Annotated in this window: 51 protein-coding genes and 1 pseudogene (1 of these 52 cut by a window edge); 37 read left to right on the forward strand and 15 right to left on the reverse strand. The window is 69.8% G+C overall.

Translation table 11 applies throughout. The annotated features are described in order from the left end of the window. Positions 1-126: 126 nt before the first annotated feature. Both C8P69_RS04480 and C8P69_RS04485 read right to left on the reverse strand, forming a co-directional pair. Positions 127-900: a DsbA family protein gene (locus tag C8P69_RS04480; protein ID WP_425440739.1), complete on the reverse strand. Its 774-nt coding sequence runs from the start codon at positions 898-900 to the stop codon at positions 127-129. A gap of 10 nt (positions 901-910) precedes the next feature. Continuing rightward, the gene (locus tag C8P69_RS04485; protein WP_108174677.1) at positions 911-2,299 is read right to left on the reverse strand and encodes a M48 family metalloprotease; all 1,389 of its coding nucleotides are present in this window, start codon (positions 2,297-2,299) and stop codon (positions 911-913) included. A 168-nt stretch (positions 2,300-2,467) separates the two neighbouring features. On the opposite strand from C8P69_RS04485, the gene C8P69_RS04490 reads away from it, so the two are divergent. After that, positions 2,468-3,646: a pyridoxal phosphate-dependent aminotransferase gene (locus C8P69_RS04490; RefSeq protein ID WP_108174678.1), complete on the forward strand. Its 1,179-nt coding sequence runs from the start codon at positions 2,468-2,470 to the stop codon at positions 3,644-3,646. Between the two features lie 229 nt (positions 3,647-3,875). Continuing rightward, positions 3,876-4,544, forward strand: a complete 669-nt coding sequence (locus C8P69_RS04495; protein WP_108174679.1) for a pyroglutamyl-peptidase I — start codon at positions 3,876-3,878, stop codon at positions 4,542-4,544. On the opposite strand, the gene C8P69_RS04500 is transcribed toward C8P69_RS04495, so the two are convergent. Further along, positions 4,493-5,245 (reverse strand): metallophosphoesterase family protein, encoded by a 753-nt coding sequence (locus C8P69_RS04500; protein WP_108174680.1) that lies wholly within the window; start codon positions 5,243-5,245, stop codon positions 4,493-4,495. The two genes, C8P69_RS04495 and C8P69_RS04500, sit on opposite strands and share 52 nt — an antisense overlap. Positions 5,246-5,379: 134 nt before the next feature. Here C8P69_RS04500 and C8P69_RS04505 point away from each other — a divergent pair, with 134 nt between their 5' ends. The 4 genes from C8P69_RS04505 (at position 5,380) to C8P69_RS04515 (ending at position 8,086) form a co-directional block, all read left to right on the forward strand. Next, positions 5,380-6,711: a TIGR03808 family TAT-translocated repetitive protein gene (locus C8P69_RS04505; protein WP_108174681.1), complete on the forward strand. Its 1,332-nt coding sequence runs from the start codon at positions 5,380-5,382 to the stop codon at positions 6,709-6,711. A gap of 90 nt (positions 6,712-6,801) precedes the next feature. Beyond that, positions 6,802-7,290 carry a hypothetical protein gene (locus tag C8P69_RS04510; RefSeq protein ID WP_108174682.1) on the forward strand — a complete coding sequence of 163 codons (489 nt, stop codon included), beginning with the start codon at positions 6,802-6,804 and terminating at the stop codon, positions 7,288-7,290. Then, positions 7,287-7,433, forward strand: a complete 147-nt coding sequence (locus C8P69_RS23760) for a hypothetical protein (RefSeq protein WP_170118118.1) — start codon at positions 7,287-7,289, stop codon at positions 7,431-7,433. The genes C8P69_RS04510 and C8P69_RS23760 overlap by 4 nt, the downstream gene beginning before the upstream one ends. Positions 7,434-7,504: 71 nt before the next feature. After that, positions 7,505-8,086: a gamma carbonic anhydrase family protein gene (locus C8P69_RS04515; RefSeq protein ID WP_108174683.1), complete on the forward strand. Its 582-nt coding sequence runs from the start codon at positions 7,505-7,507 to the stop codon at positions 8,084-8,086. Positions 8,087-8,088: 2 nt separating this feature from the next. On the opposite strand, the gene C8P69_RS04520 is transcribed toward C8P69_RS04515, so the two are convergent. Then, positions 8,089-8,814, reverse strand: coding sequence for a hypothetical protein (locus C8P69_RS04520; RefSeq protein WP_108174684.1), 726 nt, complete (start codon positions 8,812-8,814; stop codon positions 8,089-8,091). An 80-nt stretch (positions 8,815-8,894) separates the two neighbouring features. After that, positions 8,895-9,668, reverse strand: a complete 774-nt coding sequence (locus tag C8P69_RS04525) for a ferredoxin--NADP reductase (protein ID WP_108174685.1) — start codon at positions 9,666-9,668, stop codon at positions 8,895-8,897. A 283-nt stretch (positions 9,669-9,951) separates the two neighbouring features. On the opposite strand from C8P69_RS04525, the gene C8P69_RS04530 reads away from it, so the two are divergent. After that, positions 9,952-10,866 carry a sugar kinase gene (locus tag C8P69_RS04530; RefSeq protein WP_108174686.1) on the forward strand — a complete coding sequence of 305 codons (915 nt, stop codon included), beginning with the start codon at positions 9,952-9,954 and terminating at the stop codon, positions 10,864-10,866. Positions 10,867-11,133: 267 nt separating this feature from the next. Here C8P69_RS04530 and C8P69_RS04535 read toward each other — a convergent pair whose 3' ends face one another. After that, positions 11,134-12,126 carry a Bug family tripartite tricarboxylate transporter substrate binding protein gene (locus C8P69_RS04535; RefSeq protein ID WP_146167286.1) on the reverse strand — a complete coding sequence of 331 codons (993 nt, stop codon included), beginning with the start codon at positions 12,124-12,126 and terminating at the stop codon, positions 11,134-11,136. Between the two features lie 209 nt (positions 12,127-12,335). Between C8P69_RS04535 and C8P69_RS04540 the strand changes: the two genes are divergently transcribed. Together C8P69_RS04540 and C8P69_RS04545 are read left to right on the forward strand one after the other, a co-directional pair. Beyond that, positions 12,336-13,145: an aspartate dehydrogenase gene (locus tag C8P69_RS04540; RefSeq protein ID WP_108174688.1), complete on the forward strand. Its 810-nt coding sequence runs from the start codon at positions 12,336-12,338 to the stop codon at positions 13,143-13,145. Positions 13,146-13,286: 141 nt separating this feature from the next. Next, entirely contained in the window at positions 13,287-14,261 is a 975-nt protein-coding gene (locus tag C8P69_RS04545) for a Bug family tripartite tricarboxylate transporter substrate binding protein (protein ID WP_108174689.1), read from the forward strand. A 494-nt stretch (positions 14,262-14,755) separates the two neighbouring features. Here the strand turns inward: C8P69_RS04545 and C8P69_RS04550 are convergent, their stop codons facing one another. Next, the gene (locus tag C8P69_RS04550; RefSeq protein ID WP_425440740.1) at positions 14,756-17,698 is read right to left on the reverse strand and encodes an FAD-binding and (Fe-S)-binding domain-containing protein; all 2,943 of its coding nucleotides are present in this window, start codon (positions 17,696-17,698) and stop codon (positions 14,756-14,758) included. 307 nt (positions 17,699-18,005) lie between these two features. On the opposite strand from C8P69_RS04550, the gene C8P69_RS04555 reads away from it, so the two are divergent. From C8P69_RS04555 to C8P69_RS04575, 5 genes are all read left to right on the forward strand, one after another. Beyond that, on the forward strand, positions 18,006-19,211 hold the full coding sequence (locus C8P69_RS04555) for a pyridoxal-phosphate-dependent aminotransferase family protein (protein ID WP_108174690.1): 1,206 nt from the start codon (positions 18,006-18,008) through the stop codon (positions 19,209-19,211). A 181-nt stretch (positions 19,212-19,392) separates the two neighbouring features. Continuing rightward, positions 19,393-20,073 (forward strand): GntR family transcriptional regulator, encoded by a 681-nt coding sequence (locus C8P69_RS04560; protein WP_108174691.1) that lies wholly within the window; start codon positions 19,393-19,395, stop codon positions 20,071-20,073. A gap of 82 nt (positions 20,074-20,155) precedes the next feature. After that, entirely contained in the window at positions 20,156-21,163 is a 1,008-nt protein-coding gene (locus C8P69_RS04565; protein ID WP_108174692.1) for an LLM class flavin-dependent oxidoreductase, read from the forward strand. Between the two features lie 238 nt (positions 21,164-21,401). Further along, entirely contained in the window at positions 21,402-22,820 is a 1,419-nt protein-coding gene (locus C8P69_RS04570; RefSeq protein ID WP_108174693.1) for a protein adenylyltransferase SelO, read from the forward strand. Positions 22,821-22,852: 32 nt separating this feature from the next. Continuing rightward, on the forward strand, positions 22,853-23,770 hold the full coding sequence (locus C8P69_RS04575; protein WP_170118119.1) for an FkbM family methyltransferase: 918 nt from the start codon (positions 22,853-22,855) through the stop codon (positions 23,768-23,770). Here C8P69_RS04575 and C8P69_RS04580 read toward each other — a convergent pair. Next, positions 23,767-24,354, reverse strand: a complete 588-nt coding sequence (locus C8P69_RS04580; protein ID WP_108174695.1) for a biotin transporter BioY — start codon at positions 24,352-24,354, stop codon at positions 23,767-23,769. The two genes, C8P69_RS04575 and C8P69_RS04580, sit on opposite strands and share 4 nt — an antisense overlap. Before the next feature lie 137 nt (positions 24,355-24,491). On the opposite strand from C8P69_RS04580, the gene C8P69_RS04585 reads away from it, so the two are divergent. Continuing rightward, positions 24,492-25,403 (forward strand): MBL fold metallo-hydrolase, encoded by a 912-nt coding sequence (locus C8P69_RS04585; protein ID WP_108174696.1) that lies wholly within the window; start codon positions 24,492-24,494, stop codon positions 25,401-25,403. A gap of 346 nt (positions 25,404-25,749) precedes the next feature. On the opposite strand, the gene C8P69_RS04590 is transcribed toward C8P69_RS04585, so the two are convergent. Beyond that, positions 25,750-26,223, reverse strand: coding sequence for an Lrp/AsnC family transcriptional regulator (locus tag C8P69_RS04590; RefSeq protein ID WP_108174697.1), 474 nt, complete (start codon positions 26,221-26,223; stop codon positions 25,750-25,752). 130 nt (positions 26,224-26,353) lie between these two features. On the opposite strand from C8P69_RS04590, the gene C8P69_RS04595 reads away from it, so the two are divergent. The 20 genes and pseudogenes from C8P69_RS04595 to C8P69_RS04690 all read left to right on the forward strand — a co-directional run bounded on the left by C8P69_RS04595 (position 26,354) and on the right by C8P69_RS04690 (position 47,900). Then, positions 26,354-26,611: a DUF6356 family protein gene (locus tag C8P69_RS04595; RefSeq protein ID WP_108174698.1), complete on the forward strand. Its 258-nt coding sequence runs from the start codon at positions 26,354-26,356 to the stop codon at positions 26,609-26,611. A 21-nt stretch (positions 26,612-26,632) separates the two neighbouring features. Beyond that, a complete protein-coding gene (locus tag C8P69_RS04600; protein ID WP_108174699.1) occupies positions 26,633-27,403 on the forward strand; it encodes a class II glutamine amidotransferase in 771 nt (256 codons plus the stop codon). Positions 27,404-27,485: 82 nt separating this feature from the next. Then, positions 27,486-28,493, forward strand: a complete 1,008-nt coding sequence (locus C8P69_RS04605) for an asparaginase (RefSeq protein ID WP_108174700.1) — start codon at positions 27,486-27,488, stop codon at positions 28,491-28,493. 211 nt (positions 28,494-28,704) lie between these two features. Continuing rightward, positions 28,705-29,931, forward strand: a complete 1,227-nt coding sequence (locus C8P69_RS04610) for an ABC transporter substrate-binding protein (protein ID WP_108174701.1) — start codon at positions 28,705-28,707, stop codon at positions 29,929-29,931. A gap of 117 nt (positions 29,932-30,048) precedes the next feature. After that, a complete protein-coding gene (locus tag C8P69_RS04615) occupies positions 30,049-31,956 on the forward strand; it encodes an ABC transporter permease (protein ID WP_108174702.1) in 1,908 nt (635 codons plus the stop codon). Further along, entirely contained in the window at positions 31,956-32,747 is a 792-nt protein-coding gene (locus tag C8P69_RS04620) for an ABC transporter ATP-binding protein (protein ID WP_108174703.1), read from the forward strand. The genes C8P69_RS04615 and C8P69_RS04620 overlap by 1 nt, the downstream gene beginning before the upstream one ends. Beyond that, positions 32,747-33,475: an ABC transporter ATP-binding protein gene (locus C8P69_RS04625; RefSeq protein WP_108174704.1), complete on the forward strand. Its 729-nt coding sequence runs from the start codon at positions 32,747-32,749 to the stop codon at positions 33,473-33,475. The genes C8P69_RS04620 and C8P69_RS04625 overlap by 1 nt, the downstream gene beginning before the upstream one ends. Positions 33,476-33,727: 252 nt before the next feature. After that, complete coding sequence (locus C8P69_RS04630) at positions 33,728-35,785, forward strand: hydantoinase/oxoprolinase family protein (RefSeq protein ID WP_108174705.1); 2,058 nt, start codon at positions 33,728-33,730, stop codon at positions 35,783-35,785. Between the two features lie 193 nt (positions 35,786-35,978). Beyond that, the gene (locus C8P69_RS04635) at positions 35,979-37,682 is read left to right on the forward strand and encodes a hydantoinase B/oxoprolinase family protein (RefSeq protein ID WP_108174706.1); all 1,704 of its coding nucleotides are present in this window, start codon (positions 35,979-35,981) and stop codon (positions 37,680-37,682) included. A gap of 343 nt (positions 37,683-38,025) precedes the next feature. Continuing rightward, on the forward strand, positions 38,026-38,892 hold the full coding sequence (locus C8P69_RS04640; protein ID WP_108174707.1) for an FAD binding domain-containing protein: 867 nt from the start codon (positions 38,026-38,028) through the stop codon (positions 38,890-38,892). Next, a complete protein-coding gene (locus C8P69_RS04645) occupies positions 38,892-41,648 on the forward strand; it encodes a molybdopterin-dependent oxidoreductase (protein ID WP_108174708.1) in 2,757 nt (918 codons plus the stop codon). The genes C8P69_RS04640 and C8P69_RS04645 overlap by 1 nt, the downstream gene beginning before the upstream one ends. 237 nt (positions 41,649-41,885) lie before the next feature. Beyond that, complete coding sequence (locus tag C8P69_RS04650) at positions 41,886-43,394, forward strand: 6-hydroxynicotinate reductase (protein ID WP_108174709.1); 1,509 nt, start codon at positions 41,886-41,888, stop codon at positions 43,392-43,394. Beyond that, positions 43,391-43,849 (forward strand): MarR family winged helix-turn-helix transcriptional regulator, encoded by a 459-nt coding sequence (locus C8P69_RS04655; protein WP_245901867.1) that lies wholly within the window; start codon positions 43,391-43,393, stop codon positions 43,847-43,849. The genes C8P69_RS04650 and C8P69_RS04655 overlap by 4 nt, the downstream gene beginning before the upstream one ends. A gap of 3 nt (positions 43,850-43,852) precedes the next feature. Next, positions 43,853-44,719, forward strand: coding sequence for a UPF0280 family protein (locus tag C8P69_RS04660; protein ID WP_108174710.1), 867 nt, complete (start codon positions 43,853-43,855; stop codon positions 44,717-44,719). After that, positions 44,716-45,297, forward strand: coding sequence for an amino acid synthesis family protein (locus tag C8P69_RS04665; protein ID WP_108174711.1), 582 nt, complete (start codon positions 44,716-44,718; stop codon positions 45,295-45,297). The genes C8P69_RS04660 and C8P69_RS04665 overlap by 4 nt, the downstream gene beginning before the upstream one ends. Positions 45,298-45,420: 123 nt before the next feature. Further along, a pseudogene (locus tag C8P69_RS24550) lies at positions 45,421-45,636 on the forward strand (BrnT family toxin); the annotation flags it as partial. Beyond that, positions 45,623-45,979, forward strand: a complete 357-nt coding sequence (locus C8P69_RS04675) for a helix-turn-helix domain-containing protein (RefSeq protein WP_108174713.1) — start codon at positions 45,623-45,625, stop codon at positions 45,977-45,979. The pseudogene C8P69_RS24550 and the gene C8P69_RS04675, both read left to right, overlap by 14 nt. A 93-nt stretch (positions 45,980-46,072) precedes the next feature. After that, positions 46,073-47,203: a CaiB/BaiF CoA transferase family protein gene (locus C8P69_RS04680; RefSeq protein WP_108174714.1), complete on the forward strand. Its 1,131-nt coding sequence runs from the start codon at positions 46,073-46,075 to the stop codon at positions 47,201-47,203. A 53-nt stretch (positions 47,204-47,256) separates the two neighbouring features. Next, positions 47,257-47,514, forward strand: coding sequence for a type II toxin-antitoxin system Phd/YefM family antitoxin (locus tag C8P69_RS04685; protein ID WP_108174715.1), 258 nt, complete (start codon positions 47,257-47,259; stop codon positions 47,512-47,514). Further along, complete coding sequence (locus C8P69_RS04690; RefSeq protein ID WP_108174716.1) at positions 47,511-47,900, forward strand: type II toxin-antitoxin system VapC family toxin; 390 nt, start codon at positions 47,511-47,513, stop codon at positions 47,898-47,900. Before C8P69_RS04685 ends, C8P69_RS04690 begins: the two co-directional genes overlap by 4 nt. 3 nt (positions 47,901-47,903) lie before the next feature. Here C8P69_RS04690 and C8P69_RS04695 read toward each other — a convergent pair whose 3' ends face one another. After that, on the reverse strand, positions 47,904-48,530 hold the full coding sequence (locus C8P69_RS04695; RefSeq protein WP_170118120.1) for a histidine phosphatase family protein: 627 nt from the start codon (positions 48,528-48,530) through the stop codon (positions 47,904-47,906). Between the two features lie 130 nt (positions 48,531-48,660). On the opposite strand from C8P69_RS04695, the gene C8P69_RS04700 reads away from it, so the two are divergent. Further along, positions 48,661-49,662: a WD40 repeat domain-containing protein gene (locus tag C8P69_RS04700; protein WP_108174718.1), complete on the forward strand. Its 1,002-nt coding sequence runs from the start codon at positions 48,661-48,663 to the stop codon at positions 49,660-49,662. Here the strand turns inward: C8P69_RS04700 and C8P69_RS04705 are convergent. The 4 genes from C8P69_RS04705 to C8P69_RS04720 form a co-directional block, all read right to left on the reverse strand. Beyond that, on the reverse strand, positions 49,659-52,463 hold the full coding sequence (locus C8P69_RS04705; protein WP_108174719.1) for a DUF2339 domain-containing protein: 2,805 nt from the start codon (positions 52,461-52,463) through the stop codon (positions 49,659-49,661). The two genes, C8P69_RS04700 and C8P69_RS04705, sit on opposite strands and share 4 nt — an antisense overlap. A 143-nt stretch (positions 52,464-52,606) precedes the next feature. Beyond that, positions 52,607-53,203 (reverse strand): TetR/AcrR family transcriptional regulator, encoded by a 597-nt coding sequence (locus C8P69_RS04710; RefSeq protein WP_170118121.1) that lies wholly within the window; start codon positions 53,201-53,203, stop codon positions 52,607-52,609. A 54-nt stretch (positions 53,204-53,257) separates the two neighbouring features. Then, the gene (locus tag C8P69_RS04715; protein WP_108174721.1) at positions 53,258-53,782 is read right to left on the reverse strand and encodes a tyrosine phosphatase family protein; all 525 of its coding nucleotides are present in this window, start codon (positions 53,780-53,782) and stop codon (positions 53,258-53,260) included. 94 nt (positions 53,783-53,876) lie between these two features. Next, positions 53,877-54,515, reverse strand: coding sequence for an HD domain-containing protein (locus C8P69_RS04720; RefSeq protein WP_108174722.1), 639 nt, complete (start codon positions 54,513-54,515; stop codon positions 53,877-53,879). Positions 54,516-54,654: 139 nt separating this feature from the next. Here C8P69_RS04720 and C8P69_RS04725 point away from each other — a divergent pair, with 139 nt between their 5' ends. Continuing rightward, positions 54,655-55,665, forward strand: a complete 1,011-nt coding sequence (locus C8P69_RS04725; protein ID WP_108174723.1) for an acetyltransferase domain-containing protein — start codon at positions 54,655-54,657, stop codon at positions 55,663-55,665. Positions 55,666-56,055: 390 nt separating this feature from the next. Here C8P69_RS04725 and C8P69_RS04735 read toward each other — a convergent pair whose 3' ends face one another. Then, positions 56,056-56,443: the 3' portion of a DNA-3-methyladenine glycosylase I gene (locus tag C8P69_RS04735; RefSeq protein WP_108174724.1), read on the reverse strand. The gene runs 209 nt beyond the window's last position; 388 of the gene's 597 nt are visible here — the last part of the coding sequence; its start codon lies beyond the right edge, outside the window; the stop codon is at positions 56,056-56,058.

Genomic DNA, 56,443 nt, shown 5'->3' on the forward strand with positions numbered 1-56,443 from the left:
GACTTCCCAAGGGAGAGGCCGCGCGGCTATAATGTTGCTACTTACGGCGCGCGAGAGCGTGTCCGCTTCCCGCAAGGGAACTACGAACCAAAGGGGACCTCGCGGTCCCCTTTGGCATCTCTGGTTTCAGCACATGTTCGGCTGGGCGGCGCAGGCGACGCGGGCGCGGACGAGGTTCTCGCGCAGCTTCTCAAGACCCACGGCGCCGACCACGACCTCCTCGCCCACCACATAGGTCGGCGTGCCGTTGATGCGCAGCAGCTCGGCGAGGCGCATGTTCTCGGCGAGCACCTGCTGCACCTGCGGCGACTGCATGTCGCGCTGCAGGCGCGCCATGTCGGCGCCGACCTCGCGGGCGACCTCGAGGGCGCGGGCGCCATTGGCCTGGCCGCGGCCGCCGAGCAGCTTCTGGTGAAATTCGAGGTACTTGGGCGCGGCGAGCTGCATCTTCAGCGCCACGGCGACATTGGCGGCCTCGATGGAGCCGGGACCGAGCACCGGGAAATCCTTGAGGACGACGCGCAGGCGCGAATCCGAACGCAGCAGCTCCATCATCTCGGGGAGCGCGCGCTTGCAGAAGCCGCAGTTGTAATCGAAGAACTCGACCAGGGTGATGTCACCCTGCGGGTTGCCGAGCACGATCTGGTTCGGCGAGCGGTAGAGCGCATCGCGGTTGGCGGCGAAGGCCGCGGCCCGGGCGCGGTCCTCAGCCTGGGCCTGGCGCTTCTCCAACTCGACCAGCGCCTCCTGCAGGATCTCGGGATTGCGCAGCAGGTACTCGCGCACGATGGCTTCGATCCGCTGCCGCTCGGCGGGGCTGGCCTCAGGCGCCTGCGCCATCACGGGCGCGGCAAGGGCGAAAAGGGCCGCGAGGGCCGGAGCGATCAGGCGCTTGAACATGAACATGTCCTTAGTTGCGCCGCTGGCGCTGATTGAAGATGTCCTCGGCGATCAGCCAGCCCGGCGATCCCGTGGGTAGGGACCCCTGGGCGCGGCGGGCGAGGCCGCGGGCCGTCTGGACGTCGCCGGAGTGATACGCGGCCTGTGCGGCGGCGAGATCTGCCTGGCCGCGGTCGTTCTTGCGGCCATAGGCGATGGCGAGCTGGCGATAGCCGTCGCCGGCCTCCGGCTCGGCCTGCAGCGCGAGGCGCAATTCGCGGATGGCCTCGTCCAGCACGGCATTGTTGCCGGAAGCAACGAGGGCATGGCCGAGCATGATGCGGATCAGGCCGGAATTCGGCGCCAGGGCCACGGCGCGCCGCAGGGCCGGGATGGCGGCGGCGGGCTGGCCGGTCTCCAAGAGAATCTGGCCCTTGATCTCGTGAAAATAGGGGTTGTTCGGCTGCGAGCGGATGAGGTCGTCGGCCATGGCGGCGGCGCGGTTGCGGTCGCCGAAGCGGAACATCTGGATGGTGCGGGCATAGCGCGCCGGCAGCGAGGTGTCGGAGGGCGGGTAGCGCCGGACGATGGCGTCGGAGCGGTCGAGGAAGCCGGCGAGCTTGGCCCGCGCCAGCTGGTGGCGGGCCTCGAGGGCCGGCGGATCGGTGCGGTTGTAATGGGGGCTCGCCTTGGCCAGCGGCTCGATGATGGCGATGCGGTCGGCCGGCATGGGATGGCTGACCGCATAGGGGTCGACATGCCGGGCGATGAACATGCTCTCGTTGTGCAGGCGCCGGAAGGTCTCGACCATGCCCTTGGCGGACTGGCCGGTGGCGTTGAGATAGGTGATGGCGGCGCGATCGGCGGCCGCCTCCTCGCCACGCTGGTAGGACAGGAGCGAGCGCATGCCGATCTGCGCGCCGGCGGTGATGGCGCCCGGCGCCGCCTCGCCGACGCCGCTGCTGCGGGCGCCGCCGCTCGCGGCACCAGCCGCAACTCCGGCCGCGCCCACCAGCATGCCGATGGCGGCGATGACCTGGGCGCGCTCGACGGCCTCGCGCAGGCGGGCGAGATGGCCGCCGGCGATATGGCCGGTCTCGTGGGCCATGACGCCGATGAGCTCATTGGGGCTGCGGCTGTCGAGGATGGCGCCGGCATTGATGAAGATGCGGCGGCCATTGGCGACGAAGGCGTTGAAGGCGCGGCTGTTGACAATGACGACGTTGGTCTGGCTGCCGCCGACATTGGCGACACGGAACAGCGGCCGGGCATAGTCGCGCAGCAGGTTCTCGATCTCGGTGTCGCGGATGATCGGCAGGCCGGCCGGCATCTGCGCGCGCGCCGGCACAACCGCCAGCAGGCCGGTCAGGGCCGCGATGGCCAGCCGGGCGGTCGATCGCAAGGGCATGCGCATGGTCATGGGGCCGAATCCTTAAGGAGCCGGTCGGCGAGGGTCAACGTTGCGCCTGGTCACGACCCGGCGAGGCCGTGACCGGTCGCGTCGGCTGTGATAGGCGCTGTCGCGCTCTCATGAGCGCCCAAGCGGGCGAAACCATGACGCCCGACGCCCTCGCAGGACGAAATCGCCATGTCGCGCATCGATACCGCCCTCTCGCTGCTGACGCCGACCCGGCGCGGCTCCGTGGCGCCTTTTCTCGTCATGGACGTGATGACGGCGGCCGCCAAGGCCGAAGCCGAGGGCAAAAGCGTCATCCACATGGAGGTCGGCCAGCCGGCCGCCCCGACCCCGCTCTCCATCCGCGAGGCGGCGGCCAAGGCGCTCATGCAGGGCCAGATCGGCTACACGCTGGCCCTTGGCATCCCGGACCTGCGCCAGCGCATCGCCCGCCACTATGCCGAGACCCATGGGGTCGAGGTGCCTATCGGCCGGATCGCCGTGACGATGGGCTCGTCCTCGGCCTTCATCCTATCCTTCCTCGCCCTGTTCGAGCATGGCGCGCGGGTGGCCATCGCCAGCCCCGGCTACCCCGCTTACAAGAACATCCTGGAGGCGCTGGGCTGCGAGGTCGTCTTCATCGAGACGACCGCGGCGACGCGCTGGGCGGTGACGCCGGACATGCTCGCCGCCGAGCACGCCCGCAAGAAGCTCGACGGCATCCTCATCGCCAGCCCCGCCAATCCGACCGGCACGATGATGACGCCCGAGGCGCTGAAGGCGCTGATCGAGGCCTCGCGGGACCTCGGCATCCGCTTCATCTCCGACGAGATCTATCACGGCCTCTCCTACGAGATGCCCTGCCACACGGCGCTGGAGACGAGCGACGACGTGGTCGTGATCAACTCCTTCTCCAAGTACTACTGCATGACCGGTTGGCGCATCGGCTGGATGGTGGTGCCGGAGAGCCTTGCCCGTTCGGTGGAGTGCCTGGCGCAGAACCTCTTCATCTCGGCGCCGCAGCTCTCTCAGGTGGCGGCGCTGGCCGCCTTCGACGCGACCGCCGAGCTCGAGGTCATCAAGGCGGGCTATGCCGCCAACCGGCGCGTGCTGCTGGACGGGCTGCCGAGGGCCGGGCTCGACCGGCTGCTGCCCGTGGACGGGGCCTTCTACGTCTATGCGGACGTCGCGAAGTACACGAACGACAGCCTGGACTTTGCCAGGCGGATGCTGGCCGAGACCGGCATTGCCGCGACGCCGGGCCCGGATTTCGACCCCTATGGCGGGATGCATGCCATCCGCTTCTCCTTCGCCGGCTCGACGGCGGACATGGAGGAGGCAGTGCGGCGGCTGGGTCAGTGGTTGAAGTAGAGCGACCGCCACGATCCGGCCGGGCTCGCGCTGGCCTCATCGTCATGCCCGGGCTTGTCCCGGGTGTCCACGACTTGACCACCGCCCTTCGACTCATTCGTGGATGCCCGGGACAAGCCCGGGCATGACGGAACCGTGGCGCCAAGTACCCAGACGGTCCAGTCGCCCAAGGCCCCTTGCCCAAGCTGGGGCGGATAGGGTCGAGTGAGGCTCCCTGCGAGACCTGACCATGACCACCCTTCTCGTCACCGGCTTCGGCCCCTTCCCCGGCTGGGAGCGCAATCCGACACCCGCGATGGTCAAGGCGGTGACGGCCCTGCGCCTGCCCGGCGTCCGCATCGTCGGGCACGTGTTCAACACGGTCTATGCCGAGGTCGAGCGCGACCTGCCCGCACTCATCGCCCGCCACAGGCCGGACGCGGTGCTGCTCTTCGGCCTCGCCGGCCGCACCGGCCATGTCCGCATCGAGAAGCACGCCCACAATGTCACGACGCGGCGGGTGCCGGACGCCTCCGGCGCCTTCCACGCGAGCGCAGACATCCGCGCCGACGCGGCCTGGCGGGTGCCGACCGGCTTTGCCTGCGGACCGCTGGTGGCGCGGCTGCGGCGCGCCGGACTCAACGCCCGCCCCTCGCCCTCGGCAGGGGACTATCTCTGCAATTTCTCCTACTGGCTGGCGCTGGAGGCGGTGGCGCGCCACGAGGTGAAGCGGGCGCTCTTCGTCCATGTGCCGCTGCCGCTTCCCATGGGGCGATCCGCCCGCGGCGCCTTCACGCGGCGGATGACGACGGCCGACCTCGCGGCGGTGGCACGCGAGGCGGCGGCGGCCATCACCGGACGCTCCGCCTATTTCACGAAGCCACTGCGCAGGCCCCTCGCCCACTCTGCCCGGCCATAGACCTCGGCCTGCCGGGCGGCGGCCTCCCACTCATAGGCGACAGCGATGCCGTCGACGGCAGCGACCGCGCCGTCGCGCAGGGTCACGATGGCGTAGCGGGCGTGAGGCGAGCCGGCCTCGGAGACATGGGCGTCGGGCGGCGTCGGATCCGAATAGGCGGGCTGGCCGACGCTTCCGGGATTGACCACCGTCAGGCCGTCGAGCGTCAGCAACCGCGGCAGGTGGCTGTGGCCGCAGAGCACGAGGCGCGTACCCCCAAGATCGCCGAGGCGGCTGCGGATCACCGGCGCGTCCGACTGGACGAGGCGACCGCCCTGCTTGTCCTCCATGAGATAGGTGTTGTCGTCGGCGGGCGTCGCATGGAACAGGCGAACGGCAACGCCGCCGACATTAAGGTCGAGGCTCATCGGCAGGCCGGCGAGCCAGGCGCGTTGGGCCTCGCCCAGCTGCTCGCGGGCGAGCTTGTCCGAGAAATAGAGCGCCTCGCCCTCGGCCTCGATGACCCATCGGTCGTGGTTGCCGCGCACCGTCGGCAGGCCGAGCGCCATGAGCCGCGCCGCCGTCTCGGCCGGCCAGAGCGGACCTGAGACGCAGTCGCCCAGATTGACGGTGAGGTCGACGCCGCGGGCGGCGATGTCGGCGAGAACGGCGTCGAGGGCGAGGAGATTGCCGTGGATGTCGGCGATGGCGGCGAGGCGCATGCGGAAGGTCCTGATGGGAGGGCCCACCATCGGGCCGGCCCGGCGGCCGGACAACCGCCATCGCTGCATCCCATTCCGGCACAACCGGCGGCGGCACGGGGCTTGCGGTGGATCGAGCAAACCCGGAGGCCTCCATGCTTGCCCGCCGTTCCCTGCTCCTCGCCGCCGCCGCCACCCTGGCGCTGCCCGTGTCCGCCCGCGCCTCCGTCCTCGACGGTTCCGCCTTCGGCCTGAAGCCGGGCGCCCCAGAGGACCAGACGCGCGCCCTGCAGCGTGCCGTCGAGACCGCCGCCGGCTCGCGGATGCCGCTGCGCCTCGCGCCCGGCGCCTACAAGGTCGGCGAGGTCCGGCTTCCCGCCAACACCCAGATCATGGGCGTGCGCGGCGCGACGCGGCTGGTGTTCCAGGGCGGGACGGGCTGCCTCGTCGCCCCGCGCGCCGACATGGTGACGCTCTCCGGCCTCGTCATCGAGGGCAATGGCCGGCCGCTGCCCGAGAAGCGCGGCCTGGTCGTGCTGGAGCATGGCCGCGGCGTGCGCCTCGAGGATTGCGAGATCGCCGGCTCCAGCCACCACGGCATCGTGCTGGAGGGCATCGAGGGCCTGGTGCGCGGCAACACCGTCTCGGGCGTCGCCAAGGCGGCCATCGTCGCGCTCGACAGCCGCGGCCTCACCCTCACCCAGAACACCATCCGCTCCGCCGCCAATAACGGCATCCTCGTCTGGCGCACCATCGCCGGCGACGACGGCACCATCGTCGAGGGCAACCGCATTGAGGAGATCGGCGCGCGCGACGGCGGCTCCGGCCAGAACGGCAATGCCATCAACGTCTTCCGCGCCGGCAACGTCACCATTACCGGCAACCGCATCCGCGGGGCCGCCTTCTCGGCGGTGCGGGCGAACGGCGCCGCCAACGTGGCGGTGACCGGCAACAGCTGCGCCTCCCTCGGCGAGGTCGCCGTCTATATCGAATTCGGCTTCGAGGGCGCTGTCGTCGCCAACAACATCATCGACGGCGCGGCGCTCGGCATCGTCGCCACCAATTTCAACCATGGCGGCCGGCTCGCCAACATCCACGGCAACATCATCCGCAACCTCGTCAACCGGCGGCCCGCCGGCACCGACCCGCATGATGTCGTCGGCGTCGGCATCTCGGCGGAGGCGGATGCCGCGATCTCGTCCAATGTCATCGAGGGCGCGCCGACGGCCGGCATCCAGCTCGGCTGGGGCCAGTACATGCGCGACCTCTCGGTGACCGCCAATGTCATCAAGGGCTCCCCGGTCGGCATCGCCGTGTCGGTGGTGCCGGGGGCGGGCCAGGCGCTCATCGCCGACAATCTCGTGCAGGGCGCGAGCGTCGGTGCCGTGGTCGGCATGGAGTGGAAGCGCCCGGTGACCGGCGACATGGCCCGCGAGGGCGTCGGCCGCTTCGCCCAGCTCAGCGTCTCCGGCAACCGGGTGCGGTGACGCCCGCGACTCGCGACGGCACGGGGCGTTAACACCCCGTTAACCGGATCAGGGCACGGTCTGGCAGGTTCCATCTGCCGGAGGCGCCCGATGCGTGCGCTCGCTAAGGTTCTCGTCGCTTCCGCCGTCATCGCCCTTGCGGGCCTGTCCGGTCGTGCCGAGGCCCAGCAGGCCTGCGCACCCGGCGACCTCACCCGCTTCACCGCCGAAGCGATGATCTCCGACGCGGATCTGCGCGCCGGCGCCGAAGCCGCGCTGGAGGCCTGCGCCGCCTTCGCGCTCGCCCAGTTCCGCAATGTCGGCGAGGTGGAGGAGCGCATCCTCGTGCAGGTCGCGGCGCTCGCCGGCCGCACGAGCTACGCCACCTATGCCGCCGACGAGATCCCGGCCGTGTCGCCGGCCCTGGTCCAGTTGCTCACAGCCGCCTTCCGGCCGCTCTATCCGCATCTGCGCGCGCTCTCCGAGGAGGAGAACACCGCGGTGATGCGCACCCTCGTCTTCCACCTCATCGCGCAGGCGAACCCGACCGTGACCGGATCGGTGCCGCGGTCTCCTGCCAGCCCCGGAGCCCGGCCATGAACGCCAACATGACCGCCGACGAGACCACCCTGCCCGTCATCGTCGCCCCGCCGCTGTCGCCCGATGCGAGCTTCGACGCCGATGTCGCCGATCTCCACGAGGTGGAGTGGCTGACGCCGGCCGCCCTCTCCCGCAAGGACTGATTGTCCGCCGCAGCCCCGCCGGTCATGGTGCCGTCGAGCCGCCCGCCAGAGGCGGCCACCGGGGAAGCACCATGCTCAGAGGCTCCGAGGCGCCGCGCAGCGGACCTCTCGTCACCATCGATCCCGACGCCTTCGTCCACCCGACCGCGCTCATCTACGGCAAGGTGAGCCTTGCGGCCGGCGTCTCGGTCTGGCCGAACGTCGTCATCCGCGCCGAGGCCTATGAGGTGGCGATCGGCGAGGGATCGAACATCCAGGACTTCGTGATGATCCATGTCGGCAACGGCATGGGGACCCATGTCGGCCGCAACTGCTCGATCACCCACCGCGTGACGCTGCACGGCTGCACCATCGGCGACGACGTGCTGGTGGGCATCGGCGCGACCATCATGGATGGCTGCGTCATCGGCGCGAATTCGATCATAGCCGGGGGCGCCTTCCTCAAGGAGGGGACCATTGTGCCGCCGAACTCCATCGTCGCCGGCATTCCCGCGGTGGTGAAGGCGACCCGGGATTCAGGCCCCGCCAACCGCTTCAATGCCCATCTCTACCGGATGAACGCGGAGGCCTTCGCCCGCGGCGAGCACCGGGTCTGGGCGAAAGCCGACCTTGCGGCCGAGGCGGCGCGGTTCGGGGTCGACCGCGCCTCCTGATCTCAGCGCCGCACGCGCCGCTCGATGCGGAAGCGCATCTCCATGGTCGCCGCCTCGCCGCCACGGCGGTCGGGCGTCAGCCAGTGGCTGAAATTGGCGGTGGCCGGCGGATCGCCCGGCAGGTCGAGGCTGAAACGGGCGAGATCGGCGCCCTCGTTGCGGACCAGAACGGCCCGCAGGCCCGCCGGCTCGGGTAGCGGCAGGACCACCTCGACGAGGGTCGAGCCATCCGCCAGCGCCTCGCGCCGGAGGTCATCGGAGGCCGCTTCCAGGCGGGGCCCGGCGGCGGCAACGGCAAGGCCGCTCCAGGCCTGGCCGCCGAGGCGGATGTGGGCGATGAGCAGGGTCTGGACCGGCGGCGGGGCGGTCGTCACCGCGAAGGCGAGATGCCCGACGGCGATGGCGAAGAGGGCGAGGACGGATGCTGCCGCCGCGACCGCCTTGGCGGGGGTCGGCGCCCGGTCCCGCAGGACGAGCGCGAGCCAGAACCCGGCCCCGGTGCCAGCCATGCCGCCGATGAGCGCCATGGCGCCCGCGAAGGCGAGCCGGTCCGCGGCGGAGCCCAGGTCGATCCAGCGGGCGAAGAGAAGCGCGCCGGTCTGGGCGGCGAAGGCGGCCGTGGCTGCGCCCGCCCCGACCATGGCGATGCCGGTGGCAAGGCGCAGGACGGTGCGAAGGGACGAGGCGGGTTGGCGCGAAGGCCCGGATGGGGACTGATGCTCGGACATGACCTGACGGTGCGCCGCACAGGCGGCTCGCCCGTCAGTCGGTGTGGGGACCCGAAAGGTTCAACGGGTCCCGGCGGCCGTCACTTCTCGACGAAGGCCTTCTCGATGACGAAATGGCCCGGCTTGGAGATCGCGCCCTCGTCGAAACCGCGGGCGACCAGCATGTCCACCATGTCCTTGAGGAAGGCCGGCGAGCCGCAGATCATCACCCGGTCGGCGTCCTTGTCGAGAGGCCCAAGGCCGAACTCGGCCTGGATGGCCCCATCGTCGAGGAGCTGGGTGATGCGGCCGGTGTGGACAAAGGGCTCGCGGGTGACGGTCGGGTAGTATTTCAGCTTGTCGCGCACCAGCTCGCCGATGAGCTCGTCGTTCGGCAGTTCGCGCGCAATGTAGTCGCCATAGGCCTGCTCGGCGACGAAGCGGGTGCCGTGGATCAGCACGACATTGTCGAAGCGGTCATAGACCTCCGGATCCTTCACCACGCTGATGAAGGGGGCGAGGCCCGTGCCGGTGCCGCAGAGATAGAGATTGCGGCCCGGCAGCAGCGCGTCCTGCACGAGGGTGCCGACGGGCTTGCGGCCGACCAGGATCTGGTCGCCGACCTTGATGTTCTGCAGCCGCGAGGTGAGCGGGCCGTCCGGCACCTTGATCGAGAAGAACTCGAGATTGTCCTCGTAGTTGGAGGAGACGATCGAATAGGCGCGCAGCAGCGGTTTGCCCTCGACCTCGAGGCCGATCATCACGAACTGGCCATTGACGAAGCGGAACGACGGGTCGCGGGTCGTCTTGAAGGAGAAGAGCCGGTCCGTGTAGTGCCGCACGTCCAGGACGCGCTCGGAGTTCAGGTTCGACATGGGCTGTTAAGTCCGGGGTGACTGGCGCCGCATACGGTTCATTCGTACACGAATGATACCGCATCGCACCAACTAGGCAAGACCATAAGGCGGCGCAACAGTCTTGTCGCCGGGCTGGATCAAATCCGCGCGCAGACGACGACAAGCGTTTGCGCGGCGGCCTTTTCGGAGAGGATTTTTCCCCCCGACCCCCGCCGGCGGCCCGCAAGCGGACGGCACGTGCACCCTTCACCGGCCTCCCGTCGCAACCTATGCTCGCCGCCCCTGATGCTTCGGACATGACATGGCCAGCGACATTCTCTGCTTCGGCGAAGCCCTCGGCGAATTCAACCAGACCCGCCCCGGCGAGCCGCATTACCTGTTCGGCTTCGGCGGGGACACGTCGAACTGCGCCATTGCGGCCGCCCGCTCGGGGGCGAGCGTCGGCGTCATCGGCGCCATCGGCGACGATGCCTTCGGCGAGGATTTCATCGCGCTCTGGGCGCGCGAAGGCGTCGACACGTCGGGGATGCGCCGGGTCACCGGGGGCGATACCGGCCTCTACTTCGTCACCCACGGACCGGACGGCCACGCTTTCAGCTACCGGCGCTCCGGCTCGGCGGCGGCGCGGATCACCGCGGCGGATGTGCCGCTCGACCGCGTGCGGTCGGCCAGGATCCTCCACGTCTCCGGCATCTCGCAGGCCATCTCCGACAGCGCCAGCGAGGCCGTGCTGGCGGCGATTGCCGCGGCGCGTGCGGCCGGCGTCACCGTCTCCTACGATACGAACCTGAGGCTCCGCCTCTGGCCGCTGGAGAAGGCCCGCGCCGTCACCAATGCCGCCATGCGCCTCGCCGACATCGCCCTTCCGGGCATGGACGATGCCCGCCAGCTCACGGGCCGCGAGACGCCGGACGCCATCTGCGATTTCTATCTCGAGGGGGGCTCGCGCATCGTCGCGCTGACGCTCGGCAAGGAGGGCGCGCTCATCGCGACGCCGCAGGAGCGGCGGGTGATCCCGTCGATCAGCGTGAACGCGGTGGATGCGACCGGGGCCGGCGACTGTTTCGACGGGGCGTTCCTTGCGGAATGGCTGCGGACGCAGGATCCCTTCGCCGCTGGGCGCTATGCCTGCGTGGCGGCGGCGCTGTCGACGCGTGGCTATGGGGCGGTGGCCCCGCTCCCCCGCCGCGAGGAGGTCCTGGCGGCGATGGGGTGAGGTGGCGGGCTTCCCGCCCGACCGAGCGCTGCATTCAGTGACGTCGTTTGAAGAGGCTCGGCCGGTTCCACGTCATGCCCGGGCTTGTCGCGGGCATCCACGACTTGACCACCGCCCTTGACCCAATTCGTGGATGCCCGGGACAAGCCCGGGCATGACGGATGGTGGTTCGGAATGAAGCCCGAGGGGCCTCAGTTCCCCCCTTGAAACGACAACACCCGGCGGTTGTCCCGCCGGGTGCCAAGATCTGCCGAAAGAGGGCGAGGCTTACTGGCTGACGCCGCTGGCGCGGATCGGCCCGGCCCACTTCTCGATCTCGCTCTTCACGAGACGGTCGAGATAGGCGCCGCCGCGGCGCTGGGGCGCGGCGATGATGGCGCCGAGGCCCTCGAGCCGCTCGCGCACGGCGGGCGTGTCCATGGCCTCGATGGTGGCGGCACGCAGGCGCTCGACGATGGCCGGGGGCGTGTCCTTGTGGAAGAAGAAGGCGTTCCAGGTATAGGCCTCGAAGCCCTGGAGGCCCTGCTCCTGCGCCGTCGGCAGGTTGGGCAGCACGGCCGTGCGGGCGGCGGTCAGCGTCGCCAGCGCCTTCACCGAATTGCCCTGGATGTGGGAGAGCGCGGTGGAGGAAATCTCGCACATGTAGTCGACGCGGCCGGAGATGAGGTCCTGGATGGCTGGGGCCGAGCCGCGATAGGGCACGTGGGTGACGCCGTTCGTGCCGATCACCGAGTTGAGGTAGAGGCAGCCGAGATGCACCGCCGAGCCGGGACCGGCGGAGGCGAACTGCATCTTCGCCTCGTTGGCCTTCACCTGGGCGATGAACTCCTGGAGGTTGTTCGCCGGGAAGTCCTTGCGGGTGATGAGGATCAGCGGCACCTCGGCGATCAGCGTCACCGGCGCGAAGTCGGTCGCGGCATTGTAGAGCGGCTGGGCATAGAGCGTCTGGTTCACTGCGTGGGTGCCGACGGTGCCGAGGACGAAGGTGTAGCCGTCCGGGCTGCCGCGCGAGACGCGGGCCGTGCCGGTCATGCCGCCAGCGCCGCCAACGTTCTCGACAATGACCTGCTGGCCGAGGATCTGCGACATCCGCTCCGCCATGATGCGGCCGAGCACGTCGGTCGGGCCGCCGGCGGCGAAGGGGATGATCATGGTGACGGGACGGGCCGGCCAGGTCTGGGCGGTGGCGGCCGGCGCGGCGGCGGCAAGGGAGGCCGCGGCGGCGAGGGCAAGAAGCGAGCGTCGGGCGATGGTCTTCATGTCGGAAAACTCCTCCGGAGGCGGCGGATCATGGCGAAATGGCCCGCCTTGTCCATCCCAAATGATGGGCAGCGTCCGACCGCCGCAGCCGGCTTCGCGCGCCGTATCGCCTCGCGGTTCGCGTCGCCGCGCCGCATGGAGGCCATGACGCGCGGGGCTTCCCTTTGTTCCCGAAGGCCGTATGGTCCGCCGCCTTCAGGAGTTGCCCCATGACCACGACCCGCATCGCCATTGCCGGCCTCGGCGCCATCGGCCGCACGCTCGCCGCGCGCATCGCCCGCGGCACCATTCCCGGCACGGTGCTGACGGCCGTGGCGGCGCGCGACGAGGCGAAGGCCAAGGCCTGGCTCGCGGCCGAGGGGATCGACGTGCCGATCGTGGCGCTCGCCGACTTCCCCGCCCATGCCGACCTCGCGGTGGAATGCGCGCCCGCCGCCATCATCGAGGAGATCTGCACGCCGATGCTGACGGCGGGCAAGAAGGTGATGGTGCTCTCCTGCGGCGCGCTGCTGCCGCGGCCTCACCTGATGGAGCTCGCCAAGACCCATGGCGGCCAGATCATCGTGCCGACCGGCGCGCTGCTCGGCCTCGACGCGGTGACGGCGGCGGCCGAGGGCACGATCCATTCGGTCCGCATGATCACCCGCAAGCCGCCGAAGGGCCTGGTCGGCGCGCCCTATCTCGTCGAGAAGGGCCTCGACATGGACGCGGTGAAGGAGCCGACGCTGATCTTCTCCGGCACGGCGCGCGAGGCGGCCAAGGGCTTCCCGGCCAATGTCAATGTCGCCGTGGCGCTGTCGCTCGCCGGCATCGGCCCGGACCGCACCACGATCGACATCTGGGCGGACCCGACGGTGACCCGCAACTGCCACGCCATCGAGGTCGATTCCGATTCGGCAAAGCTGTCGCTCGCCATCGAGAACATCCCGTCGGAGAACCCGAAGACCGGCCGCATCACGGCGCTGTCCGTCATCGCCGCCCTGCGCAAGCTCAACGCGCCGGTCCGGGTCGGAACCTGATACCGGAGCGACAGAGGGACGCGACAGCGCGGCCTTGAAACCCTCGGTCGAGACGCTAGTCTCGCTCCTGAACCGGCGAACAGACCGGATGAGCGGCCCGACCGAGGGCCGCCGCAGGAAACAACCCCCGAGGGAACCCGAATGCGCAAACTGATGCTGGCCGGCCTCGCCGCCCTGTCCACTCTGGTCGCCGGAACGGCGGCGAACGCCCAGACCTGGCCGCAGCGGCCGATCACCTTCATGGTTCCCTTCGCGGCCGGCGGCGGCACCGACGCCTTCGCCCGGCCGCTTGCGGCCGAGCTCGAGAAGCGCCTCGGCCAGGGCGTCATCATCGAGAACCGCGCCGGTGCCGGCGGCACGGCCGGCGCGCTCGTCGCCTCCCGCCAGACGCCGGACGGCTACTACTTCCTCGTCGGCGCCGCCCACCACACCATCGCGCCCTCGCTCTATCCGCGCCTCGACTACAATATCGAGACGGACTTCATCCCCGTGGCCATCATCGGCCAGCCGCCGCAGATCCTCGTGGTCAATCCGCGCCGCGTGCCGGCGAAGACGCTGCCCGAGCTGATCGCCCTGGCGAAGTCGAAGCCGGATGGCCTCGTCTACGGCTCGGCCGGCATCGGCACGACGCATCACCTCTCGGCCGAACTGTTCAAGCTCCTGACCCAGACGCAGATCCGCCACGTGCCCTATCGCGGCGCGGGCCCGGCCATGGCCGACCTCGTCGCCGGCCAGATCGACATGATCTTCGACGGCCTCGGCACCTCGGCGCCGCAGATCCAGGGCGGGCAGATCCACGGCATCGCCCTGGCGGCTGCCCAGCGCAATCCCGCCGTGCCGAACGTGCCGACGGCGACGGAGGCGGGCCTCGCCAATTTCGACGTCTCGACCTGGTACGCCATCTTCGCCGTGAAGGGCACGCCGCAGCCGATCGTCGACCGGATGCGCCGCGAGATCCGCGCCGTGCTGGAGCTGCCGAACATCAAGGAAGCCTGGGCCCGCAACGGCTCGGACATCCCGACGCTGGAGGGCGAGGCCTTCGGCCGCTTCGTCTCGTCCGAGGTGCAGCGCTGGCGCCGCGTCGTCACGGAAGCGAACATCAAGCTGGAGAACTGAGGGCGGCTCGTCATTGCCCTTCGCGAAAGGCCCGCCAACCCGGCGGGCCTTTTTCGTTGGGGGAGAGTGCGTTGTCCCACCTCTCCCCGGCATGCGCGACGACGGCGCCGCATCACCTCTCCCCGGCTTGCGCGACGACGACGACGCATCACTTCTCCCCGGCGGGGAGAGGTCGACGAGCGCAGCGAGGCGGGAGAGGGGGAGAGACGCCTCAGGACGAAGAGCAGGCCCCTCTCCCGGCCTTCGGCCGACCTCTCCCCACTGGGATGAGGTGGGGGTGGTGCGCCGGCTCGGGAGGCGACAGCAAGGGCGCAAGAGGCCAACACAAAAGAGCCGATGCCCTTCCCGTTCCCTCATCCGTCATGCCCGGCCTTGTGCCGGGCATCCACGAATTCCTGCAAGACGGTGGTGTTCAAGTCGTGGATGGCCGGGACAAGCCCGGCCATGACGGGCGGAGGTTCGCGAGCCTGAGCCGGAGCTAGATGTGGGGGTCCCTAAGCCCCATTCCGCTCCAGGCTCATCGCCAGCACGCGCGCCACATGCACCGCCTCGCGGCCGGCGCCATCGGCGATCTGGTGGCGGCAGGAGGTGCCGTCGGCGACGATGATCGCGTCGTCCGGCGCCTTGCGCACCGCCGGCAGCAGCGACAGCTCGGCCATGGCGAGCGAGGCGTCGATGGTCTCGACATGGTAGCCGAAGGCCCCGGCCATGCCGCAGCAGGAGCTCTCCACCGTCTGTACCTCGAGGCCGGGCACGAGGCGCAGCGCGCCCTCGACCGCGCCCATGGCGCCGAAGGCCTTCTGGTGGCAGTGGCCGTGCAGCACCGCCTTGGCCTTCATCTCGCCGAGCGGCAGGGCGAGCCGGCCCGCCTTGGCCTCGGCGGCGATGAACTCCTCGAACAGCACGGCGACACCGGCCACTGCCTTGGCATCGTCGGAGCGCAGCAGCGCCGGGATCTCGTCGCGCAGCGAGAAGAGGCAGGAGGGTTCGAGCCCGATCACCGGCACGCCGCGCGCCGCGAAGGGCGCGAGCGCCGCGACCAGCCGGTCGGCCTCCTCGCGGGCGCGGTCGACCATGCCGGTGGCGAGATAGGTGCGACCGCAGCACAGCGCACGGCCGCCGCCGGTGGGCTTCGCATGATGGACCCGGTAGCCCGCCGCGACGAGCACCGAGACCGCGGCGTCGAGGTTCTCGCGCTCGAAGGCGCGGTTGAACGTGTCGGCGAAGAGCACGACCTCGCGGCCGGCCTCGGGCCCCTCGGCCGCGGCCTTGGGCGCGAAGACATCCGAGCGCCAGCGCGGCAGGCTGCGCCGCGCCGAGAACTGCGCCAGCTTTTCCGACAGGGCCTTGAGGGCCGGCACGCGGTCGCGCAGGTTGAACAGCCAGGGCGCCTTGGCGGCGAGGCCGGCATAGCGCGGCAGGTGGGCGACCAGCCGCTCGTGCAGCTTCGCGCCATAGAGGGCGTAGCGCTGGGCCTTCACCTCGATCTTCATCCGCGCCATGTCGACGCCGGTCGGGCACTCGCGCTTGCAGGCCTTGCAGGAGACGCACAGCTTCAGCGTCTCTTCCATCTCCGGCGAGGTCAGCGCCGCAGGACCCAGCTGACCGGTCATGGCGAGGCGCAGTGTGTTGGCGCGGCCGCGCGTCACGTGCTGCTCGTCGCGGGTGACGCGGTAGCTCGGGCACATGGCGCCGCCGTCGAGCTTCCGGCAGGTGCCGTTGTTGTTGCACATCTCGATGGCGCCGAGGAAACCCTGGGACGCACCGGGATAGTCGGACCAGTCGAGGGCGGGGGTGATCTCGATCCCCTCATAGCCCGGCGGATAGCGGAAAAGCGTCCGGTCATCCATCCGCGGCGCGCGGGTGATCTTGCCCGGGTTGAACAGGCCGTCGGGGTCGAAGCGGTCCTTCACCTCCTCGAAGGCGCGGACGAGGCGCGTGCCGAACATCTGCTCATGGAATTCGGAACGGACGATGCCGTCGCCATGCTCGCCGGAATGCGAGCCCTTGTATCTTCGGACCAGCTCGAAGGCCTGCTCGGCCATGGACCGCATGCGCTTGGCATCCACGTCCAGCTTCATGTTGAGGACGGGGCGCACATGCAGGCAGCCAACAGAGGCATGGGCGTACCAGGTGCCCTCGGTGCCGTGAGCCCGGAAAATCTCGGTGAGGCCGGCCGTGTAGGCCGCAAGGTCGGGCAGCGGCACGGCGCAATCCTCGACGAAGGAGACGGGCTTACCGGCCTCCTTCATCGACATCATGATGTTGAGGCCGGAGGAGCGCATCTCGGTGACGGCGGCCTGCCAGGCCGGCTCGACCACCGGTACTACGCCGCCGAAGCGGGCCCCGGTGCCGGACCACGAGAAGCCGAGGTCGCCCATGAGGGCTTCGAGGTCCTTCAGCTTCTGGAGGTTTTCCGCCTCGGTCTCCTCGGCGAACTCCACCACCAGCAGCGCGTCGGGATCGCCGCGCACCACGCGCTCCACTGTCGGGCGGAACATGGCGATGTCGCGGGCAAGCCCGATCATGGTGCGGTCGACCAGTTCCACCGCGATGGGCTTGAGCGTCACGAGATGCTGGGCGGCGTCCATCGCCTCGTGGAACGAACCGAAATGGCAGATGCCGAAGACCTTGGGCCCGAGCAGCGGCCAGAGTTTCAGGTCGACCGCGGTGGTGAAGGCGAGCGTGCCCTCCGAGCCCACGAGGATATGCGCCATGTTGTTGGCGGCGCCCTTCGGCACGAGGGCGTCGAGATTGTAGCCGCCGACGCGGCGCTGGACCTTGGGAAAGCGCGCCTCGACCTCGGAGGCCTCGCGCTCGCCGAGGGTGAGGAGGTCGCGGGTCAGGAGGTCGGCGTCATTGCGCATCGCATCGTCGCGCGAGACCTCGCCGAACCAGCGGCGGGTGCCGTCGGCGAGCGCCGCCTCTACCTGGATGACGTTGTCGCGCATGGTGCCGTAGCGGAGCGACCGGCCGCCGCAGGAATTGTTGGCGGTCATGCCGCCGATCGTGGCGCGCGAGGCGGTGGAGACGTCGACCGGGTACCAGAGCCCGTGCTTCTTGAGCTGGCGGTTGAGGTCGTCGAGGACGATGCCCGGCTCGACGCGGACGGTGCGGCCGGCGACGTCCAGATCGAGGATGCGGTTGAGGCGCTTCGAGCAGTCGACGACGAGGGAGGAATTGACCGTCTGGCCGCACTGGGATGTGCCGCCGCCGCGCGGCAGGACGGTGATGCGCTCCTCGCGGGCGAGCGCCACGGCGCGGATCGCATCGTCCATGGTCTCGGGGACCACCGCGCCGACCGGCATGATCTGGTAGATCGAGGCGTCGGTGGCGTAGCGCCCGCGCGAGAAGGCGTCGAACAGGACGTCGCCCTTCACCTCGGAGGCGAGGCGGCGCTGCAGCGGCGTGTCGGGCGTGTTGCTCATGTCGTTCATGGACGCATTCTCGATTTCGTCAGGGCAGCCACAGGCCGTGCAGAGCGGGCTCATCCACCTCTCCCCGGCGGGGAGAGGTCGACCGGAGCGTGAGCGACGGTCGGGAGAGGGGGACGCATTGGGCGGGATGCAGCCCCCTCTCCCGGCCTTTGGCCGACCTCTCTCCGCCGGGGAGAGGTGAAACCGATGCCGCCGCGAACCCCCCACAAGACGCTCTGTTCTGCTTGACTTGAATTTTGCATTCATTATTCATTCTGGCAAGAGGCCGAGCGCGACAACCGGCGCCGCCCTGTCCGAGGAGACCCCGATGGCCACCAATGCCCCCCGCGTCGCGGGCCGCCACTTCCTGCAGATCCCCGGCCCCTCGCCCGTGCCAGAGCGCATCCTCAGCGCCATCGCGCGGCAGACGATCGACCATCGCGGCCCGGATTTCGGCAAGCTGGGCCTGCGCGTCCTCGACGGCATGCGCACCATCTTCAAGACCAAGGGCCATGTGGTGATCTACCCGGCCTCCGGCACCGGCGCCTGGGAGGCAGCGCTCGCCAACACGCTCTCCCCCGGCGACAAGGTGCTGATGGTCGAGACCGGCCATTTCGCCACGCTGTGGAAGACCATGGCGGCCAAGCTCGGGGTCGAGGCGACCTTCATACCCTCCGACTGGCGCGCCGGCGCCGATGTCGCCGCCATCGAGGCGGCGCTGCGCGAGGACAAGGCGCATGCGTTCAAGGCGGTCTGTGTCGTCCACAACGAGACCTCGACGGGTTGCACCTCGCGGATCGACGAGGTGAGGAAGGCCATCGACGCCGCCGGCCATCCGGCCTTGCTGATGGTCGACACGATCTCCTCGCTTGCCTCCGTCGACTATCGCCATGACGAATGGGGCGTCGACGTCACCGTCGCCGGCTCGCAGAAGGGCCTGATGCTGCCCCCCGGCCTCTCCTTCAACGCCGTGTCGGAGAAGGCGCTCGCCGCCTCGAAGACGTCGCGGCTGCCGAAGAGCTTCTGGGGCTGGGAGGAGATGATCGCCGCCGGCAAGTCCGGCTACTTCCCTTACACACCGGCGACCAACCTGCTCTACGGCCTCGACGAGGCCATCAAGATGCTCCACGAGGAGGGCCTCGACAGCGTCTTCGCGCGCCACCTGCGCCATGGCGAGGCGACCCGCCGCGCGGTGGCCGCCTGGGGCCTCGAGAACCTCTGCACCAACCCGAAGCATTTCTCGCCGGTGCTCACCGCCGTCGTCATGCCGGAGGGCCATGACGCCGACAAGCTGCGCTCGGTGATCCTCGACGCCTTCGACATGTCGCTCGGCACGGGCCTGTCGAAGGTGGCGAAGAAGGTGTTCCGAATCGGCCATCTCGGCGACATCAACGACCTGACGCTGATCGGCACGCTGGCGGGCGTGGAGATGGGCCTCGGCCTTGCCGGCGTGCCGCACAAGGCGGGCGGCGTCGCGGCGGCCATGGCCTATCTCGCTGACACCAAGCGCGAGGGCAGCGCCAAGGCGGCGTGAGCTTCCGCTGACCCTCTCCCCGCGTGGGAGAGGGTGGCTGCGGAGCAGCCGGGTGAGGGCTTCGAGGCGGTGAGGCGACAAGCATGTGGCAGATCATGACGGTCGGACATGACCCCCTCACCCGCCGCCTGACGGCGGCACCCTCTCCCACGGGGGGAGAGGGTTCGGACCGGGGGCGCCGATGAACGAGCATCCGCTGATCGCCCGCCGCTCGCTTGCGACCGAACTCGTCGGCCGGCTGCGCGACATGATCGTCGAGGGCACGCTGAAGGCCGGCGACAAGATTTCCGAGCCCGATCTCTGCGACCTCTTCGGCGTCTCCCGCACCCCCCTGCGCGAGGCGCTCAAGGTGCTGGCGGCCGAGGGCCTCGTCGACCTCACCCCGAACCGCGGTGCGCGCGTCGCCCGTATCGCGCCCGAGGCGGTGGAGGAGCTCTTCCCCATCATGGGCATGCTGGAGGCGCTGGCCGGCGAGCTCGCGTGCGCCCGGATGGGAGCGGATGACCTCGCCCGGCTCGAGACCATGCATGCCGAGATGGTCGGACACTGGCAGCGCGGCGAATGGGTGCCCTATTCGCGGCTGAACCGGCAGATCCACGAGGAGATCTTCCGCATCGCCGGGAATGCGACCCTGGCGGGACTCTACCAGAACCTCATGGTGCGCATTCACGCCGTCCGCTTCGTCGCCCGCAAGAGCGCCGAGCGCTGGGCCGAGGCGGTGGAGGACCACGAGCGGATGATGGCGGCGATCCGCCGCCGCGACGGCGCGGCCCTCTCGGCGCTGATGCGCGAGCACCTGCGCCACAAGGCGGATGTGGTGCACGAGGCACTGGGCGAGCTCGGCGCCCCAGAGCAGGGCTGATCCCCGCGCCGCCCCCTCGCGCTTGGCCGCGATCGGCCTATCTTGAGGGGCCCATCACCGGACCTTGACCCCGGATGCTGCCATGACGCTGTTCTCCATCCTCGACCTCGCGCCCGTTCCCGAAGGCTCCACGCCCGGCGACGCGCTGCGCAACACCATCGACCTCGCCCGCCACGCCGACCGGCTCGGCTACAACCGCTACTGGCTCGCCGAGCACCACAACATGACCGGCATCGCCAGCGCCGCGACCGCCGTGGTCATCGGCCAGGTGGCGGCGGCGACCCACCGCATCCGCGTCGGCGCCGGCGGCATCATGCTGCCGAACCATGCGCCCATGGTCATTGCCGAGCAGTTCGGCACGCTGGAGAGCCTATTCCCCGGCCGCATCGACCTCGGCCTCGGGCGCGCGCCCGGCACCGACCAGCGCACCATGCGGGCGCTGCGCGTCGATCCGATGGAATCCGACAACTTCCCCCAGGACGTGCTGGAGCTGCAGGCCTTCCTCGCCCCCGTCCAGCCCGGACAGGCGATCCAAGCCGTGCCCGGCGCCGGCACCGAGGTGCCGCTGTGGATCCTCGGCTCCTCGACCTTCGGCGCGCAGCTCGCGGCCATGCTGGGCTTGCCTTACGCCTTCGCCTCGCATTTCGCCCCCGATGCGCTGATGCAGGCCATGGCCATCTACCGGGCGAAGTTCGAGCCCTCCAAGCAGCAGGCGACGAGCTATGCCATGGCCGGCTGCAATGTCTTCCTCGCGCCGACCGACGAGGAGGCGCGCCGCCTCTTCACCTCGGCGCAGCAGCGCGCCGCCCGCATCTTCCGCGGCGTGCGGGGCCTCCTGCCGCCGCCCATCGACGACATCGAGACCTTCTGGAGCCCGATGGAGAAGGCCCAGGCCTCGCGCATGCTGCACTTCTCCTTCGTCGGCTCGCCGGAGACGGTGCGGCGCGGGCTGGAACGGTTCATCGCCGAGACCGGCGTGGACGAACTGGTGGTCGCCTCCGCCATCCACGACCATGCCAAGCGCGTGCGCTCCTACGAGATGCTGGCGGATGTGGTGAGGGACCTGCAGGCGCGGCCGGCGGCGGCGTGACGTCCGGGGCTTGTTTGCCCCTCACCCTTCCCTCTCCCCGCGAGCGGGGAGAGGGTGCAACAGCGTCCCGCCTTCGCCGGGACGGGTGGGGCTCGGCATGGCGGTAGCGAAAAGGACGGGACGTCGTGGCCCCCCTCTCCCCGCTGGCGGGGAGAGGGTCAGGGTGAGGGGCCGTTTCCCGCCCTCCTCAACCCGCCCCAATGGACCTTCACCCCCAGCGATGGGCTATAGCTGAACCATGACCTATCGCCCCGCGACGGCCCACACCGCCCTCGGCCCCGACTTCTTCGACGTCGTCGAGCCCGCCCGATTCCCCCGGCACATCCTGCGCTTCCGCAACCAGCGCTGGGCCGAGGCCGTGGGGCTCGGCGGGCTGACCGACGACGCATGGATCGGCCATTTCGGCCGGTTCGAGCCGCTCCCCGACAATCTCCCGAAGCCCTTGGCCCTGCGCTATCACGGCCACCAGTTCCGCTCCTACAATCCGGAGATCGGCGATGGCCGCGGCTTCCTCTTCGCCCAGCTGCACGACGGGGCCGATCGCCTGCTCGACCTCGGCACCAAGGGTTCTGGCCAGACCCCCTATTCGCGCTTCGGCGATGGCCGCCTGACCCTCAAGGGCGGCGTGCGCGAGGTGCTGGCCACCGCCCTTCTGGAGGCCTTTGGCGTCTACACCTCGAAAACCTTCTCGCTGATCGAGACCGGCGAGGAACTGGTGCGCGGCGACGAGCCCTCCCCCACCCGGTCCTCGGTGCTGGTGCGGCTGTCCCACAGCCATCTGCGCTTCGGCACGTTCCAGCGCTGCCTCGCCTCCAACGACCAGGCCGGCATCGCCGCCCTCGTCGCCCATGGCATCCGCCACTACCACCCCTCCGCCGCGCGCGGCCGCGATGTGACGGAGGAGGCCCCGGCCCTGCTCGCCGCCGTCGTTGCCGCCACGGGATCGCTGGTCGGCGAATGGATGGCCGCGGGCTTCGTCCATGGCGTGCTCAACACCGACAACATGGTGGTGACGGGCGAGAGCTTCGACTACGGCCCCTGGCGCTTCCTGCCGCGCTACGAGCCCGGCTTCACCGCCGCCTATTTCGACCAGACCGGCCTCTATGCCTATGGCCGCCAGCCCGGCGCGGTTGCGTGGAACCTCGAGCGCTTCGCCGAATGCCTGACGCTGGTCGCGCCCGTCGCGGCGCTGGAGGAGGCGCTCAAGACCTACTCGAGCGCCTTCTACGCGAGCCTGCGCCGGGCCGTCTGCGCCCGCCTCGGCCTTATCCAGGCAGGAGAGGCCGAGGACGAGGAGCTCGTCGCCGCCCTCTTCCAGTTCCTCTTGAAATCGCAGGCCCCGTTCGAGCGGACCTTCTTCGACTGGCATGGCGGCATCGACCGCCGCGCCTTCGCGCTGGCGGGGCCGAACGCGCCCTTCTACCAGGGCGAGGAATTCGCCCGGCTGGAGGCGGCACTCGCGCTGCATGATCCGCTGCCGCGGAGCCCCGAGGCAGCCGCCTATTTCGATGGCGAGGGGCCCGCGACGCTCCTGATCGAGGAGGTCGAGGCGCTCTGGGCCCCGATCGCCGAGCGGGACGACTGGTCGGCCTTCCAGGCCAAGCTTGACCAGATCGAGACGGCGCGAAAGGCTCACGCCATCACACCGCCGCGCTGACGGCGGACGGGGACACGACCTTGGGGATGGCGATGACCGACATGCGCGCCGGGCGCTTCTTCTCCTATGCCCAGAACCTCGAGGACTATCACCTCGCGCTGCTGCTCGCCGATGTCGAGCGCGGCTTCTACATCGATGTCGGCGGCGGCCATGCAGTCGCCGACAATGTCTCGTTCTGGTTCTACGAGAAGGGCTGGCGCGGCATCGTGGTCGAGCCGCAGGCGACAATCGCCGCGGCCTACCGGATCGTCCGGCCGCGCGACGTGACGGTGGAGGCGCTGTGCGGAGCCGAGGCGGGCGAAGCGGTGCTGTTCCAGGCCGAGCGCTTCCACGGCCTGTCGACGACGGTGAAGGCCAATGCGGAGGCCGCGGGCGCCGCCGGCGTTGCGACCGTCGAGCGGCGCCTTCCGGTGACGACGCTGAAGGACCTCGCCGCCACCCATGCCCCGGGGGCGATCGACTTCCTGAAGATCGACGTGGAGGGTGCCGAGGCGAGCGTGCTGGCCGGCAATGACTGGACGCGCATCCGGCCGCGTGTCGTGGTGGTGGAGGCCGTGGCACCCTGGACCATGGCGGACCGCTCCGCCGATTTCGCGCCGATCCTCACCGCCAACGGCTATCATGACGTCTGGTTCGACGGGCTGAACCGCTTCTATCTGGCGGAGGAGGAGATGCACCGCGCCTCGCGGCTTCCCTCCGAGCCGACGCCCTGGGATGCGGTGCTGCATCTCGGCGAATATGGCCCGGCGCATCGCGACACCGGCCATCCCGACCATGCGCTTGCGATCCGGCTCGACCCGGACCTGCTTGGGCGCCTCGCGGTGATGGAGGCGGCGGAGCTCGGCCCCCGCCTGCCCGCGGGCCTTGCGCCCGGGGATGAAGCGACGCGGGCGGCTCTCGCCCGCATCGCCACCATGTTCGACGGCGGTTACGTCGTCGAGGAGGATTAGCCCCTGACGCGCGAGACGATAGCCCAGGCGGCCGGCATCAGCGCCGCGCCGAGCGCCGTCTTGACCACCGTGCCGAGGGCGAAGGGCCAGAGGCCGGCGGCCAGCAGCTTCGCGCCATAGCCGGTGAAGGTGCCAAGCCAAAGGAGGCCGGGCACGAAGACGATCACATTGGCCAGCGCCATGGCGCCGAGGATCTTCGGCCAGGCCTTGTCCCAGCCGCGGTCGGCGGCGGCGCCGATGATGGCGGCCATCACCAGGAAGCCGACGAGGAAGCCGCCCGTCGGGCCCATGAACGGGGCGATGCCGACCGACCAGCCGGCGAAGACCGGCGCGCCGAGGAGGCCGGCGAGGAGATAGGCGCCGACGGTGGCGACGCCGAGGCGCAGGCCATAGGCGGCGGCGACGACGGAGATGGCGAGGGTCTGCAGCGTCAGCGGAACCGGCCAGAAGGGCACGCTCGCCTTGGCGCCGAGAGTGATCAGGCAGACGCCGCCAGCGACGAGCGCGAGGGACCGGAGAGTCAGGCCCGGCAGCGCGGCCGAGCGGGAGGGCCAGAGGGTCGCGGCAATGGTCGCGTGGGACATGGGGCGAAATCCTTTGTGGAGCTATGCCGTTGGGTCAGCTTGTCAATTGCGCGCCGACGTGGTGGCTATGCCTCCCATAGCCCGCGATCTGCGGCATCGGCAAGGCGCCGGCTCACCCCCTTTTCGACAGAGGCAGAATGGCCGATGACATCCCCTTCGAGCGCGAGGACGCAGCCGTGCCGGGCCGGGTGGAGACGCTCTCCCCGCTGATCCGCCGCATCCTCTGCGACAATCCCGGGCCCTTCACCTTCAAGGGCACGGTGACCTATGTGGTCGGCACCGGCCGCGTCGCCATCATCGACCCCGGTCCGGATGATCCGCGACATGTCGCCGCCGTGCTCGAGGCAGTGAAGGGCGAGACGGTGGAGGCCATCCTCGTCACCCACACCCATCGCGACCATTCGCCCGCGACCCCCGCCATCAAGGCCGCCACCGGCGCGCCGGTCTATGCGGAGGGCCCCCACCGCGCCGCGCGGCCGCTGAACCTTGGCGAGACCAATGTGCTCGATGCCTCCGGCGACCGGGATTTCACGCCTGACATCGCGGTGAAGGACGGCGACGTGGTGACCGGCACCGGCTGGACGCTCGAATCGGTGTTCACGCCCGGCCATACGGCCAACCACATGGCCTTCGCGCTGCGGGAAGAGCAGACGCTGTTCTCCGGCGACCATGTCATGGCCTGGTCGACCTCCATCGTCGCGCCGCCCGACGGGGCGATGGGCGACTACATGGCCTCGCTCGACAAGCTGCGCGCCCGTGACGAGACGCTGTTCTGGCCGGGCCATGGCGGGCCGGTGAAGGAGCCGGCGAAGTTCATGCGGGCGCTGGCGCATCACCGGCGGCTGCGCGAGGCGGCAATCATGAAGCGCCTCGGCCTCGGCGACCGGCACATCCCCGACATCGTCGCGGCGATCTACGAGGGGCTTGATCCGAGGCTGAAGAGCGCGGCGGGCCTGTCGGTCTTCGCGCATCTGGAAGACCTCGTCGGGCGCGGGCTGGTGGCGAGCGACGGCCCGGCCTCGCTGACGGGGGCGTTCCGGCCGGCGTGACCGGTTGCGGAGTGGGCGGGTCGAAGGCCCCACCCGCACCCTCCCCTCTGGCGAGGGGAGGGAGACAATGGCCTCCCGCTTCACCGGGTCCGTACCGCCTGGCCCAGCCGTTTCGATATCGACACGACGCCGTAGTCCCCCTCCCCTCGCCAGAGGGGAGGGTAAGGGTGGGGCATTTCCTTCAAGATCACGGTCCCAACCGTCATGCCCGGGCTTGTCCCGGGCATCCACGACTTGACCACTGCCGGAAGAGAATTCGTGGATGCCCGGGACAAGCCCGGGCATGACGGGAGGAGGTTCCCGGGCAAGGACGGCTTGGGTCGCTTCGGGCGACCCTCTACCCCCCTCACACGAAGTCCAGCGGCAGGGCCGTGACCTCCTTGATCTCCTCCATCACGAAGCTCGCCGAGACATCCTGCATCTCGATGCGGGCGGTGAGCTTCTTGTAGAGGCGATCATAGGCCGCGACGTTGGGCACGCGGGCGTGGAGGATGTAGTCGATGTCGCCGGCGGTCCGATAGACGCCGAGGATCTCGGGGATGTCCTGCACCGCCGCGCCGAAGCGCGCCGCCCAGTCGGCCTCGTGGCGGGCAGTGCGCACGGCGATGAAGACGGTGAGTTCGAGGTTCAGCCGCGCCGGATCGGCGAGGACGACGCGGGCGCGGATGATGCCCTCCTCCTCCAGCCGCTTCACCCGCCGCCAGCAGGCGTTGCGCGACAGGTTCACCCGCTCGGCGAGCTGCTCGATGGAGAGGGAAGCGTCCTGCTGCATGATTCGCAGCAGCGCCTTGTCGATGGAATCGAGGATTGTCTGGGACATTGTCCCGCCATCATACCCTTCGATGGGATGAAGTCCACGCCGTCGTGGTTAAAGGCAGGAGATTTGGGAACACCTCCCGCGAGCTCCGGCCTATCATGTTGGCTACGCTTCGAACCCGGCGGAGTTCCCCATGATCCAGCGCCTCAAGACGGCCTTCCTCGCCCATCCTGAATCGGTGAACGAGAGCTATTTCGAGCATATGGGCGTGGCGCTGCGCTATTCCGCGACCTTCGCCTATTGCGCCTTCTGTGCGTTGGTCCACGCCTTCCTGCCCTTCCTGTTCGAAAAGACCGCCTCGACCATCGTCAAGAACATGGTCGCCAACATGAACGCCCGCATGGATGCGCCGCAGGGCCAGGTCGCGCCGGGCGCGCAAGCCGCCGAGTAAGCCAGATCCACGGGTGACCCCATGTGCCGCTGGATGGCCTATGCCGGCGAACCGGTTTTCGTCGACGAGCTGCTGTTCCGGCCGTGTCACTCCCTGATCGAGCAGAGCCGGCGGGCCCATGAGGCCAAGACCGGCGTCAATGCCGACGGCTTCGGCGTCGGCTGGTACGGCGAGCGGGCCGTGCCCGGTGTCTTCCGCGACATCATGCCGGCGTGGTCCGACGAGAACCTGAGGGCCCTCGCCCACCAGGTCCGCACCCGCCTCTTCCTCGCCCATGTGCGCGCCTCGACCGGGTCGCCGACCAGCCGGGTCAACTGCCATCCGTTCAGCGGCGGGCGCTGGCTCTTCGTCCATAACGGCCAGATCGGCGATTTCGCCCGGGTGCGCCGCCGGCTCGAGGCCCTCGTGCCGGACGAGCTCTATGCCGAGCGGCAAGGCGCGACGGATTCCGAACTCGTCTTCCTGCTGATGCGGGCGAACGGCCTGGAGCGCGATCCGGTCACTGCCACCCGCACGACGCTCGCCACCATCCTCGCGGCGATGAAGGAGAGCGGGGCGAATGCGCCGCTGCGCTTCACCGCCTGCTTCACCGATGGCGAGACCATCCACGCCTGCCGCTTCTCCTCCGACGACAAGCCGCCAACCCTCTATTGCGGCCGCACGGAGGGGGGCTGGCTGGTCGTCTCGGAACCCCTCGACACGGAAGGCGCGCGCTGGACCGCCGTGCCGCCGGACCATTGGGTGACGCTGAAGGGCGCGGGTCCGGTGGTGGAGCCCTTCGCCCTGCACTGAGGCGCCCCTTCGCGGAAGGGGATGGCCAAGGGCGAAAGGCCTGATAGGAAGGCCGCCCCGCTTCGTCACATCGAGCCGCCCCATGTCCCTCACCGATCCGATCCTCGTCGAAGTCCTGCGCGGCGACAGCGTCGAATGCGTCCACCGCGGCGCTTTGGTCGTCTTGGACGCGGCGGGCCGCGTCGTCTTCTCGGTCGGCGACATCGAGCAGGCGATCTATCCGCGTTCGGCCATCAAGGCGCTGCAGGCCCTCCCCCTGGTCGAGAGCGGCGCCGCCGACCGCTATGGCTTCGGCCATGCGGAACTGGCGCTGGCCTGTTCCTCGCATTCGGGCGAGCCGCGCCACGCCGAGACCGCCGCGGCCATGCTGGCCAAGGCCGGCCTCACCGAGGCGACCCTGGAATGCGGCGCGCACTGGCCCTCGGGCGCATCAGCCACGCAGGGCCTCGCCCGTTCCGGCGGCAAGCCCTCGGCGCTCCACAACAACTGCTCGGGCAAGCATTCCGGCTTCGTCTGCTTCGCCTGCCAGGAGGGGATCAACCCGACCGGCTATGTCGGCATCGACCACAAGGTCCAGCGCTTCGTCGCCGAGGCGGTGGGCGAGGTCACAGGCCATCGCCTCGACCGCGAGACGGCCTTCGGCATCGACGGCTGCTCGATCCCGACCTTCGCCGTGCCGCTGAAGAAGCTGGCGCACGGCTTTGCCAAGCTCGCCACCGGCGAGGGCGTCGGTCCCGAGCGCGCCAAGGCCTTCGCCCGGCTGCGCGCCGCCTGCGCCGCCGAGCCCTTCATGGTGGCCGGCTCGGGCCGCTTCTGCACCGATGTCATGGGCCTCTTCGGCGAGCGGGTCTTCGTGAAGACCGGCGCCGAGGGCGTGTTCTGCGCGGCGCTGCCCGGCCAGGGCCTGGGCGTGGCGCTCAAATGCCTCGATGGCGCGTCCCGTGCGAGCGAGGTGATGATGGCCACCCTCATCGCCAAACTGGTGCCCATGGACGAGGCAGAGCGTGCCAAATTCCAGCGCTTCGTGACGCCGGTCATGAAGAACTGGAATGGGATCACCGTCGGCGGCCTGCGCCCGACCTTCTCCTAAACCCTTCGACAATCAGGCGACTTTTTCCGCCGCGCGGCTGCGACAGCGGCGCACGGGGCTGTCTGCATGAATTCCAAAAAAGCCTCTTGCCAGCCCTTGGGGACGCGGTATCGTTCGCTTACGAATGATCTTCCGCAGAACAAAAGAACTGGAAGGTCGGCCAGAGGTGGAATGGATGGCCCCCGCCATCCGCATCCAGGGGAGATGTGTCATGCCGAAGCTCGATCTGTCGCGCCGGACCATGGTGGGCGGCCTTGCCGCCACCGGTCTTGCCCTGTCGTCCCGCACGACGCCCGCACAGGGCGCGCCGGTGCGGGTCGGCGAGCTGAATTCCTACAGCCGCATGGCGGCCTTCGCCGTCCCCTACCGCAATGGCATGCAGCTCGCCGTCGAGCAGATCAACGCGGCCGGCGGTCTTGCCGGCCTCGGCGGCCGCCCGCTCGAAATCGTCTTCCGCGACGACGGCTCGACCCCCGGTGACGCGGTGCGCGTCGCCGAGGAGCTCGTCACCCGCGAGAACGTCTCCTTCATCGCCGGCGCCTTCCTGTCGAATGTGGGCCTCGCACTCGCCGACTTCGCCAACCAGAAGAAGGTGCTCTATCTCGCCACCGAGCCGCTCACCGACGCGCTCACCATGGGCAGCGGCAACCCCTACACGTTCCGCGTCCGCCCCGGCACCTACATGCAGACCAAGATGCTGGTCGATGCCGCCAAGGGGAAGGGCGTGAAGCGCTGGGCCGTCGTGGCGCCCAACTACGAGTACGGCCAGTCGGCGGTCGCCGCCTTCAAGCGCCTGATGGGCGCGGCGGTGCCGGGCTTCGAGGTGGTCGCCGAGCAGTTCCCGGCCCTCGGCCGCGTCGATGCCGGCGCCACCGTCGGCGCGCTCGCCCAGAGCCGGCCGGACGGCATCTTCAACGTGCTCTTCGGCGCCGACCTCACCGCCTTCGTCCGCGAGGGCAACACCCGCGGCCTGTTCGAGCGCCGCACCGTGGTCAGCCTCCTCACCGGCGAGCCGGAATATCTCCTGCCTCTCGGCGACGAGACGCCGGACGGCTGGATCGTCACCGGCTATCCGCCGGAGCAGGTCACGACGCACGGCCACCCGGCCTTCGTCACCGCCTACAAGGCGAAGTTCAACGACACGCCGCGCCTCGGCTCGGTGCTCGGCTATGTCGTGCCCTTCATGATCCGCGACATGTTCAACAAGGCGAAGTCCACCGAGACGGCGGCGATGATCGAGGCCTTCAAGGACCTCACCACGCAGACGATCTGCGGCCCCGTCACCATGCGCGCCATCGACCAGCAGTCGACGCTCGGCGCCTGGGTCGGCGAGACGACGCTGCAGGGCAAGCTGCCGACCATGAAGAACTTCCGCTACGTGGACGGCGCCGAGGTCATGTTCCCCGAGGCCGAGGTCCGCGCCGCGCGCAAGATCTGACGGCTCCGCGCCTTCACCTGACGCGCCCGGCTCCTCCGGGCGCCCTCACCCAAGACAACCGGGCCGCGACCCTCCTCGCGACCCCGCTCTGATCGCTTGCGCCGAGAGCCGCCCCCGATGGATCTCTCCTTCGTCGTCATTCAGGCCCTGTCGGGATTGGCCAGCGCCTCGGCGCTGTTCGTCATCGCCTCGGGCCTGACGATCGTCTTCGGCGTCACCCGCATCGTGAATTTCGCCCACGGCTCGTTCTACATGCTCGGCGCCTACATGGCGGTGACCATCGTGCCGTGGCTGCTGCAGTTCGACCGCTCGCCGACGCTGTTCTTCGTCGGCGTGATCGCCTCGGCGGTCGTGGTCGGCATCCTCGGCGTCATCATGGAACTCGTGCTGCTGCGCCGCATCTACAAGGTGCCGGAGCTGTTCCAGCTGCTCGCCACCTTCGGCGTCGTGCTCATCGTCCAGGACGTGGTGCTGAAGGTCTGGGGCCCGGTCGACATTACCGGCCCGCGCGCGCCGGGCCTGCGCCACGGCATCGAGATCCTCGGCCAGCGCTTCCCGGCCTATGAGATGTTCCTCATCTTCGTCGGCCCCGCCGTGCTCGGCCTCCTCCTGCTCATCATGCACAAGACGCGGTTCGGCGTGCTGATCCGCGCCGCAACGCAGGACCGCGAGATGGTCGGCGCACTCGGCGTCAACCAGGCCATGCTGTTCACCGGCACGCTGTTCCTCGGCGCCTTCCTCGCCGGCCTCGGCGGCGCGCTGCAGATCCCGCGCCTGCCGGCGAATACCGGCATGGACCTCTCCATCATCACCGAGGCCTTCGTCGTCACCGTCATCGGCGGCATGGGCTCGGTGCCGGGCGCCTTCATCGCGGCGCTGATCATCAAGATGCTGGAGGCCTTCGGCATCCTCATCTTCCCGAAGATCACCCTCGTCCTCGTCTTCCTGCTGATGGCGGTGGTGCTGGTGGTGAAGCCCTGGGGCCTGCTCGGCAAGCCGGAGGTGGCCTCGGGCCGCGCCGTCCTCCCCGAGGGCATCCTGAACCTCAAGACCTTCACCCGCACCGAGACGCTGGTCTGGATCGGCCTCGCCGCCGCCCTGCTGCTCGTCCCGGTCTTCGGCGACACCTACAAGGTGAAGGTTGGCATCGAGATCATGGTCTTCGCGCTCGCCGCCTTCTCGCTCAACCTCTTGATCGGCAATGGCGGCATCGTCTCCTTCGGCCATGCCGCCTATTTCGGCGTCGGCGCCTATGCCGCGGGCCTACTCGTCACCGGGCCGCTGAAGGCGCCGATGGAGCTGGCGCTGGTCGTCGCGCCCATTGCCGGCGGTCTCGCGGCGGCCCTCTTCGGCTACTTCATCGTGCGGCTGTCGGGCATCTACCTTGCCATGCTGACGCTGGCCTTCGCACAGATCACCTATGCGATCTGCTTCCAGTGGGTGGAGGTGACGGGCGGCGACAATGGCGTGGTGGGCGTCTGGCCGTCGCGCTGGGCGGCCTCGCGCGAGGTCTATTTCTACGTCGTCGCGGTGATGTCCCTGACCACCATCCTGGCGCTCCGGCACCTGTTCTACACGCCCTTCGGCTACACGCTGCGCGCGGCGCGCGACAGCGCTACCCGCGCGGACGCCATCGGCATCGACGTGAAGACCCATCGCTGGCTCGCCTTCATCGTGGCGGGCGCGGCGGCGGGCCTTGCCGGGGCGCTCTACTCCTTCTCCAAGGGCTCGATCGACCCGACGATGATCTCCATCAGCATGTCCATCGACTTCCTGATGATGATCCTCACCGGCGGCATCCAGACGGTGATGGGCCCGGTGGTCGGCACCGCGGTCTTCCACTCGGTGAAGGACTTCTTCATGCCCCTCACCGACTTCTGGCGCTTCTTCCTAGGGGTCTCGATCATCGCCATCGTGCTGATCTTCCCGAAGGGGATCGTCGGCGCCGTCGATACGCTGCGCGAGCGCATGGGCCGCGGGCCCGCGCCTGCCCCGCTGCCCAAGCCCGCCGGGGAGGCCGCGTGATGGCGCCGCTTCTCACCGTCTCCGGCCTCGAGAAACGCTTCGGCGGCGTCACCGCCGGCAAGAATGTCACCTTCTCGCTCGATGCCGGCGAGATGCTCGCCATCATCGGCCCCAACGGGGCCGGCAAGTCGACGACCTTCAACATGGTCGGCGGGCAGCTCAAACCCGATGCCGGCTCCATCGTGCTGGCGGGCGTCGACATCACGGGCAAGCCGCCGCGCGAGGTCTGGCGCCTCGGGGTGGGGCGCACCTTCCAGATCGCCCAGACCTTCGTGTCGATGAGCGTCGTCGAGAACGTGCAGATGGCGCTGATCTCGCACCATCACCAGACCCGCGCCGTGACCTCCGCCGCGACGCGCCTGCACCGTGAGGCGGCGCTCGCCTTCCTCGACCGGGTCGGCATGGCCGACATGGCGGACCGGCCAGTGAACGAACTCGCCTATGGCGACGTGAAGCGGGTGGAACTCGCCATCGCGCTGGCCTCCGAGCCGAAGCTTCTCCTGATGGACGAACCGACCGCCGGCATGGCGCCGAAGGAGCGCACCGCGCTGATGCAGCTGACGTCCGACATCGCCCGCGCCCATGGCATCGGCGTGCTCTTCACCGAGCACGACATGGACTCGGTCTTCGGCCATGCCGACCGCATCCTCGTGCTCGTGCGCGGCGAGATCATCGCTGCCGGCACGCCCGACGAGGTGCGCTCCAACCAGCGGGTGAAGCAGGTCTATCTCGGCGAGGCCGGGGCGCAGGCCGCGCTCAAGGCCCGCCGCCAGGTCGTGGGGGCGCACTGATGTCCGCCGCCTCCACCACCATTCTCGAAACCCGCGGCCTCGCCGCCGCCTATGGCCATGCGCAGGTGCTGTTCGGCGTCGACGTGACGCTGCGCGCCGGCGAGGTCGTGGCGCTGATGGGCCGCAACGGCGCGGGCAAGTCGACCACGCTGAAGGCCATCATGGGCCTCGTCCCGGCCAATGGCGGCACGGTCACCTTCGAGGGCCAGGACGTGACGGGCTGGCAGCCCTTCCGCATCTCCCGGCTCGGCCTCGGCTATGTGCCGGAGGAGCGGCGGATCTTCACCGACCTCACCGTCTACGAGAACCTTGAGGTCGGCCGGAAGGCGGCGGCAGGCAGCCCCGGCAAGGAGCCCTGGTCGCTCGACCGGCTCTTCGCCATCTTCCCCAATCTCGCGGAGATGAAGGGACGGCGCGCCTCGGCCATGTCGGGCGGCGAGCAGCAGATGCTGACCATCGCCCGCACCCTCATGGGCAATCCCCACGCCGTGCTGCTGGACGAGCCCTCCGAGGGCCTGGCGCCGGTCATCGTCGAGCAGATGGCCGATGCGGTCCTCGCCATGAAGGCCCAGGGCATCGCCGTGCTGCTGTCGGAGCAGAACCTCTACTTCGCCTCCGCCGTGTCGGACCGCGCCTATGTCATCGAGAAGGGCGCCATCCGCTACGAGGGGACGACCGAGGACCTCGAGGCCAATGACGAGGTCCGCGAGGCCTATTTGAGCGTGTGAGTGCAGACCCGGGCGGAGGGTTCGATCCGCCACCGCTCTGCCGCCGGAGCCATCCGTCATCCCCGGCGAGCGAAGCGAGGGAAGGGGATCCAGGGTCCCACGGTCCGGCCTATCGGCTCCTGGACCCCCTTCCCTCGGCCCAAAGCGCGATGCCTTCGCATCCCGCTCGGGCCTCGCCGGGGGTGACGGAGTTCAGCGGCCGCAAGGCCGGATCATGACGGGCGGCGGGGTCTCCCCAATGTTCGTAGACGAATGAAACGGAGAGTGGATGTGAGGCGTGTTGCCGGCATCGACGTGGGAGGCACCTTCACCGACCTGCTCCTGACCGAGCAGGACGGCGCGGGCGTCACCGTCAGGCTCGCCAAGGTGCCGACGAGCATCGCCAACCAGGCGGTGGGCGTGGTCAAGGCGATCGAGGCGGCGGGCGTGAGCCCGGCCGAGCTCGACCTCATCATCCATGGCACCACGGCCACCACCAACGCGGTGCTGGAGCGCAAGGTCGCCAAGGTCGGGCTCATCACCACGGAAGGCTTCCGCGACGTGCTGGAGCTCGGCCGCCGCACCCGCCCGCGCGCCTATGGCATGACCGGCACCTTCGAGCCGCTGATCGAGCGGCCCTTCCGCCGCGAGGTGGCCGAGCGCATGAATGCTCAAGGGCAGGTGGTCACGCCGCTGGACGAGGCGGCGGTGAAGCGCGAGGCCGAGGCGCTGGCGGCGGCGGGCTGCGAGGCCATCGTCGTCCACTTCCTCCATTCCTACGCCAACCCGGCCCATGAGCTGCGCGCCGGCGAGATCGTCCGGAGCGTCTGGCCGAACGACTACGTGACGCTCGGCCATGCGCTCCTCTCCGAATATCGCGAGTATGAGCGTGGCACGACGGCGAGCGTGAACGCCGCGGTGCAGCCGATCCTCGACCGCTATGTGCAGCGCCTGCAGGGCGACCTCTCCGCCAAGGGCTTCGGCCGCGACCTCCTCGTCATGAACGGCAATGGCGGCACGGTGCCGGCCACCGTCGTCGCCCGCGAGGCGGCGAAGACGGTGATGTCGGGTCCTGCCTCCGGCGTCATGGCGGCGGCGGCGACCCTCGCCCAGTCCGGCCTCACCAATGCCATCACCTATGACATGGGCGGCACCTCCACCGACGTGGCGCTGATCCATGGCGGCATCCCCGAGGTCTCGGCGGAGCTGACCATCGACTATGGCCTGCCGATCCACCTGCCCATGGTGGATGTGCGCACCGTCGGCGCCGGCGGCGGCTCCATCGCCTCGGTGAATGCGGCCGGGATGCTGCAGGTCGGCCCGCATTCGGCCGGCTCGGAGCCTGGCCCCATCTGTTACGGGCGTGGCGGCACGCGACCGACCATCACCGACGCCAATCTCGTCCTCGGCCGGCTCGATCCCGACCGGCTGACGGCGGTGCAGGCCAAGGTCTCGCTCGCCGACATCCGCGCCATTTTCGAGCGCGACCTCGCCAAGCCCCTCGGCATGAGCATCGAGGAGGCGGCCGCCGCCGTCATCCGGCTCGGCAATGTCCACATGTCCGGCGCCATCCGCATGGTGTCGCTGTCGCGCGGCTACGACCCGCGCGATTTCGTGCTCTTCGCCTTCGGCGGCGCGGGGCCGCTCCATGCCGTGGCGCTCGCCCGCGAGCTCGGCATTCCCGAGGTTCTGGTGCCGGCGCGGCCGGGCCTCACCAATGCGCTGGGCTGCCTCGTGGCGGACCTGCGCCAGGACCGCGTCAACACCGTCAACAAGCCGCTCGACCAGGTCGACATGGACGAGGTGAAGCGGCTGATGACGGCGCAGCGCGAGGGTGCGCTCGCCGTCGTCGCCGCCGAGGCGGCGGAGATCGAGGAGACCGTGGTCATCCATGGCGCGGACATGCAGTTCCGCGGCCAGACCCATCTCATCCGCGTGCCGATGGCCTCGCCCGACGTGACGCGCGAGGAGATCCAGGCGGCTTTCGAGGCCGCCTATTTCCACCGCTTCCAGGTGCGGCTGCCGGAGATCCGCGCTGTCCTCGTGAACCTCGTGACCTCGGTGATCGGCCGCAGGCGCGCCTTCCCGCTGGCGAGCCTGCTCGACGCCTCGGCGCGGGCGGCGGATGTCGCTGGCGCGGTGATCGGCGAGCGCCAGGTTCATGCCGACGGACGCTGGTGGCCGGCCAAGGTCTATGCCCGCGATGCGCTGCAGGTCGGCGCGACCATCACGGGTCCCGCCATCGTGCAGCAGATCGACGCGACGACGGTGATCGAACCCGGCGCGGTCGCAACCGTGGATGCCATCGGCAATCTCAGGGTGAAGGCATGAGGATGGTTGTCGCGATGAAGGTGCGTGCCGCGCGCAAACCCTCTCCCCTCGTGGGAGAGGGTGCCCGCGTCAGCGGGCGGGTGAGGGGGAGCCGCGAGGCCTCGCTCCTGTCATGCCCCTCACCCGGCGCCTGCCGGCGCCACCCTCTCCCACGAGGGGAGAGGGTTCGCGCACGTTTTGCGGAGCGGACGTCATGACGTTCCACAGCCCCACCGCCATCGACGCCCTCACCCTCGCCGTCATCCAGGCCGGTCTGCAGCAGGTCTGCAACGAGATGGACATCGCCTTCTCGCGCTCGGCCTTCTCGCCGGTCATCGCCGAGGCAGACGACCGCGCGGACGGCATCTATGACCGCGACACCGGCGCGCTGATCGCCCAGGGCGAATATGGCCTGCCGGTCTTCGTCGGCACGATGCAGCATTCGACCGGCCACATCATTCGCCTCATCGGCGAGGGCAAGGCCGGCAAGCCGGAGCCCGGCGACATCTACATCGTCAACGACCCCTATCTCGGCGGCACGCACCTCATGGACGTGCGCTTCGCCAAGCCCGTCTTTGTCGATGGCGAGCTCTTCTGCTGGCTGCAGAACACCGGCCACTGGCCGGACATCGGCGGCATGGTGCCCGGCGGCTTCTCGGCCCACGCGACGGAAGTCGAGCAGGAAGGCCTGCGCCTGCCGCCGGTGAAGCTGTTCAAGCGCGGCGAAATGGACCCGGAGATCTTCGCGATCATCTCGTCGAACATCCGCATCGCCGACCAGCGCATCGGCGACATCAAGGCCCAGGCCGCGGCCCTGCTGGTCGGCGAGACGCGGCTCATGGACCTCGTGGCGAAGTACGGCGCGGCGACGCTGGACGAGGCGATCCGCCAGATCCGCGCCCGCTCGGCCGAACGGATGCGGGCGGAGATCCGCGCCATTCCGGACGGGGTCTACCACTCCGAGAGCTTCGTCGACTCCGACGGCGTCGTGAACGAGCCGCTGCGCATCGCCCTCACCGTCACCAAGACGGGTGAGACCATGAGCTTCGACTTTTCGCGCTCCTCGCCGCCCTGCCAGGGGCCGATGAACTCGGTCTTCGCCACCACCTGCTCGTCGGTCTATCTCGGCGTGAAGCACATCTTCCCGGACGTGCCGATCAATTCCGGTGCCTTCGAGCCGCTGACCATCCTCAAGCCCGAGGGCACGTTCCTCGACGCGCAGTACCCGCGCCCGGTCTCGGGCTGCGCGGCGGAGGTCTCCCAGCGCATCGCGGAGGCGGTGTTCCTCGCCCTCGTCCAGGCCATTCCCGACAAGGTGACGGCGGCCCCCGCCGGTACCTCCGGCAACTTTGCGCTGGGCGGCTTCGACCCGGCGAAGAAGGCCGGCTACGTCATGTACCAGATCACCGGCGGCGGCTATGGCGGCAACATCGCCCATGACGGCCTGACCAATGGCTGCTCGACCATCGGCATCTCCAAGACCGCGCCGGTCGAGGTGATGGAGCAGTACTACCCCGTGCTGTTCCGCCGCTTCGCCCTGCGCGAGGGCTCGGGCGGCGCCGGCAAGGCGCGCGGCGGCTTCGGCGTGCATTACGAGGTGGAACTGCTGCGCGGCGAGGCGCGCGCCTCCTTCGTCATGGACCATGGCCGCTTCGGCCCGCCGGGCGTGCTCGGTGGCAAGGATGGCGCGCCGAATGTCGTGAAGATCCATCGCGGCACCGAGACGACGATTCCCGAGCACCTCTCCAAGGACCAGGGCCTGAGGATCCGCGCCGGCGACCGCGTCGAGGTGATGACGCCCGGTGGCGGCGGCTACGGCGATCCGGAGAAGCGCGATCCGGCGGCCATCGCCCGGGATGTCGCCCGCGGCTACTACACGGCGGCCGAGGCCGAGGCGCTGTGGGGATGGAGGGGCTGATGGCACGTCTGGAGGCACCCAGAGTGGATTTCCCGATCGGCTCGCACTGCCATGTCCCCTCCCCCCGCTTGCGGAGGGGAGGGTCAGGGTGGGGGGCCTATGGGACTCGCTGCCCCGCCGAAATGCAGCTGGCTCGTGCACTCCGGTATGGGTCCGTCCCCCCACCCCTAACCCCTCCCCTCCGCAAGCGGGGGGAGGGGAATGCAGCCAGTGCCGGGAGCCTCGGTACTCTTCGACGGATGGGCGTCAGCTTCCTTTCGGCCGCCATCACGTCTCGTCGGCGGGGTGAAGCAGCGGCGCCGTCCGCGCCCGCCACCATCTCCGACCTGCGGAGCATCGTGCCATGACCCGCTATTTTCGTCCGACCAGCCTCGACGAGGCCATCGCCATCAAGGCGGCTCAGGACGTGACCGTGCTGGCCGGCGGCACCGACGTCTACCCCGTCCGCACCGCCCGCAAAGCCTGGGGCGATCCGGCCCACAAACCTGTCCTCGACATCACCGCCATTCCGGGCCTGCGCGGGATCACGCAGGAGGCCGGCGGCTGGCGGCTTGGCGCGCTCACCACCTGGAGCGACCTCGCCCGCGCCGACCTTCCACCGCTTTTCGACGGCTATCGCCGCGCGGCGCGGGAGGTCGGCGGCCTGCAGGTGCAGAACCTCGGCACGCTCGCAGGAAATCTCGTCACGGCCTCGCCGGCCGGCGACGGCATCCCGAACCTCATGGCGCTCGACGCCGTGGTCGAAGTCGCCGGCAAGGGCGGCACGCGCACCCTGCCCATCCAGGCCTTCTCCACCGGCTATCGCAGCACGGCGCTGGCGTCCCATGAGCTCGTCACCGCCCTGATCGTGCCGAAGCTCGACGGCGCCCGCTCGACCTTCTGCAAGCTCGGTGCCCGCAAATATCTCGTCATCTCCATCGCCATGGTTGCGGCGGTGGTCGCCACCGACGAGGCCGGCACCATCACCGCCGCGCGGATTGCGGTCGGCGCCTGCTCGGCCGTGGCGCAGCGGCTGTCCGCGCTGGAAACCGCCCTCATCGGGAAGGCCCTCGCGAGCGCGAGCGGCCTCGTGAACCCGGACCACCTCGCCGGCCTCCAGCCCATCGACGACGTGCGCGCCAGCGCCGCCTACCGCCGCGACGCGGCCCTCACGCTGGTCCGTGACGCGCTTGCCGACCTTGCCTCCCCCGCCTCCCGGAGGGCCGCCTGATGCTCGACCGTCCCGCCGCATCCACCGTCACGCTCACCGTCAACGGCGAGGCCCGGCACGTCGCCGCCGCGCCCTTTGCGAGCCTCGCCGACACGCTGCGCGAGGGCCTGGGTCTGACCGGCACCAAGGTCGGCTGCGATGCCGGCGATTGCGGCGCCTGCACCGTCCTTCTCGATGGCGCGCAGGTCTGCGCCTGCCTCGTCGCCACGGCGCAGGCGGAGGGTCGCGCCATCACCACGATCGAGGCCTCCGATCCGCTGATCGACCGGCTGCGCGCCGCCTTCCTCGCGGAGGGCGCGGCCCAGTGCGGCATCTGCACCCCCGGCATGATCATGGCCGCGGCGGACCTGCTCGCCCGCAACCCCTCCCCCACGCGCTCTGAGATCGAGGACGGCATCGGCGGCGTGCTCTGCCGCTGCACCGGTTACGCCAAGATCATCGAGGCCATCGACGCCGTGGCGCGCGGCGCCAATGCCTATGCCCCCGTGGCGGAAGCCGGCGCCGCGGTCGGCGCCCGCATCGCCCGCACCGACGGACTGCCGAAGGTGCAGGGCACCGACCGCTTCGGCGCCGACCATGCGCCCGAGGGGGCACTGTGGATGCGCGCCGTGCGCTCGCCCCATGCCCGGGCCCGCTTCACCCTGGGCGACCTCGCCGCGGTGAAGGCAGCCCATCCCGGCCTCGAGGCGATCCTCACGGCCGCGGACATTCCCGGCGCCAATTCCTTCGGCATCTTCCCGACCATCAAGGACCAGCCGGTGCTGGCGCCGGGCTTGGTGCGCTACCGCGGCGAAGCCATCCTCGCTCTCGTCGGCACGCGGGAGGCGGTGGAGGGCATCGCCGATGCCGCGCTGCCGATCACCTGGGAGGTGGAACCGGCGCTGATCGGCGTCGAGGCGGCGCTGGCCGAGGGCGCGACGCCGCTCCACGCCAACATTCCCGACAATGTGTTGACCCGCGGCTATCTCGAGACCGGCGACGTCATCGAGGGCCACAGGCTCGGCGCCGCAACGGCCGAGGGCCGGTTCCGCACCGGCTTCGTCGAACACGCCTATATCGAGCCGGAAGCTGGCTACGCGATCCGGGTCGGAGATCGGATCGAGGTCACGGCCTGCACTCAGGCCGCGGTCATGGACCAGGAGGAGGTCGCCCGCGTCGTCGGCGTGCCGATGACGCAGGTGCGGATCATCCCCACTGCCTGTGGCGGCGGCTTCGGCGGCAAGCTCGACGTCTCCATCCAGCCGCTCATCGCGGTCGCGGCCTGGCTGACCAGGAAGCCCGTGCGCATCGTCTATTCGCGCACCGAGAGCATGGCCTCCACCACCAAGCGCCATCCTTCCAAGATCCAGGCCCGCATGTCGGCGGACGCCTCCGGCCGCTTCACCGCCTACGAGATGCAGGGCGATTTCAACACCGGCGCCTATGCCTCCTGGGGGCCGACGGTCGCCAACCGCGTGCCGGTCCACGCCACGGGCCCCTACAAGGTGCCGCATGTGCGCAACGCCACCCGCGCCGTGCACACCAACGAGGTGCCGGCCGGTGCCTTCCGCGGCTTCGGCGTGCCGCAGGCGGCGATCGCCGGCGAGACGCTGATCGACGATCTCGCGGAGCGCCTGGGGCTCGACCGCTGGCAGATCCGCCGCATCAACGCCATCGGCCATGGCGACCGCACGCCCACGGGACAGGTGCTGCACGCCTCCGCCGGCCTGCCCGAATGCCTCGACGCGGTGAAGCCGGAGTACGACGAGCTCATGGCCGCGGCCGCCGCCCACAATGCGAAGGGCGGCCGCATGGCCCGCGGCGTCGGTGTCGCCTGCATGTGGTACGGCTGCGGCAACACCTCCATGTCCAACCCGTCGAAGATGCGGATCACGCTGACCCGCGACGGGCGGCTGACCTTCCTCAACGGTGCGGTGGATATCGGCCAGGGCTCGTCCACCGTGCTCCTGCAGATCGCGGCGGATGCGCTGGGCCTGCCGCCGCAGGCCTTCGGCTTCGTGGTCGGCGATACCGACAAGACCTTCGATGCCGGCAAGACCTCGGCCTCGCGCCAGACCTTCGTTTCGGGGAACGCAGCCAAATTGGCGGGCGCGGACCTCAGGGCGAAGATGCTGGCGCTGGCCAATGCCGGCCCCACCGCCCGGCTCGCGCTCGAAGGGTCGCGCCTGACGGTGGAGGACGGCGAGGCGAGCCGCGTGATCGACCTTGCCACGCTCGCCGCCGACGAGGCCGGCATCGTGCTGATGGGCGATGGCGAATATGACCCGCCCACCACCGCGCTCGACGCCAAGGGCCAGGGCATCCCCTACGCGACCTATGGCTTCGCCGCTCAGGTGGCGGAGGTGGAGGTCGACCGGCTGCTCGGCACGGTGAAGGTGACCCGCATCGTCGCCGCCCACGATGTCGGCCGCGCCATCAACCCGACGCTGACCGAGGGCCAGATCCATGGCGGCATCGCGCAAGGGCTCGGGCTGGCGCTGATGGAGGAATATCTCCCCGGCCGCACCGAGAACCTGCACGACTATCTCATCCCCACCGCCGGCGACGTGCCGGAGATCCGCATCCACCTCATCGAGGATCCGGAGCCGGAGGGGCCGTTTGGGGCGAAGGGCGTCGGTGAGCCTGCGCTCGTCGCGACCGCCCCGGCCATCCTCGGCGCCATCCGCCACGCGGTCGGCGTGCGCATGACCGAGGTGCCTGTCCTGCCGCACAAGCTCTGGGCGGCCATGCAGGGCCAGAGGGAGGCGGCGGAATGAGGACGTCTTTCCCGGCACTTGCGATCCCTGCCCCACCCGCACCCTCCCCGCTCCGCGGGGAGGGAAACCACGGCGTCCCGCCGGCCTTTGATCGGCTGGGCCAGGCACAACCGTTTCTCGTCAGCCGCGACGCGGTAGCCCCCCTCCCCTCGCCAGAGGGGAGGGTGAGGGTGGGGCATTCCTTGCGGCCTCCCGCGCACAGAACCCGCGCCGATCACCCCATCCCAGGAGGTCGCCATGACCGCCACTGACCACCTCTCGCTCGAGGCGCGCTCGAAAAAGTTCGGCGCGGCGGAGGCCGACGGCATCCTGCGCTGCGACGCCTGCCCCGTGCTCTGCCGCATCCGTCCCGGCCGCGCCGGGGCCTGCTCGCGCTATGCCAACGAGAACGGCCAGCTGGTGCGCACCGACCCGGTCGTGCTGCTGGCAAAGACCGTCGAGGACGGCGGCAAGCTCGTGGAATTCGGCAAGAACGACTGGGACGGCCAGGTGCTGGATCCCTCGCGCACCTTCGTCACCGCGATCGGCGCGGGCACGACCTATCCCGACTACAAGCCGGCGCCCTTCATCGTCTCGGCGGAGCATGACGGCGTCGACACGGTCACCGTCGTGACCGAGGGCATCTTCAGCTACTGCGGCGTCAAGGTGAAGATCGACACCGACCGGCACCTCGGGCCCGAGGCGGCGCCCATCCGCGTGAACGGCGAGCAGGTCGGCCATGTCACGACCGCCGAGTACGGCAGCCAGATGCTCTCCATCGGCGGCGTGCGGCACCTGACCGGCGGCTCGAAGAAGGAAGGCAACGTCACCTGCGAGACGATGCTGAAGCTGTGCGCGGGCGAGGCCGTCACCATGACCATCGACGGCGGCCACGAGGTCGTCGTCGCCGCGAACCAGGCGCCCATCGTCGACGGCAAGCCGGAGCAGCGGATGCGGGTCGGCTGCGGCTCGGCCACCGTCGGCATCTTCGCCAAGCAGTGGCTTGGCCATGTCGACGAGGTCATCGTCGTCGATGACCACATCACCGGCGTGCTGACCGAGCACCAGGCGGGCAAGGTGCTCGACATGCGCCAGGCGGGCATCCGCGTGCGCGGCCGCAAGTCGACGCCCGGCCGCTATTTCCAGGTGGCCAATCCCGGCATCGGCTGGGGCGGGACCGACATCGAGGACCCGCTGTCGATCATCCAGAAGATCGACCCGGCGGTGGCCTGGCCGGGCCTGCGGCTGCTGCTCACCTCCACCACCGGCGAGCATTTCCTCTACTGCGTGCTGGACGAGAACCTTGTGCCGCAGCCGGCTCCCATCCCTGACGCCGTGATGAAGGTGGTCGACCGCATCGGCGAGAACTGCGAGCCCTCGCTCTGCACCGTGCTGTTCATGGCAGGCGCCGGTGGATCGCTGCGCGCCGGCGTCACCGAGAATCCGGTGCTGCTGACGCGGTCGGTGGCGAGCGGCGAGACGCGCGTCACCATGGGCGGCGCGCCGGTCTATCTCTGGCCTGGCGGCGGCATCACCGTCATGGCCGATGTCACCAAGCTGCCGAAGAACGCCTTCGGCTCGGTACCGACGCCGGCCATCGTCGCGCCCATCGAGTTCACCCTGCCGCGGGCGCTCTACGAGCAGCTCGGCGGGCACATGGAGGACATCGTCACGATCGACGACATCCTGCGCGATGTCGCCCCGACCGCCCGCATCGACGGCTGGATATCCGGCAATCCCTGGCCCTTCCCGGAGGCACGATCGTGACGGCGAAACGGGCGAAGGCGAGCGACGAGGCGCCGCAGGAGCGGCCCTACATCCTCGAGGAGCAGATCGGCTTCCTCATCCGGCGCGCCCATCAGCGCGCCAGCGCCATTTTCGAGCAGGTGATGGACGGCTTCGACGTGACGCCGGTGCAATATGCCGCGCTCGCCAAGCTGCATGACCTCGGCCCCACCTCGCAGAACCAGCTGGGGCGCATGGTCGGCATCGACCCAGCGACCATGTTCGGCGTCGCCGGCCGGCTCGCCAAGCGCGGGCTCGTCTCGCCCTCGGTCGACCCCAATGACGCGCGGCTCGTGCTCCTCAGCCTCACCGCCGCGGGACGCGAGGCGATCGAGGGCATGAAGGCGCTGGGGCCCGTGGTAACCGCGCGCACGCTGGAGCCGCTGAGCGAGGAGGAGGCTGAGACCCTCATCGCCCTTCTCGGCCGCATCGGCTGAGCCATGTGGGAGCCGCCCGCCGTCCAGCCGCTCGCCGGCGACCGGCTGCATCTGCAGCACGGGCCGATCGACCTGGTGTTGCGCGCCTGGGGGGCGGCCAGCGCGGTGCGCGAGGCCTATGACGCGGCCATCGCCCGATTCCAGACGGTGCTGCCGGAGCTCGTCGGCGAGCTCGCAGAACTGCGCAAGCCCATGGCCGAGAAGCCGCAGGTGGAAGGACCGGTGGCGCAGCGGATGGTGGCGGCCTGCCGGCCCCATGCCGGGGTCTTCGTCACGCCGATGGCGGCGGTGGCGGGGTCGGTAGCCGACGAGATCCTCGAGGTGATGGTGGAGGCAGCCCCCCTCGACCGCGCCTTCGTCAATGATGGCGGCGACATCGCGGTGCATCTCACCGAGGGCGAGACGCTGGATGTCGCGCTTGCCGCCGACTTCTCCCGCGGACCCATCCCGTCGCTGAATGGCCGGCTCAGCCTTTCCCATGGCGATGGCATCGGCGGCATCGCGACATCCGGCGCGCAGGGGCGCTCCTTCTCGCTCGGCATCGCCGATTCCGTGACCATCCTGGCGCGCGATGCGGCGAGCGCCGATGTCGCGGCGACGCTGGTCGCCAACGCGGTGGACGCCGACCACCCCGCGGTGGAGCGGCGGCCGGCAACGGCGCTCGATCCCGACAGCGATCTGGGCGACCGTCTCGTCACCACCGCGGTCGGGTCCCTGCCCGGCCCGGTCATCGCCGCGGCGCTCGCGGCAGGCCTTGCCCGCGCCGAACACTTGCAGCGGCGCGGCCTCATCTTCGACGCGGCCCTCGTCCTCCAGGGCGAGAGCCGCATCCTCGGCAAAAGCAGACCCATGAGGGAGATCCGGTCATGAGCATCGACGTCAGGAAGATCGTCGTCGGCGTTGAGGAGGTTCGCCACGATGGCGGGCCGAAGCTCGACAAGCCCATCCTCAAGGGCTGGGTGGCGGCGGTGCTGAAGAACCCGTTCGCCGGCCGCTATGTCGAGGACATCCAGCCGATGATGGACGAGCTGAAGCCGCTCGGCCTCGAATGCTCGACCAAGCTGCTCAAGGCGCTCGGCGGCGACACCGCGGCCATCGAGGCCTATGGCAAGGGTTCGCTGGTGGGCTCCGCCGGGGAACTGGAACATGGCGCGCTCTGGCACGTGCCCGGCGGCTACGCCATGCGCGAACTGCTCGGCGAGGCGCTGGCCATCGTGCCGTCCATGACCAAGGTCGGGCCGATGGGCGCCATCCTCGACGTGCCGATCCATCACCGCAACGCGGCCTATGTGCGCTCGCACTTCGACGGCGTGACGCTGATGGTGCAGGATAGTCCGCGCGCCGACGAGATCCTGTTTGCGCTGGCCATGACCACCGGCGGCCGGCCGCATCCGCGCATGGGAGGCCTCACGCAGGACCAGATTTCCAAGCGCGACGGGCAGAGGTGAGGAACAAAGAGATGCACGCCATGATTGCATATCATACGGATTTTCCGTATGCTAGCTTATGGCGTCGTCGCTCGACTTCGACTGGCATGATGGCAAGGCTGCTTCAAACCTAAGAAGCATGGCTTCAGCTTTCCCGAGGCGGTCGGCGTCTTCGCGGATCCGGCACGGATCGACTTTGACGTCACGCGGCCGGGAGACGGCGAGGACCGGAGGAAGACGGTCGGGATGCTCGACGGCCGTCTGATGACGGTGGTCTACACGCGACGTGACGCGATCCACTGGATCATCTCGGCGAGGCGCGCCAACCGGACGGAGGCGAGACGTTATGGTCAAGGCTAGACTGATCATCGACCCGAGTAATCCGCCGCGGCTGTCCGATGAGACCCGAGCCCGCCTAGACGCCATGACGCCGGAGGAGATCGAGCAGAACGCGCTCGACGATCCGGACAATCCGCCCTCCACCGAGGAGGAACTGGACCGCGGCGTTGCCGGCCGGCGGGTCCGCTTGCTGCGCCAGTCGCTGAACCTCAGCCAGCCGCAATTCGCCGAGCGCTACCGCATCAATCTCGGCCGCCTGCGCGACATCGAGCAGGGCCGCACCATGCCGGACAGCGCCTTCCTCGCCTACATCACGGTCATCGAGCAGGAGCGCGAGGCGGTGGACCGGGCGCTGGCCTCCTAACGGCGTCAGGCCTGCCCATCGGTTGCGTCTCTGGACCGGAGCGCCGGCCTGTCTCTATGGAGGGCGGACCGTCTCCTTGCATGAGCCCGCCCCATGTCCTCGCAGACCGACCTTTCCGGCCTCCTCGTCGTCTCCGTCGAACAGGCGGTGGCCGCTCCCTATGCCGCCTCGCGGCTTGCCGATGCGGGCGCCCGCGTCATCAAGATCGAGCGCGACGAGGGCGACTTCGCCCGCCGCTACGACAAGGCGGTGGACGGCGAGAGTGCCTATTTCGTCTGGCTGAACCGCGGCAAGGAATCCGTCGTCCTCGACCTCAAGGATGCGGGCGACCAGGCGGTGCTGGCGGCGATGATCGCCAAGGCCGATGTCTTCATCCAGAACCTCGCGCCGGGGGCGCTGAAGCGCATCGGCTTCGATCCGGCCGACCTCAGGGCGAAGCACCCCCGCCTGATCACCTGCTCGATCTCCGGCTATGGCGAGGAAGGCCCCTGGCAGCACCTCAAGGCCTATGACCTGCTGGTCCAGGCCGAGTCGGGCCTCTCCGAGATCACCGGCGAGGGCGACAGCCGCGCCCGCGTCGGCGTCTCGGTGTGCGACATCGCGGCGGGCATGACCGCCTTCCAGGCGATCCTGCAGGCGCTGATCGGCCGCTCCATCACCGGCGAGGGTCGGCACATCGCCGTGTCGCTCTATCACGCGCTCGCCGACTGGATGAACGTTCCCTACCTCCAATATGCCTATGGCGGCATCTATCCGCCGCGTTCGGGCCTGAACCACCCGACCATCGCACCCTATGGCGCCTATCCATGCGCCGACGGCAAGGCGATCCTCTTCTCCATCCAGAACGAGCGGGAATGGGCCTCGCTGTGCGAAAACGTGCTGGACGACGCCGCGGTCGCGACCGACCCGCGCTTCGATGCCAATGTGAAGCGCGTCGCCAACCGCGCGGCCCTCGATGCGATCATTCTCGCCGCCTTCGCCCGCCACCCCCGCGAGGCCGTGGTCGAGAAGCTGGAGAAGGCGAAGGTCGCCTATGGCCGCGTCTCGTCGCTGGATGACCTCAAGGTGCACCCGCAGAACCGCTACATGGAGGTGGACACGCCCGCCGGCCGCAAGCGGATGCTGGCGCCCGGCGCGCTCCACGACGGCACGGTGCCGCAATTCGGGCCGGTGCCCGCGCTCGGCCAGCACACGGCAGCGGTGAAGGCCGAATTCGGCGGGTGATTGAATTGGACCACTGATTGGACTATTTTTGTCGCAGCCGCGAGGAGGCTGCGATGAAAGTGTCCGTCAGCGATGCGAAGGGTCAACTGACCGAACTCGTTCGTCGCGCCGAAGCCGGTGACGACGTCATACTGACGCGTCACGGACAGCCTGCCGTTCGTCTCGTCCCCATCGCGCCCAAGCCAACCATTGCGGAGCGTCGCGCCGTCCTTGCTGCCGTACGCGCAGCGGCGGCCCGTCGGCAAAGCGCGGGCCCCTCTGCGGCCCGAAGCCAGGATTTTCTCTACGGCGATGACGGCCTTCCGGAATGATCGTGGTCGATACATCGGCACTGATGGCCATCGTTCTCGATGAGCCGGGTTCGGACGCCTGCGCAACGATCCTCGAAGCGGAAGAGGATTGTCTGATCAGCGCAGGAACGCTCGCTGAGGCCATGATCGTCGCCGATCGCCGGAACGTCTTGGACGCACTGTCCGCAATCCTTGACGGCCTCGCCATCGAAGTGGTCCCGGTCACCACTGCTACCGCCCGCGATGTCGCATTAGCCTATCAGCGGTTCGGCAAGGGGGTTCATCCCGCGGGCCTGAATTTCGGCGATTGCTTCGCCTATGCGCTCGCGCGCGTCCGCGGCTGCCCGCTGCTCTTCGTCGGTGACGATTTCCGACGTACCGACATCACATCTGCCATCAGGCCCTAAAGCTCACCCCGCCGCGGTCGCCTCCCAGCCGCCGCTGGCGCGCTGGAAGAGGATCGGCGTGGCGTTGCGGCGTAGCTCCGTGTGGAGGTCGACGCCGGTGAGGGCGGCCAGCACCAGCAGCACGCCGCCATGGGAGACGAGGAGAAGGTCGCCCTCCGGATCGTCCTCGCGGGCGAGCCAGCGGGAAAGGCCGTGGCCGGTGCGGTGGACGAAGGTCTCGAGGCTCTCGCAGGCCGGCGGATCGACGCGCCAGTCGAGCGTGCCGACCGGCGTACCGAAGAGGCCGATATACATGCGCTCCTGCAAGGCGGCGTCCGGCTCCGGCGTGATGTCGCGGCCATCGGTGACGACGGCGGCGGTGCGCCAGGCGCGCATCATCGGGCTCGCCACGACGCGGGAAATGGAGGCGAGCGCAAGGATCGAGGCAGCCTCGGCAGCCTGGGCCTCGCCGGCGGCGTTCAGGGGCGTTTCGGGAAACTGGTAGACGCCCTTGCGGTTGCCTTCGGTCTCGCCGTGGCGAAGGAAGATGAACCGCGACAGGCGCGGCCGGAAGGGGATGGCGCGCACCAGGTCCTGGATGGCGTCATATCCAAGGGTTGGCGCGACCTGAGTCGGGGTTCCGCTGGCCAAGGCTCTCTCCGGGGGCGTCACGAAGCGCGCTGCAATGGACCAGCCGTGCGGCGATGTCAAAGGGGCGAAGCCTCCTCCTCCACCGTTCTTCCCCTCGCCATTCGACCAGCCTTCCGCTAGCTAGGGCGCCATGACGACCGAGACCCAGCGCCCCTCCATCCGCGAGCGCATCCGCGCCATCGACGCCGGCGAGCCGGTGATCGCCGCCCATTTCCTCAAGGACGAGGCCGCCCTGCTGCTGGCGAGCGGCGAAGTGGTGCTGGCGGGCGCCTCCGACCGGCGCATCAGCCTGCACGAGGGCGGCATTCTCGACAGCGCCTCGGACGGCGCGGTGCTCGTCACCGGCGGCGATGACGGCCGGGTGGTTGTTCTGGACGGCAAGGGTGAGCCGCGCACGGTGCATGACAGCGGCGGCACCTGGATCGACCGGGTGGCGGTGGGTCCCTCCCGCAGCCTTGCCTGGAGTGCTGGCCGCACGGTCACCTACAAGCCGGAGAAGGGCGAGACGAAGAGCCTGTCGCTGCCCTCCGCCTGCGGCGGCATCGCCTTCTTCCCCAAGGGCCAGCGCCTGGCGCTCGCCCACTACAACGGCGCGACGCTCTGGTATCCGAATGTCGCCGGCGAGCCGCAGAAGCTCGAATGGAAGGGCTCGCATCTCGGCATCACGGTGAGCGCCGACCAGCGCTTCGTCGTCACCACCATGCAGGAGCCGCAGCTCCATGGCTGGCGGCTCGAGGACGGGCAGCACATGCGCATGTCCGGCTATCCCGGCAAGGTGCGCTCCTTCGCCTGGACGCAGGGCGGCAAGTTCCTTGCAACCTCCGGTGCCAGCGAAGCCATCCTCTGGCCGTTCAGCGGCAAGAACGGGCCGATGGGCGTCAATCCGACGATGATCGCCCCCGCCGCCAAGGCCGGCATCAAGGTGACGCAGGTCGCAGGCCATCCGGCGGCCCCGGTGATCGCCGCGGGCTTCGCCGACGGTCTCATCCTGCTCTGCCGCATCGAGGACGGCGCCGAGATCCTGATGCGTGAGCCGGATGGCGATGCCATCACCGCGCTCGCCTGGCGCGCCGATGGGAAGGCCGCCGCCTTCGGCACCGAAGGCGGCAAGGCCGGGCTCGCCCTGCTCTAGGCGCCGCCCGCCGCGCGCGCCTGGGCGATGCCGAGGACGCGCTGGTAGACGCGGCCGACCACCAGCAGGACGAGGCCGAGGCCGATGAAGGACAGCGCCCGCCACAGGCCGGTCAGCCCCGCCATGTCGATGAGGAAGACCTTGAGCACGGCGAGCGCGACCAGCGCCGCCGAGGCGAGGCGGAGCGTGCGACTGCCGAGATAGGCGCCCGCGCCCAGCAGGGCGAGGCCGAAGGCGAGCCAGACCGCCGAATATGCGTAGAGCTCGGCATCGCCGATGCCCCAGAGCGACACCCACCCGCGGAAGAGCATGGCGACGACGATGTTGGCGTAGGTCACCAGCATGGCGAGGCCGAAGAGGCCCATGATCCGCCCCTCCATCATCCGTCCGGCGCGGCGGTCGAAATAGGCCGCGGCAAAGGTCAGCACCGCGCCGAAGCCGTAGCCGAGCAGCGCCCAGTTGACGATGGCATGGGTGCCGACCGGACGGCCGGTGAGCCAGGGATTGAAGGCAAAGCCCATGACCACCGCGATCCAGGCCCAGGAGGCGAAGCGCGCGACGACGAGGGCATTGTCCCAGAGCGCGCCGCTGCGCCAGGCGGAGAGGCGCGACAGGCCGAGGCCGAAGGCGAGCATCGTGACGGTGTGGGTCGCCGCTTCCGGGAAGGTCAGCGGCGCGGCGTGAAGGCGCATCCCCGCGGCCCCGAAGGCATGGCGCACCTCGACGATGACAAGCAGCGCGGTGAAGACCATGGCGAGCCCTTCGAGGATCGCCACCGGCTCATCCTCGCCGCGCCGGCGGCGCAGGAGGATGGAGGCCGCGACCGCCGCGAGGGCGGGAAGGCCATAGCCGGGGAGCAGCCAGTTAAAGATGATGGTCTCGCCGACATCGGCGCCGTTGATGGCGGGATCCCAGATGACGCGGGCGAGGACGCCGATGCCGGCCAGCGCCGCCACCCAGCGCAGCTGCGGCAGGGGGCGGAACGTGTAGACCCAGGCGATGCCCGCCACCATGGCGGCAAGGGCAAGGGTCAGCCAGGCGCGCTCGAGCAGCAGGGTGAGCGCGAAGGCGACCGCCGCCAGCGCGCCGATGGCATAGATAGCGGCGGCGGAGGCAAGACCAGGCCTCTGGCCGGAGCGCAGCCGGTGCGCCGCCTCCGTCGCCACGGCGAAGCTCGCGGCGAGGACCATGGCGATGGCGGCAAAGCGCGGTGAGATGACGAAGCCCTCGACCTTGCCATAGACGATGGCGAGCACGGCGAGCGGCATGGCGACGGAGGTCGCCGCGAGGATGAGGACGGTGGCCGCCTCGCGCTGGCGGCGCATCACGGTGATCGCCGCAGGCCCGATGCCGAAGACGAGGCCGAAGGCGAGACCCGCCCAGCCGATGCGGGCCAGCACGTCCGGATAGTCGGGCGGCATGCCGAGCGGATCCAGCATGGTGGAGGGCTTCACGCCGGTGACCCAGCCGAGCAGCACGAGGAGGGCAAGGACCCCGGTGGCCGGCACGGCCAGCACGACCGTGGGCGTGCGCCAGACGATGCCGAGGACGCCCAGCGACAGGACGAGATAGAGCCCGACGGCCGCGAGGTCCTGCCGGCTCTCCATCACCGCCAGCATGGCGAGGAGGGCGAAGGCAGCGAGGATGGCCGTGGCGTGCCCGTCCATGCCGCGCTCGCGCGGCGGCACGAAGCGGATGCCGGGAACCACCAACAGCGCCGCGGTGACGATGCCGGCCAGCGCCTGGATGAGGCTCGGATAGGCGCCGCCGCCGGTGCCGATCATGGTGATGGTGCCGAGGGCTACCGCCAGGGTGGTGGCGGCGCCGCGCAGCCAGGGCCAGTCGCGGATCCAGGCGAGGGTGAAGCAGGCGGCGGTGATGATCGCCGCGTAGATCGGGAAGATGTAGGGGTTCGGATTGGCCGAGGCGACCAGGAAGGGCGCGGCGAAGGCGGCGACGAGGCCGATGGCGCCGAGCAGCGGTCCGTGCAGGCCGGCGAGCACCAGTGTGCCCATGGCCACAGCCGCGAGCGCGACGAAGGTGAAGGCCGGGCCGATGAAGTCGTAGAGCGCGTGGGCGGCGTAGATCGTGCCGAAGGCGGCGACGGCGCCAGCCCCGGTCAGGGCCGCCGGAATGTCGGCGAGCGGCAGGGTGGGCAGGCCCTTGTCACTGCGGCGCAGCCATTCGCCACCGGCGAGCAGCGCCAGCGCGAAGAGCAGGCCGAAGGTGATGCGCAGGCCCGGGCCGATCAGCCCGGCCTCGATGGAATAGCGGACGAGGAAGAGGCCGCCGAGACCCAGTGCCACGGCACCGATCCAGACGGCCCAGCGCGAGCCGATCGTCTCCTCGAAGCCGCCGAGATTGGAGGGCGGCGGCGGGGCGGGAGGCGCGGGCGGAGCGGGATCGATCGCCTCGAGCGGGGCGCTCGCTGCGACCGAGGGAACGCTGCGGCGGGCGGCCATGGGTTCGGGCGCACCGAGCGGCTCGGCCGCAGCTGGCGCAACCACTTCCGATGGCGGTGCTTCGGCGGGAATGGCGTCGGGCGGGGCCACATAGGCGACGGTGGGATCCGGGGCCGGGACAGGCGCGATCGCCGCCGCCTCTCCGGCCGCAGCCGCGCGGGGAGCAGCATCGAGCGCTGCCCGCACCAGGGTCAGCTCGGTCTCGACCTGCCGGATGCGCATCTCCGCGATGTCGAGACGCCGCTTCGCCTCACCGCTGCGCATGAAGGCGACGATCGTCAGGATCGGCAGGGCGAGAACGGCGGCGAGGCCGAGCAGGATGGCGAAAACGAAATCCATCGGGTGATGCACCGTCGATCAGCATGACGACCGCGGATCGCGGCCCTGCGGAGCGGTGTGAGCCATGATGGTTTCCGGCCTGTGGCGTCCGCTGCGTCGAATGTGACGTCAGTCCCTTGCCAATCCCTTAGGAGATACCGCGGTCAGCGGACCAACTTGGGCGTGCGGCACACCAGGCGGATCGCGCTGGCCATCCGGGCGCGGTAGTCGACGGGGTCGGCGGCCTTGTGGGTGATCCCCAGGGACAGGATGATGAGATGTCCGGCGAGATCGTCGGCACTCAGCCCCTCGTCCGTCCAGCGGGCGGGAATGCCGGCCATGGCCAGCGCCTCGGCCACCTCGGTCGCAAGGTCCTTTTCGAAGTCCCGTACCAGCGGGGCGACCAGGGCCTCGCAGGCGGCCATGATGTCGCTCATCACGGCAGAGCCGATGGTGGTCGTGTGGGCCGTACAGAAGGCGTCGAGCACCCGCGTTTCCACCGGGACACCCTGGCGTCGCAACAATTGGCCGGTCCGCTCGCGGAACATCGTGAGCGCGCGATCGACCGCCGCGATGAAGACATCCTCCTTGGAGGCGAAGTGCAAGGCGAGGCAGGCGCGGGACACGCCCGCCGCACGTGCAATGTCATCCAGCGAGCAGTTGCGGAAGCCGAGGCGGGCAAAAACGGTATCGGCCGCATCGAGGACCAGCGCGCGATGCGGGTCCCCCTCTATGGTTGCGGCCGGAACTGCTTTGATCATGGCCGTCCAACTAGCCATATTCCTCTACACTGTACAGTCGGAGGTCGGTATTTCTTATCGTCGCAGCCGCAGCGCGAAGGGCACGCCCTCGAAAGCATCGGCGCCGCGACCGATTCGCTGGATCGCCGCCGCCATCCGTCCGTTCCGCCCGAGCATGGCGTCGGCGATGGTGACGAGACGCAGGTTCGGCGTGGCGCTGGGGCTCAGCCGGCGGATCTCGTCGGCGAGCATCTCCTCATCCGCTTGCGGGTCGATGGCGCAGGCCGTGATGTAGGCGGCCGCCGTCGAGCGGCTGATGCCGGCCCAGCAATGAACCACCAGGGGGCTGGCCTCGGCATGGGTGCGCCACCAGCCGTCGACGAAGCCGAGCAGGCGCTCCACATGGGCCTCGGCGGGGGCGATGTAGCCGTCCATCGGCGTGACGATGTCGTTCATGCCGAGGAAGAGATGGTCCTCGGGCGCGATATTGCGCGGCCGCTCCACCACCGTGCCCTGGTTGATGAGCGTCACGACGTGCCGCGCTCCGGTCGCCTCGACGGTGTCGGCGAGACGGGACAGCGAGCAGACATGGACGTGCATGGAGCGAATCTCCCGTGGGTCGGCCGGAGCTTGGGCCGGAATTGTTGCAGGCATGATGCGACGGCGCGCGATGCAGGATGACGCAGGCCGGCGCTCAGGGCGACAGCAGCGCGAAACGATCGAGGAAGGCGGTCTTGGCCGTCTCGGCGTCCATCGGCACCAGCACAGGGGGTACGCCTTTGGCGCCGCCATAGATCCCGGTCGGCCGGCCAAACAGCGTCGAGGCCTCCTCGACGCCAAAACCGGCGAGCTGCGTCGCCTCGAGGAAGGCCGAGACGTGGTCGGCCTTCTTGGTGAGCGTGGTGATCTCGGCCGGGACTTCGGCCGGCAGGCCAAAGCGGATGTGGATCGCCGCCATCAGCCGCTTCTCGACCGCCTTGTAGTCGCCGCCGATGACGCCCTTGAAGGGCGAGATCATGTCGCCGATCACATATTCGGGCGCATCATGCAGCAGCACGGCGAGGCGCCAGCGGCGCTCCAGGCCCGGCTTCATGCGGCAGGCAATGTCCTCCACCAGCAGCGAGTGCTGGGCCACCGAGAAGCCGTGGGGGCCCGTCGTCTGGCCGTTCCAGCGGGCGACGCGGGCAAGGCCATGGGCGATGTCCTCGATCTCGACATCGAGCGGCGAGGGATCGAGCAGGTCGAGGCGGCGGCCGGACAGCATGCGCTGCCAGGCGCGCGGCGGCTTGCTCCGGGGGGACGGCGAGCGGGAGGGTGTCGGACTGGACGTCATGGCCCTTCCTGCCTGCTTCGCGGCAGGGCGGCAAGACGGTCGGGACCGCGCCATGGCGGCAGCAGCCATGGACGGGGGAACGGCTTCGGGCTAACCGGGTTGTGCCCATCGCGCCCGCCGCGCGTGCCGAGGATCCTGCATGACGACAAACGACCCAGGCCATCTGCCAGGGCCCATCACCGACCGGCCGCGGCCACGGCGCATCGCGCTGGTGGACGTGGCGCGCGGCGTCGCCCTCGTCGCCATGTTCATCTACCACTTTGCCTGGGACCTCTCCTTCTTCCGCCTCATCACCACCGACATCGTGGCGCATCAGGGCTGGAAATGGTTCGCCCATGGCATTGCCGGGTCGTTCCTGGCGCTGGTGGGCGTGAGCCTCGTCCTCGCCAGCCGTGATGGCCTCGACCGGGCGGGTTTCCTGAGCCGGCTGGCCTTCGTCGCGGGCGGTGCGGCGCTGGTCACGGCAGGCACCTACGCCTTCATGCCGGACGCCTATGTGTTCTTCGGCATCCTCCACCACATCGCGGTGGCGAGCGTCCTCGCCCTCCCCTTCCTGGCGCTGCCGCTGCTGGCGGTGGCGGGCGCGGCCATCACTGCCTTCGCGCTTCCGGCGCTCCTCCGCCATCCGCTGCTCGACAGCGACCTCCTGCTGTGGCTCGGCCTCAGCGACCGTCCCATCAATTCTGGCGACTTCGTGCCGCTCTGTCCCTGGTTCGGCTGCGTGCTGGCCGGCGTGGTGCTGGCGCGGCTGGTCCTGGCGCGGGGCGGCGAGGCGCGGCTCGCGGCGGTCCCGACCGAGGCGCCACCGGCGCGGCTGCTGGGCTGGATGGGCCGGCACTCCCTGCCGATCTACCTGATCCACCAGCCGGTCTTCATCGGCCTGCTCTCGGCCGTGGTCTGGCTGTTCCCCGCTGCTGTCCAGCCCCGTCCCGCAGCCTTCGATCCGCAGGTGCGCCCGTTCATCGCCGCCTGCGTGCAGAGCTGCACCGCCAACGGCCAGGACCGCGACCTCTGCCAGGACGCCTGCGACTGCACGGTGGACGGGCTGAAGCGCGACCGCCTGTGGAGCCAGGCGCTCGGCGGCCAGATGAGCACGGCCGAGCGCAATCGCGTCGCCGAGATCGCGCGGGTGTGCCTCCGGGGGGAGTGAGGGGCGGGTCTCACCGTCCTTGGACCTGCAGGGAGGCCACCCGCTGACAGGCTCGCGCCCGATCCCGAGGCTCCGCTTCACCTCTCCCCGGCGGGGAGAGGTCGACGAGCGCAGCGAGGCGGGAGAGGGGGTAAGCCTTCCGCGGATGACGCGAGGCCCCCTCTCCCGGCCTCCGGCCGACCTCTCCCCGCCGGGGAGAGGTGGGGGGCAGCGGGTCGCCGGGACCTCGCGCACGAACCTCATCGTCATGCCCGGGCTTGTCCCGGGCATCCACGACTTGAACTCAGCGGCAGCAAGAGAAGTCGTGGATGCCCGCCACAAGGGCGGGCATGACGGGTGGAGGGTCGTTGGACGCGCCGCGTGGGCACACAGCTGAGACGACAGCCCCGCTCACCCCAGAGCCTTCACCTCTTCATGCCGGAAGCAGCCGACGACATGGTCGTTGGTCATGCCCACCGCCTGCATGAAGGCATAGACGATGGTCGGCCCGACGAAGGTGAAGCCCCGGCGCTTGAGGTCCTTGGAGATCGCCTGCGCCACCGGCGTCTCGGTGGGGATGCGAGAACGGTCCAGATGGTCGGGCTGGAGCGGCCGGCCGTCGACATAGGACCACAGGTAATCCGAGAACCCCTCGCCGCGCGCCATCATGTCGCAATAGATGCCGGCGGACTTCACGGTGCCCTCGATCTTGGCGCGATTGCGCACGATTCCGGGGTCCGCCATCAGCGCCTCGATCTTCTCCGGGCCGTAGCTTGCGACCAGGTCGGGGCGGAAACCG

Origin of the sequence: Phreatobacter oligotrophus, assembly GCF_003046185.1 — a bacterium.
In the GTDB taxonomy this organism is placed as follows: domain Bacteria; phylum Pseudomonadota; class Alphaproteobacteria; order Rhizobiales; family Phreatobacteraceae; genus Phreatobacter; species Phreatobacter oligotrophus.

Coding starts and splice junctions, on each gene's coding strand:
- C8P69_RS04510 (WP_108174682.1), top strand. CDS start 6,802: ATGCGTGCGCTCGCTAAGGTTCTCGTCGCTTCCGCCGTCATCGCCCTT.
- C8P69_RS04615 (WP_108174702.1), top strand. CDS start 30,049: ATGGATCTCTCCTTCGTCGTCATTCAGGCCCTGTCGGGATTGGCCAGC.
- C8P69_RS04485 (WP_108174677.1), bottom strand. CDS start 2,299: ATGACCATGCGCATGCCCTTGCGATCGACCGCCCGGCTGGCCATCGCG.
- C8P69_RS04580 (WP_108174695.1), bottom strand. CDS start 24,354: ATGTCCCACGCGACCATTGCCGCGACCCTCTGGCCCTCCCGCTCGGCC.
- C8P69_RS04675 (WP_108174713.1), top strand. CDS start 45,623: ATGGTCAAGGCTAGACTGATCATCGACCCGAGTAATCCGCCGCGGCTG.
- C8P69_RS04565 (WP_108174692.1), top strand. CDS start 20,156: ATGACGCTGTTCTCCATCCTCGACCTCGCGCCCGTTCCCGAAGGCTCC.
- C8P69_RS04630 (WP_108174705.1), top strand. CDS start 33,728: ATGAAACGGAGAGTGGATGTGAGGCGTGTTGCCGGCATCGACGTGGGA.
- C8P69_RS04625 (WP_108174704.1), top strand. CDS start 32,747: ATGTCCGCCGCCTCCACCACCATTCTCGAAACCCGCGGCCTCGCCGCC.
- C8P69_RS04610 (WP_108174701.1), top strand. CDS start 28,705: ATGCCGAAGCTCGATCTGTCGCGCCGGACCATGGTGGGCGGCCTTGCC.
- C8P69_RS04635 (WP_108174706.1), top strand. CDS start 35,979: ATGACGTTCCACAGCCCCACCGCCATCGACGCCCTCACCCTCGCCGTC.
- C8P69_RS04720 (WP_108174722.1), bottom strand. CDS start 54,515: ATGACGTCCAGTCCGACACCCTCCCGCTCGCCGTCCCCCCGGAGCAAG.
- C8P69_RS04710 (WP_170118121.1), bottom strand. CDS start 53,203: ATGATCAAAGCAGTTCCGGCCGCAACCATAGAGGGGGACCCGCATCGC.
- C8P69_RS04520 (WP_108174684.1), bottom strand. CDS start 8,814: ATGTCCGAGCATCAGTCCCCATCCGGGCCTTCGCGCCAACCCGCCTCG.
- C8P69_RS04620 (WP_108174703.1), top strand. CDS start 31,956: ATGGCGCCGCTTCTCACCGTCTCCGGCCTCGAGAAACGCTTCGGCGGC.
- C8P69_RS04585 (WP_108174696.1), top strand. CDS start 24,492: ATGGCCGATGACATCCCCTTCGAGCGCGAGGACGCAGCCGTGCCGGGC.
- C8P69_RS04560 (WP_108174691.1), top strand. CDS start 19,393: ATGAACGAGCATCCGCTGATCGCCCGCCGCTCGCTTGCGACCGAACTC.
- C8P69_RS04575 (WP_170118119.1), top strand. CDS start 22,853: ATGACCGACATGCGCGCCGGGCGCTTCTTCTCCTATGCCCAGAACCTC.
- C8P69_RS04605 (WP_108174700.1), top strand. CDS start 27,486: ATGTCCCTCACCGATCCGATCCTCGTCGAAGTCCTGCGCGGCGACAGC.
- C8P69_RS04650 (WP_108174709.1), top strand. CDS start 41,886: ATGACCGCCACTGACCACCTCTCGCTCGAGGCGCGCTCGAAAAAGTTC.
- C8P69_RS04490 (WP_108174678.1), top strand. CDS start 2,468: ATGTCGCGCATCGATACCGCCCTCTCGCTGCTGACGCCGACCCGGCGC.
- C8P69_RS23760 (WP_170118118.1), top strand. CDS start 7,287: ATGAACGCCAACATGACCGCCGACGAGACCACCCTGCCCGTCATCGTC.
- C8P69_RS04500 (WP_108174680.1), bottom strand. CDS start 5,245: ATGCGCCTCGCCGCCATCGCCGACATCCACGGCAATCTCCTCGCCCTC.
- C8P69_RS04690 (WP_108174716.1), top strand. CDS start 47,511: ATGATCGTGGTCGATACATCGGCACTGATGGCCATCGTTCTCGATGAG.
- C8P69_RS04550 (WP_425440740.1), bottom strand. CDS start 17,698: ATGAACGACATGAGCAACACGCCCGACACGCCGCTGCAGCGCCGCCTC.
- C8P69_RS04525 (WP_108174685.1), bottom strand. CDS start 9,668: ATGTCGAACCTGAACTCCGAGCGCGTCCTGGACGTGCGGCACTACACG.
- C8P69_RS04540 (WP_108174688.1), top strand. CDS start 12,336: ATGACCACGACCCGCATCGCCATTGCCGGCCTCGGCGCCATCGGCCGC.
- C8P69_RS04495 (WP_108174679.1), top strand. CDS start 3,876: ATGACCACCCTTCTCGTCACCGGCTTCGGCCCCTTCCCCGGCTGGGAG.
- C8P69_RS04680 (WP_108174714.1), top strand. CDS start 46,073: ATGTCCTCGCAGACCGACCTTTCCGGCCTCCTCGTCGTCTCCGTCGAA.
- C8P69_RS04570 (WP_108174693.1), top strand. CDS start 21,402: ATGACCTATCGCCCCGCGACGGCCCACACCGCCCTCGGCCCCGACTTC.
- C8P69_RS04530 (WP_108174686.1), top strand. CDS start 9,952: ATGGCCAGCGACATTCTCTGCTTCGGCGAAGCCCTCGGCGAATTCAAC.
- C8P69_RS04590 (WP_108174697.1), bottom strand. CDS start 26,223: ATGTCCCAGACAATCCTCGATTCCATCGACAAGGCGCTGCTGCGAATC.
- C8P69_RS04645 (WP_108174708.1), top strand. CDS start 38,892: ATGCTCGACCGTCCCGCCGCATCCACCGTCACGCTCACCGTCAACGGC.
- C8P69_RS04505 (WP_108174681.1), top strand. CDS start 5,380: ATGCTTGCCCGCCGTTCCCTGCTCCTCGCCGCCGCCGCCACCCTGGCG.
- C8P69_RS04545 (WP_108174689.1), top strand. CDS start 13,287: ATGCGCAAACTGATGCTGGCCGGCCTCGCCGCCCTGTCCACTCTGGTC.
- C8P69_RS04715 (WP_108174721.1), bottom strand. CDS start 53,782: ATGCACGTCCATGTCTGCTCGCTGTCCCGTCTCGCCGACACCGTCGAG.
- C8P69_RS04725 (WP_108174723.1), top strand. CDS start 54,655: ATGACGACAAACGACCCAGGCCATCTGCCAGGGCCCATCACCGACCGG.
- C8P69_RS04665 (WP_108174711.1), top strand. CDS start 44,716: ATGAGCATCGACGTCAGGAAGATCGTCGTCGGCGTTGAGGAGGTTCGC.
- C8P69_RS04555 (WP_108174690.1), top strand. CDS start 18,006: ATGGCCACCAATGCCCCCCGCGTCGCGGGCCGCCACTTCCTGCAGATC.
- C8P69_RS04705 (WP_108174719.1), bottom strand. CDS start 52,463: ATGGATTTCGTTTTCGCCATCCTGCTCGGCCTCGCCGCCGTTCTCGCC.
- C8P69_RS04535 (WP_146167286.1), bottom strand. CDS start 12,126: ATGAAGACCATCGCCCGACGCTCGCTTCTTGCCCTCGCCGCCGCGGCC.
- C8P69_RS04685 (WP_108174715.1), top strand. CDS start 47,257: ATGAAAGTGTCCGTCAGCGATGCGAAGGGTCAACTGACCGAACTCGTT.
- C8P69_RS04600 (WP_108174699.1), top strand. CDS start 26,633: ATGTGCCGCTGGATGGCCTATGCCGGCGAACCGGTTTTCGTCGACGAG.
- C8P69_RS04640 (WP_108174707.1), top strand. CDS start 38,026: ATGACCCGCTATTTTCGTCCGACCAGCCTCGACGAGGCCATCGCCATC.
- C8P69_RS04660 (WP_108174710.1), top strand. CDS start 43,853: ATGTGGGAGCCGCCCGCCGTCCAGCCGCTCGCCGGCGACCGGCTGCAT.
- C8P69_RS04595 (WP_108174698.1), top strand. CDS start 26,354: ATGATCCAGCGCCTCAAGACGGCCTTCCTCGCCCATCCTGAATCGGTG.
- C8P69_RS04700 (WP_108174718.1), top strand. CDS start 48,661: ATGACGACCGAGACCCAGCGCCCCTCCATCCGCGAGCGCATCCGCGCC.
- C8P69_RS04480 (WP_425440739.1), bottom strand. CDS start 900: ATGTTCAAGCGCCTGATCGCTCCGGCCCTCGCGGCCCTTTTCGCCCTT.
- C8P69_RS04515 (WP_108174683.1), top strand. CDS start 7,505: ATGCTCAGAGGCTCCGAGGCGCCGCGCAGCGGACCTCTCGTCACCATC.